Annotated in this window: 55 protein-coding genes (2 of these 55 only partly in view); 29 read left to right on the top strand and 26 right to left on the bottom strand. The window is 63.5% G+C overall.

What is annotated here, in order from left to right:
* From ACFPQ5_RS05325 to ACFPQ5_RS05315, 3 genes are all read right to left on the bottom strand, one after another.
* Positions 1-218, bottom strand: partial view of a M13 family metallopeptidase gene (locus tag ACFPQ5_RS05325; RefSeq protein WP_379752234.1) — the 5' portion only. Its footprint begins 1,858 nt before the window's first position; only the first 218 of its 2,076 coding nucleotides appear in the window; the start codon lies at positions 216-218; the stop codon falls past the left edge of the window.
* Between the two features lie 195 nt (positions 219-413).
* Positions 414-2,654 carry a TonB-dependent receptor plug domain-containing protein gene (locus ACFPQ5_RS05320; protein ID WP_379752233.1) on the bottom strand — a complete coding sequence of 747 codons (2,241 nt, stop codon included), beginning with the start codon at positions 2,652-2,654 and terminating at the stop codon, positions 414-416.
* A gap of 123 nt (positions 2,655-2,777) precedes the next feature.
* Complete coding sequence (locus tag ACFPQ5_RS05315) at positions 2,778-3,329, bottom strand: hypothetical protein (RefSeq protein ID WP_379752232.1); 552 nt, start codon at positions 3,327-3,329, stop codon at positions 2,778-2,780.
* Positions 3,330-3,595: 266 nt separating this feature from the next.
* On the opposite strand from ACFPQ5_RS05315, the gene ACFPQ5_RS05310 reads away from it, so the two are divergent.
* Together ACFPQ5_RS05310 and ACFPQ5_RS05305 are read left to right on the top strand one after the other, a co-directional pair.
* Positions 3,596-5,023 (top strand): S41 family peptidase, encoded by a 1,428-nt coding sequence (locus tag ACFPQ5_RS05310; protein ID WP_379752231.1) that lies wholly within the window; start codon positions 3,596-3,598, stop codon positions 5,021-5,023.
* 167 nt (positions 5,024-5,190) lie between these two features.
* Positions 5,191-6,312: a beta-ketoacyl-ACP synthase III gene (locus ACFPQ5_RS05305; protein WP_379752230.1), complete on the top strand. Its 1,122-nt coding sequence runs from the start codon at positions 5,191-5,193 to the stop codon at positions 6,310-6,312.
* Positions 6,313-6,444: 132 nt separating this feature from the next.
* Here ACFPQ5_RS05305 and ACFPQ5_RS05300 read toward each other — a convergent pair whose 3' ends face one another.
* From ACFPQ5_RS05300 to ACFPQ5_RS05260, 9 genes are all read right to left on the bottom strand, one after another.
* Positions 6,445-8,475 (bottom strand): oxidoreductase, encoded by a 2,031-nt coding sequence (locus ACFPQ5_RS05300; protein ID WP_379752229.1) that lies wholly within the window; start codon positions 8,473-8,475, stop codon positions 6,445-6,447.
* Between the two features lie 43 nt (positions 8,476-8,518).
* Positions 8,519-8,974, bottom strand: a complete 456-nt coding sequence (locus tag ACFPQ5_RS05295) for a hypothetical protein (protein ID WP_379752228.1) — start codon at positions 8,972-8,974, stop codon at positions 8,519-8,521.
* Positions 8,975-8,994: 20 nt separating this feature from the next.
* Positions 8,995-9,450 (bottom strand): DUF2721 domain-containing protein, encoded by a 456-nt coding sequence (locus ACFPQ5_RS05290; protein ID WP_379752227.1) that lies wholly within the window; start codon positions 9,448-9,450, stop codon positions 8,995-8,997.
* Between the two features lie 67 nt (positions 9,451-9,517).
* Complete coding sequence (gene pip, locus ACFPQ5_RS05285) at positions 9,518-10,474, bottom strand: prolyl aminopeptidase (RefSeq protein WP_379752226.1); 957 nt, start codon at positions 10,472-10,474, stop codon at positions 9,518-9,520.
* A gap of 63 nt (positions 10,475-10,537) precedes the next feature.
* Positions 10,538-11,854, bottom strand: coding sequence for an amino acid deaminase (locus ACFPQ5_RS05280; RefSeq protein WP_379752225.1), 1,317 nt, complete (start codon positions 11,852-11,854; stop codon positions 10,538-10,540).
* A 25-nt stretch (positions 11,855-11,879) separates the two neighbouring features.
* A complete protein-coding gene (locus tag ACFPQ5_RS05275; protein WP_379752224.1) occupies positions 11,880-12,266 on the bottom strand; it encodes a DUF2750 domain-containing protein in 387 nt (128 codons plus the stop codon).
* 507 nt (positions 12,267-12,773) lie between these two features.
* A complete protein-coding gene (locus ACFPQ5_RS05270; RefSeq protein WP_379752223.1) occupies positions 12,774-12,968 on the bottom strand; it encodes a class IIb bacteriocin, lactobin A/cerein 7B family in 195 nt (64 codons plus the stop codon).
* Positions 12,969-12,994: 26 nt separating this feature from the next.
* A complete protein-coding gene (locus ACFPQ5_RS05265; protein ID WP_379752222.1) occupies positions 12,995-13,165 on the bottom strand; it encodes a hypothetical protein in 171 nt (56 codons plus the stop codon).
* A 22-nt stretch (positions 13,166-13,187) separates the two neighbouring features.
* On the bottom strand, positions 13,188-13,388 hold the full coding sequence (locus ACFPQ5_RS05260; protein ID WP_379752221.1) for a hypothetical protein: 201 nt from the start codon (positions 13,386-13,388) through the stop codon (positions 13,188-13,190).
* A gap of 670 nt (positions 13,389-14,058) precedes the next feature.
* Here ACFPQ5_RS05260 and ACFPQ5_RS05255 point away from each other — a divergent pair.
* Complete coding sequence (locus ACFPQ5_RS05255) at positions 14,059-15,384, top strand: HlyD family secretion protein (protein ID WP_379752220.1); 1,326 nt, start codon at positions 14,059-14,061, stop codon at positions 15,382-15,384.
* Between the two features lie 77 nt (positions 15,385-15,461).
* A complete protein-coding gene (locus ACFPQ5_RS05250; RefSeq protein WP_379752219.1) occupies positions 15,462-17,606 on the top strand; it encodes a peptidase domain-containing ABC transporter in 2,145 nt (714 codons plus the stop codon).
* A gap of 92 nt (positions 17,607-17,698) precedes the next feature.
* Here ACFPQ5_RS05250 and phbB read toward each other — a convergent pair whose 3' ends face one another.
* Both phbB and ACFPQ5_RS05240 read right to left on the bottom strand, forming a co-directional pair.
* Entirely contained in the window at positions 17,699-18,439 is a 741-nt protein-coding gene (gene phbB / locus ACFPQ5_RS05245) for an acetoacetyl-CoA reductase (protein ID WP_379752218.1), read from the bottom strand.
* A 169-nt stretch (positions 18,440-18,608) separates the two neighbouring features.
* Positions 18,609-19,787, bottom strand: coding sequence for an acetyl-CoA C-acetyltransferase (locus ACFPQ5_RS05240; protein ID WP_379752217.1), 1,179 nt, complete (start codon positions 19,785-19,787; stop codon positions 18,609-18,611).
* A 356-nt stretch (positions 19,788-20,143) separates the two neighbouring features.
* Here ACFPQ5_RS05240 and minC point away from each other — a divergent pair, with 356 nt between their 5' ends.
* The 12 genes from minC to ACFPQ5_RS05180 all read left to right on the top strand — a co-directional run bounded on the left by minC (position 20,144) and on the right by ACFPQ5_RS05180 (position 32,464).
* Positions 20,144-20,935, top strand: coding sequence for a septum site-determining protein MinC (gene minC, locus ACFPQ5_RS05235; protein WP_379752216.1), 792 nt, complete (start codon positions 20,144-20,146; stop codon positions 20,933-20,935).
* Between the two features lie 59 nt (positions 20,936-20,994).
* Positions 20,995-21,810 (top strand): septum site-determining protein MinD, encoded by an 816-nt coding sequence (gene minD, locus ACFPQ5_RS05230; protein ID WP_379752215.1) that lies wholly within the window; start codon positions 20,995-20,997, stop codon positions 21,808-21,810.
* Between the two features lies 1 nt (position 21,811).
* Positions 21,812-22,063 carry a cell division topological specificity factor MinE gene (minE, locus tag ACFPQ5_RS05225; RefSeq protein WP_136221750.1) on the top strand — a complete coding sequence of 84 codons (252 nt, stop codon included), beginning with the start codon at positions 21,812-21,814 and terminating at the stop codon, positions 22,061-22,063.
* Between the two features lie 352 nt (positions 22,064-22,415).
* Positions 22,416-23,108 carry a response regulator transcription factor gene (locus tag ACFPQ5_RS05220; protein ID WP_379752214.1) on the top strand — a complete coding sequence of 231 codons (693 nt, stop codon included), beginning with the start codon at positions 22,416-22,418 and terminating at the stop codon, positions 23,106-23,108.
* Between the two features lie 158 nt (positions 23,109-23,266).
* Complete coding sequence (gene hemA / locus ACFPQ5_RS05215) at positions 23,267-24,547, top strand: glutamyl-tRNA reductase (RefSeq protein ID WP_379752213.1); 1,281 nt, start codon at positions 23,267-23,269, stop codon at positions 24,545-24,547.
* An 83-nt stretch (positions 24,548-24,630) separates the two neighbouring features.
* On the top strand, positions 24,631-25,707 hold the full coding sequence (gene prfA / locus ACFPQ5_RS05210; RefSeq protein ID WP_379752212.1) for a peptide chain release factor 1: 1,077 nt from the start codon (positions 24,631-24,633) through the stop codon (positions 25,705-25,707).
* Positions 25,708-25,804: 97 nt separating this feature from the next.
* Complete coding sequence (locus ACFPQ5_RS05205; RefSeq protein WP_379752211.1) at positions 25,805-26,281, top strand: disulfide bond formation protein B; 477 nt, start codon at positions 25,805-25,807, stop codon at positions 26,279-26,281.
* On the top strand, positions 26,278-27,099 hold the full coding sequence (prmC, locus tag ACFPQ5_RS05200; RefSeq protein ID WP_379752210.1) for a peptide chain release factor N(5)-glutamine methyltransferase: 822 nt from the start codon (positions 26,278-26,280) through the stop codon (positions 27,097-27,099). The genes ACFPQ5_RS05205 and prmC overlap by 4 nt, the downstream gene beginning before the upstream one ends.
* A gap of 72 nt (positions 27,100-27,171) precedes the next feature.
* Complete coding sequence (locus tag ACFPQ5_RS05195) at positions 27,172-29,268, top strand: DUF885 domain-containing protein (protein WP_379752209.1); 2,097 nt, start codon at positions 27,172-27,174, stop codon at positions 29,266-29,268.
* 78 nt (positions 29,269-29,346) lie between these two features.
* Positions 29,347-30,945, top strand: a complete 1,599-nt coding sequence (gene gshA / locus ACFPQ5_RS05190) for a glutamate--cysteine ligase (protein ID WP_379752208.1) — start codon at positions 29,347-29,349, stop codon at positions 30,943-30,945.
* A gap of 17 nt (positions 30,946-30,962) precedes the next feature.
* Positions 30,963-32,000: a histone deacetylase family protein gene (locus tag ACFPQ5_RS05185; protein ID WP_379752207.1), complete on the top strand. Its 1,038-nt coding sequence runs from the start codon at positions 30,963-30,965 to the stop codon at positions 31,998-32,000.
* An 11-nt stretch (positions 32,001-32,011) separates the two neighbouring features.
* Complete coding sequence (locus tag ACFPQ5_RS05180; protein WP_379752206.1) at positions 32,012-32,464, top strand: GNAT family N-acetyltransferase; 453 nt, start codon at positions 32,012-32,014, stop codon at positions 32,462-32,464.
* A 27-nt stretch (positions 32,465-32,491) separates the two neighbouring features.
* Here ACFPQ5_RS05180 and ACFPQ5_RS05175 read toward each other — a convergent pair whose 3' ends face one another.
* Positions 32,492-32,932, bottom strand: a complete 441-nt coding sequence (locus ACFPQ5_RS05175; protein WP_379752205.1) for an FKBP-type peptidyl-prolyl cis-trans isomerase — start codon at positions 32,930-32,932, stop codon at positions 32,492-32,494.
* 101 nt (positions 32,933-33,033) lie between these two features.
* Entirely contained in the window at positions 33,034-34,911 is a 1,878-nt protein-coding gene (locus ACFPQ5_RS05170) for a potassium transporter Kup (protein ID WP_379752204.1), read from the bottom strand.
* A gap of 251 nt (positions 34,912-35,162) precedes the next feature.
* Here ACFPQ5_RS05170 and rarD point away from each other — a divergent pair, with 251 nt between their 5' ends.
* The 3 genes from rarD (at position 35,163) to ACFPQ5_RS05155 (ending at position 38,542) form a co-directional block, all read left to right on the top strand.
* Positions 35,163-36,056: an EamA family transporter RarD gene (gene rarD / locus ACFPQ5_RS05165; protein WP_379752203.1), complete on the top strand. Its 894-nt coding sequence runs from the start codon at positions 35,163-35,165 to the stop codon at positions 36,054-36,056.
* Between the two features lie 71 nt (positions 36,057-36,127).
* Positions 36,128-37,795, top strand: coding sequence for an energy-dependent translational throttle protein EttA (gene ettA / locus ACFPQ5_RS05160; protein WP_379752202.1), 1,668 nt, complete (start codon positions 36,128-36,130; stop codon positions 37,793-37,795).
* Positions 37,796-37,999: 204 nt separating this feature from the next.
* Positions 38,000-38,542: an REP-associated tyrosine transposase gene (locus ACFPQ5_RS05155; protein ID WP_379752201.1), complete on the top strand. Its 543-nt coding sequence runs from the start codon at positions 38,000-38,002 to the stop codon at positions 38,540-38,542.
* A 169-nt stretch (positions 38,543-38,711) separates the two neighbouring features.
* Here the strand turns inward: ACFPQ5_RS05155 and ACFPQ5_RS05150 are convergent, their stop codons facing one another.
* Both ACFPQ5_RS05150 and ACFPQ5_RS05145 read right to left on the bottom strand, forming a co-directional pair.
* A complete protein-coding gene (locus ACFPQ5_RS05150) occupies positions 38,712-39,287 on the bottom strand; it encodes a porin family protein (protein WP_379752200.1) in 576 nt (191 codons plus the stop codon).
* Positions 39,288-39,468: 181 nt separating this feature from the next.
* Positions 39,469-40,065 carry an alpha-ketoglutarate-dependent dioxygenase AlkB family protein gene (locus ACFPQ5_RS05145; protein WP_379752199.1) on the bottom strand — a complete coding sequence of 199 codons (597 nt, stop codon included), beginning with the start codon at positions 40,063-40,065 and terminating at the stop codon, positions 39,469-39,471.
* 44 nt (positions 40,066-40,109) lie between these two features.
* Between ACFPQ5_RS05145 and ACFPQ5_RS05140 the strand changes: the two genes are divergently transcribed.
* Positions 40,110-40,685, top strand: coding sequence for a putative pterin-binding protein (locus tag ACFPQ5_RS05140; protein WP_379752198.1), 576 nt, complete (start codon positions 40,110-40,112; stop codon positions 40,683-40,685).
* An 80-nt stretch (positions 40,686-40,765) separates the two neighbouring features.
* Here the strand turns inward: ACFPQ5_RS05140 and ACFPQ5_RS05135 are convergent, their stop codons facing one another.
* From ACFPQ5_RS05135 to ACFPQ5_RS05100, 8 genes are all read right to left on the bottom strand, one after another.
* The gene (locus tag ACFPQ5_RS05135) at positions 40,766-41,128 is read right to left on the bottom strand and encodes a hypothetical protein (protein WP_379752197.1); all 363 of its coding nucleotides are present in this window, start codon (positions 41,126-41,128) and stop codon (positions 40,766-40,768) included.
* A gap of 123 nt (positions 41,129-41,251) precedes the next feature.
* Positions 41,252-41,629: an MAPEG family protein gene (locus ACFPQ5_RS05130; RefSeq protein WP_379752196.1), complete on the bottom strand. Its 378-nt coding sequence runs from the start codon at positions 41,627-41,629 to the stop codon at positions 41,252-41,254.
* Between the two features lie 28 nt (positions 41,630-41,657).
* A complete protein-coding gene (locus ACFPQ5_RS05125) occupies positions 41,658-42,491 on the bottom strand; it encodes a Rossmann-like and DUF2520 domain-containing protein (protein WP_379752195.1) in 834 nt (277 codons plus the stop codon).
* Complete coding sequence (locus tag ACFPQ5_RS05120; RefSeq protein WP_379752194.1) at positions 42,491-43,072, bottom strand: DUF924 family protein; 582 nt, start codon at positions 43,070-43,072, stop codon at positions 42,491-42,493. Before ACFPQ5_RS05120 ends, ACFPQ5_RS05125 begins: the two co-directional genes overlap by 1 nt.
* Positions 43,073-43,125: 53 nt before the next feature.
* The gene (locus tag ACFPQ5_RS05115; protein WP_136221728.1) at positions 43,126-43,869 is read right to left on the bottom strand and encodes an MgtC/SapB family protein; all 744 of its coding nucleotides are present in this window, start codon (positions 43,867-43,869) and stop codon (positions 43,126-43,128) included.
* Between the two features lie 22 nt (positions 43,870-43,891).
* Entirely contained in the window at positions 43,892-44,152 is a 261-nt protein-coding gene (locus tag ACFPQ5_RS05110; protein ID WP_136221727.1) for a hypothetical protein, read from the bottom strand.
* Positions 44,153-45,970 carry an aminopeptidase P family protein gene (locus tag ACFPQ5_RS05105; RefSeq protein ID WP_379752193.1) on the bottom strand — a complete coding sequence of 606 codons (1,818 nt, stop codon included), beginning with the start codon at positions 45,968-45,970 and terminating at the stop codon, positions 44,153-44,155.
* 226 nt (positions 45,971-46,196) lie between these two features.
* Positions 46,197-46,877, bottom strand: a complete 681-nt coding sequence (locus ACFPQ5_RS05100) for a Crp/Fnr family transcriptional regulator (protein WP_379752192.1) — start codon at positions 46,875-46,877, stop codon at positions 46,197-46,199.
* 142 nt (positions 46,878-47,019) lie between these two features.
* Here ACFPQ5_RS05100 and ACFPQ5_RS05095 point away from each other — a divergent pair, with 142 nt between their 5' ends.
* The 9 genes from ACFPQ5_RS05095 to ACFPQ5_RS05055 form a co-directional block, all read left to right on the top strand.
* Positions 47,020-48,975: an AMP-dependent synthetase/ligase gene (locus tag ACFPQ5_RS05095; RefSeq protein ID WP_379752191.1), complete on the top strand. Its 1,956-nt coding sequence runs from the start codon at positions 47,020-47,022 to the stop codon at positions 48,973-48,975.
* Entirely contained in the window at positions 48,975-49,805 is an 831-nt protein-coding gene (locus ACFPQ5_RS05090) for an ABC transporter ATP-binding protein (RefSeq protein ID WP_379752396.1), read from the top strand. Before ACFPQ5_RS05095 ends, ACFPQ5_RS05090 begins: the two co-directional genes overlap by 1 nt.
* Positions 49,802-50,698 carry a branched-chain amino acid ABC transporter permease gene (locus ACFPQ5_RS05085; protein WP_379752190.1) on the top strand — a complete coding sequence of 299 codons (897 nt, stop codon included), beginning with the start codon at positions 49,802-49,804 and terminating at the stop codon, positions 50,696-50,698. The genes ACFPQ5_RS05090 and ACFPQ5_RS05085 overlap by 4 nt, the downstream gene beginning before the upstream one ends.
* Positions 50,699-50,701: 3 nt before the next feature.
* Positions 50,702-51,760 (top strand): branched-chain amino acid ABC transporter permease, encoded by a 1,059-nt coding sequence (locus tag ACFPQ5_RS05080; protein ID WP_379752189.1) that lies wholly within the window; start codon positions 50,702-50,704, stop codon positions 51,758-51,760.
* A gap of 47 nt (positions 51,761-51,807) precedes the next feature.
* Complete coding sequence (locus tag ACFPQ5_RS05075; RefSeq protein ID WP_379752188.1) at positions 51,808-53,109, top strand: ABC transporter substrate-binding protein; 1,302 nt, start codon at positions 51,808-51,810, stop codon at positions 53,107-53,109.
* Positions 53,110-53,164: 55 nt separating this feature from the next.
* A complete protein-coding gene (locus ACFPQ5_RS05070; protein ID WP_379752187.1) occupies positions 53,165-53,980 on the top strand; it encodes an ABC transporter ATP-binding protein in 816 nt (271 codons plus the stop codon).
* Between the two features lie 17 nt (positions 53,981-53,997).
* Positions 53,998-55,251: a phenylacetate--CoA ligase family protein gene (locus ACFPQ5_RS05065; RefSeq protein WP_379752186.1), complete on the top strand. Its 1,254-nt coding sequence runs from the start codon at positions 53,998-54,000 to the stop codon at positions 55,249-55,251.
* A 4-nt stretch (positions 55,252-55,255) separates the two neighbouring features.
* Entirely contained in the window at positions 55,256-55,696 is a 441-nt protein-coding gene (locus tag ACFPQ5_RS05060) for a PaaI family thioesterase (RefSeq protein WP_379752185.1), read from the top strand.
* A gap of 84 nt (positions 55,697-55,780) precedes the next feature.
* On the top strand, positions 55,781-56,257 hold the 5' portion of the coding sequence (locus ACFPQ5_RS05055; protein WP_379752184.1) for a hypoxanthine-guanine phosphoribosyltransferase. Its footprint extends 144 nt past the window's final position; 477 of the gene's 621 nt are visible here — the first part of the coding sequence; its start codon is at positions 55,781-55,783; the stop codon falls past the right edge of the window.

Raw genomic sequence — 56,257 nt, 5'->3', positions numbered from 1 at the left:
ATCTCGGTCGTTTTCAGCCACTTGCCGTTCAGGTAAGTGAAGAAGTCGTCCTGCGGGCGCACCGAGGTGTCGATGAACTGGGTGTCGATGCCGGAGACCGGCGCGGCTTGCGCGCTGGCGGCGACGGCTGTGGTAGCGGCTGCTTTGGTGGCGTCGCCGGCATGGGCGAAGGTGGCCAGCACGGACAGGGTCAGGGTGCTCAGAAGGGTGCGTTTCAAGGGAGGGCCTCGTTTACCGATGTGGAATCACACAAGAATGCCCGATCCCGGCCCATCCGTCGAGAGGGAATGTGGCAAAAATGTGCTGCCGGCGCAGGGGCGGCCATTTTGCGGGGCGCCTGTATTGACGGGCGCTATGGCAAACCGGAGGCGCCGGCATATGCATATGTCGGCGCCCCGCGGCTTGCGTTTTTATTACAGTTTCATCTCGAAGCGCAGGCCGTAGGTCGGATCCGTATGGGCGCTGGTCGTCACGAAGCCGTTCGGCGCGGCGTAGTAGCGCGCGGTCACGTAATCCTCGGCCAGCAGGTTGTTGACGGACAGGCGCAGCTGGGTGGTGGCGCTGAATTTCCACAGGCCGTAGAGGTCGACCTGGCGCTTGCTGCCCGCCTGGCTGGCCTCCAGGGCGCTGGTCTGCACCAGCACTTCCGGGGTCCAGTTGTAGCTGGCGCCCAGGGTCAGCGGCCGCGCCTTCATGCGGTAGTCGATGCCGACATTCGCCGTCTGGTCGGCCTGGCCGTCGAGCCGGTTGTTGGGGCCGGGGATCCCCTCGACGCTGGACCAGAAGCGGCTGTAGTTCGAGCGGAAGTCGATGTCCGGGCTGTTCGCCACCAGTTCGGCCAGCTGGAACTTCGCTTCCAGCTCGATGCCGCTGGTGCGCGCGCTGCCGATATTTTGGGGACTCGACAGATAGCGCAGCCCCTGGCTGGTGGGGCGCTCGGTGATCACGCGCCGGATCAGGTTATCGACATTGCGGATGAAACCGCTGGCGCTGAGGATGCCGCTTTTGCCGAGGTAGTGCTCGTACGCGAGATCGATGCCGCGCGCCAGTTCCGGTTTCAGGTCCGGATTGCCGCTGCGGTCGGGACTGACGCGCGCGTTATAGGTCGCAAACGAAGGCGAGGCGATCATGTCGTTCAGCGGCGCGGCGCGGTAACTCTGGGTCAGGCTCGCGCGCACCTGGTCCTTCTCGAAACCGGGAATGCGCCAGACCGTGTGCACGACCGGGCTCCAGACGCGGCTGGTGTTGCTCACTTCCGAGTCGCTGCCCGTGCTGGTGGTGCGGATGCCCTCCCAGCGCAGGCCCAGGTACATCGACCAGCGCTCGGTGATGTCCCACTCGTCCTGGGCGAACAGCGCCAGGCGGCGCGTGCTCGCTTCCAGGTTGGCGCCGGAATCCTCGAACAGCGCACCGCCATCGCTTTCCGCCACGTGCACCTGTTTTAAACGCGCACCCTCGAGGTCCCAGCCGACCGCCAGCAAATGGTCCTTGCCGATCGGCGCCGTGTACTTGCCGCTGTGCGTGATGTTGCTGTTGCGGCTGTTGTCGACGTCATTAAAAGTGCGCAGCGTGGCGCCGGCGGCGTCCGAGGTATAGCGGAAGCTGTCGCTGTCGTTGCGGCTCGCGCCCCCGCTCAGTTTGATGTCGAGCTTGGCGCCGCCGTCCATCTTGTGCAGCCAGTTACCCATCGCGCGCACGAATTGCGACTCCGACTCGGAGGCGGTGCGCAGTCTCGCGTATTCCGCCGGCCGGGTGCCGCCGAGGTGGTCGATGAAGGTGTCGCTGCCGTTGTCGTTGCGGTTGATGCCGATAAACGGTTGGAAAGTCAGCGTGTCGCCGTTGTCGGATTTATAGGACAGGCGCGGCGACAGGAACATGCCGCGCGTGCGCGATTCGACGCCGGTATGGATGTTCTGCTCGCGCGTCACGTTGCCGGCGAGGTCCTCTTCGCGCACGTAGCTGTCGCTGTCGCTCTGGCTGCGGCCGGCCATCGCATTCACGTTCATCAGCCAGGACAGCTTGCCGCTCTGGCCCGGCAGGGACAGCGACAGGTTCGGCGAATGCCGGCCGGCGCTGATGCTGTCGCCTGCGCGCAGCTGGATCTCCTTTTGCCGATAGCCCTCGCGCAGCACGATGTTGATGGTGCCGGCGATCGCCTGCGTGCTGTGCTCGGCCACCGGTCCGCGCATCACCTCGATGCGTTCGACCTGCTCCGGCGGCAGCGATTCGATGGAAAAACCTGGAGGCGGACGCTCGCCGTTGATCAGCACCTGGGTGTAGCCGTTGCCCAGGCCGCGCATGCGCACGGCGCCGCCGCCGCGCCCTGGCGGCCCGCCCATCGTCACGCCCGGCAGTCGTTTCAGGATTTCGCCGACGCTGGTGTCGCCGTTGCGGTCGAGTTCCTCGCGGCCGAACACCATTTTCGAGGCGGTCGACAAGCGCCGCTGGTCGGTGTCGTTGGCGCGCGAGCCGGTCACGTTGACCTGGGCGACGGGCGCCGCGGAGGATGTTTTCGCGCTTGTGCCGGAGGTCTTGCCGGGTGTCGTCTCGGGTGCCGGCTGCGCGGCGGGTTCGGTGCTCTGGCCGGCGGCCAGGGCGGGTATCGCGGCTGCGCCCAGCAGGGCCAGGCAGGCGGCGGAAATCAGCTTGTTCATGTCGTTGTTATGGCGGCGCCGCCGCGGCCGGCAGCGTCATTGGTATTGACGTAGCCGGCCATTCTAGCTAGTGCCGCCCGGACCGCTTCAGCCCTTGCCGCTTTTTTACTTTTCGATACAAGGCTAGAAGCCCATGCTGCTGCCGCCCCCTCCGCCGCGTCCGCGCCCTCCTCCCGGCCCGGTGCCCGGTCCGCCGCGGCCGCCTTCGCGCCCGGCGCCGCCTTCGCGTGCCGGCGGCGCGCCGTCGCGCACCCGTTCCAGCTGGTCGGCCAGGAAGCGCAGCACTTTGGCGCGCTGGCGGTCGTCGAGGGCGTCGTTCATCGTCAGCCAGATCGCGCGCAGCTGCCCGTCTTCCGCGGCGCTGGCCGCCGCTTCGGCATCCGCCGCGCTTCCCAGCTCGCGCAGTTCGGCGTCGGGACGCCCGCTCAATTGCACGGCCTGCGCCTGCAGGCGTTCGCGCCGCGTTTGCCGTTCGCGCAGCAGCGCGCGGGTGCGCGCCTCGCTTTGCTGCCACAGCAGCTGCTGGTTGGCGTTCAGCGCCAGTTCGGTGCGCAACTGCGCCGCCATCGGCAGGACATCCTCGGCGCGCAAGTCCATCAACGGCGCGGCGGCGGCGCCCGCGCCCTGCAGCGCCAGGGCCAGTACGGCGGCGTGCACAAAACGAATTCTGATCATCGGGTACTCCAGGCAAAAAAATACCCACGGTGGGGGAACCGTGGGTGAAACCACTTTGGGGAGTGGAGAGAGAAAAACTGGAATCGACTATAGAACCGGCACGCACCCCGCGTGACCACTCTTACAATTACTTACTGGAAGTACAAGACGCTTTACAAGTGGCGCCCGTTTGCGCGCACGCAGCCCGAGCGGCGGGCGATTCGGGTTTATACTGAGGGGCGCTATCTCATGCGTGCCAGGGCGACGCCTTCCCACCATCGACCACTATGGGTTCCACTCTCAAAAACACCGGCCTGCTGGCCGTCGGCCTGGCCGCCGGCGCCGCCGTCACCATGCAGTTTTCCGCGCTCGCCTATAAACCGGTCGAGCCGAGCATGCCGCTCGACCAGCTGCAGCAGTTGGCGAAGGCGGTCGAGGTGATCCATTCCGATTACGTGGAACCGGTCGAAGGCGGCAAGCTGCTCACCAGCGCCATTTCCGGCATGGTCGATTCGCTCGATCCGCATTCGGCCTACCTCGATCCGGCTGCCTTTCGCGAACTGCGCGAAGGCACCGAGGGCAAGTTCGTCGGCCTGGGCATCGAGATCGGAGAGAGCGACGACGGCTACGTCGAAATCGTCGCGCCGATGGAAGACTCGCCGGCCGAACGGGCCGGCATCCAGGCGGGCGACCTGATCACCCGCATCGACGGGCTCGATGTACGCGGCCTGGGGCTGGAAGAAGCCGTGAAACGCATGCGCGGCATGCCGGGCACGCGCGTCACGCTGACGATTGCCCGCGCCAGCACGCCGCAGCCGCTGGTGCTCACCGTCGAGCGCCAGGAAATCGTGCAGAAAAGCGTCAAGGGCAAGATCGTCGAGCCGGGCTACGGCTGGCTGCGCGTCGCCCAGTTCCAGGAACCGACCGTGGACGACATGGCCGAGAAACTGAAGGAACTGGCGCGCAAGGAGCCCCATCTGAAAGGGCTGGTGCTCGATTTGCGCAACGACCCGGGCGGCCTGCTGCAAGGCGCGATCGGCGTCGCCGCCGCCTTCCTGCCCGAGGGCGCGGAAATCGTTTCCACCAACGGCCAGCTGCCGGAATCGCGCCAGCGCTTTTATGGCCAGCCCGAACACTACATGCTGCGCAGCGGGCCCGATCCGCTCGCCGGCATTCCGAAAAAATTCAAGACGCTGCCGCTGGTGGTGCTGGTCAATACCGGCTCGGCCTCGGCTTCCGAAATCGTCGCCGGCGCCCTGCAGGACCACAAGCGCGCCGCCATCGTCGGCACCCAGACTTTTGGTAAAGGCTCGGTGCAGACGATCCGCCCGATCGGGCGCGACGCCGCCGTCAAACTCACCACGGCGCGCTACTTCACGCCGCAAGGACGCTCGATCCAGGCGCGCGGCATCATCCCCGATTTCGCGGTCGACGAAAACGCGGACAACGACGGCCTGAACGCCCTGCGCCTGCGCGAAGCCGACCTCGATCACCACCTGTCGGGCGACGGCGACGGCGAAACCAAGACCCGTCCGGACGACATCTACGAGCAGATGGCCCTGCTCGACGCGGCGCGCGACCGCCAGCCGCTGGCCTACGGCAGCGCCGGCGATTTCCAGCTGCTGCAGGCGGTGAAGCACCTGAAAGGCGAGACGATGCAGTTGTCGAAGCGGCCATCGGGCGCGACCCTGGCGCGTCACGGGGCACCTGAATAAGCCGAGTGTCTTACAAAATCGTCAGGGCAAGGCGTTGCAACGCAGCCATGGCGATTTTGCAAGGCACTCTAATGGTCCTCTCGACAATTCCCAGGTTTGTATTGATTGTGTAGAATCGCCGTCATTCACACGGGAATCCCCCGTTATCTCCTTTGAAAGTCCCGATCATGAAACCTGTCGTCATCAGCGGCACCGGCCTGTTTACGCCTCCGTATTCCATCTCGAACGACGAGCTGGTGACGGCGTTCAATGCCTACGTCGAGCTGCATAACGCCGAGAACGCCGAAGCGATCGCCGCCGGCGAAGTCACCGCGCTCGAAGCCTCGAGCAGCGGTTTTATCGAAAAAGCCTCCGGCATCAAGTCGCGCTATGTGATGGAAAAAGAGGGCATCCTCGATCCGAAGCACATGACCTCGCGCATTCTTGAGCGCGGCGACGACGAGCTGTCGCTGCAAGCCGAAATGTGCGTCGCCGCCGCGAAGGATGCGCTGGCGCGCGCCGGCCGCGTGGCCGCCGACATCGACATGGTGCTGGTCGCCGCCTCGAACATGCAGCGCGCCTATCCGGCGATGGCGGTCGAAGTCCAGGAAGCGCTCGGCATCGAGGGCTACGGTTTCGACATGAACGTGGCCTGCTCCTCGGCGACCTTCGGCATCCAGACCGCGATGGCCGCCGTGCAAACCGGCCAGGCGCGCGCGGTGCTGGTGCTGAACCCGGAAATCACCAGCGGCCACCTGAACTTCCGCGACCGCGACAGCCATTTTATTTTCGGCGACGCCTGCACGGCGATGATCGTCGAAGCGGCCGAGACGGCGGTGAGCGAACACCAGTTCGAGATCCTCGAATCGAAACTGAAAACCAAGTTCTCGAACAACATCCGCAACAACTTCGGCTTCATGAACCGCTTCGACGAGTCGGGCGTCGGTAAAGCCGATAAACTGTTCCGCCAGCAGGGCCGCAAGGTGTTCAAGGAAGTGTGCCCGATGGCCGCCGAGATGATCAAGGACACGGTCGAAGCGGCCGGCCTGCAGATCCCGCAGGTGTCGCGCTACTGGCTGCACCAGGCGAACCTGAACATGAACCTGCTGATCGCGCGCACCCTGCTGGGCCGCGACGCCGAGCCGAACGAGGCGCCGGTGATTCTCGATACCTACGCGAATACCTCGTCGGCGGGGTCGATCATCGCTTTCCACAAGTACCAGGACGATTTGCCGCAGGGCGCGAACGGCGTCATTTGCTCGTTCGGGGCCGGATACTCGATCGGTTGCGTGGTAGTGCGCAAGAAGTAATACAAACGGGGCGCAAGCCCCGTTTTTTTCGACTACTCGAACGTTCTACCGCGTGGGCTCGGAGAGCCCACCCTACAAAACCGGGTACCTGTAGGGTGGGCTCTCCGAGCCCACGCGGTTTGCGGCATGTGATCAGAGCCGCGCCGCCAGCTCCGCCCCCTCCCGAATCGCCCGCTTCGCATCCAGCTCCGCCGCCAGCACCGCCCCACCGATCTTGTGGAAACGGGTCGCGCCCGTCACCGCCCCGATCGTCAGCTCGTCCAGGCTCTCCTGCCCCGCGCAAATGACGACATTGTCCACCTCGAGCAATCGCTGCTCGCCGCCCACGGTGATATGCAGCCCGGCATCGTCGATGCGGTCGTACTGCACCCCCGCCAGCATCTGCACCCCGCCGCGCACCAGCGCCGCGCGGTGGACCCAGCCCGAGGTTTTACCGAGACCCGCCCCCGGCCGCGTGCTCTTGCGCTGCAGCAGATACAGCTGGCGATACGGATGCGCCGGCACCGGTTTCACCAGTCCCCCTTCCACCGTCGCATCGAGGTCGACGCCCCACTCCCCGGTCCAGGTCTTGATCGGCTGCGGCAGCGGGTGCGACGGGTCGTGCAGCAGGAATTCGCCCGTATCGAAACCGATGCCGCCGGCGCCGATGATCGCCACCCGTTTGCCGACCGGCGCCTTGTCGCGCAGGACAGCCAGGTAAGACAACACCTTCGGATGATCGATGCCGGGGATATTCGGCATGCGCATGCGCACCCCGGTGGCGACGATGACTTCGTCGAACCCGGCCGCCAATAACTCCTCGCGCGTCACGCGCCGGTTCAGCTGCACGTCGACGCCGCTCGCTGCCAGCTTGTTCGTGAAGTAGCGGATCGTCTCGGCGAATTCCTCCTTGCCGGGAATCTGCATCGCCACATTGAACTGGCCGCCGACCCCGCTCGACGCTTCGAACAGGGTCACCGCGTGGCCACGCTCGGCCGCCACCGTCGCCGCCGACAGCCCGGCGGGACCGGCGCCGACCACCGCGATGCGGCGCGGCTTGTCGGTCTTCGTGTAATTGAGTTCCGTTTCGTGGCAGGCGCGCGGATTGACCAGGCAGCTGGCGCGTTTATTGGAGAAGGTGTGATCGAGGCAGGCCTGGTTGCAGCCGATACAGGTGTTGATCTCGTCGACGCGCCCGCTCGCCGCTTTCGCCACAAAAGCCGCATCGGCCAGGAAGGGACGCGCCATCGACACCATGTCGGCGTCGCCGCGCGCCAGCACGTCCTCGGCCTCGCGCGGCATGTTGATGCGGTTCGAGGCGACCACGGGAATGTTCACTTCACGGCGCAGGCGCCCGGCCACGCTGGCAAAGGCCGCGCGCGGCACCGAGGTGACGATCGTCGGCACGCGCGCCTCGTGCCAGCCATAGCCCGTATTCAGGATGGTGACGCCGGCCGCTTCCAGGGCGCGCGCCACGGTGGCCACTTCTTCCCAGGTGTTGCCGCCTTCGACCAGGTCCAGTACCGAATGGCGGTACATCAGGATGAAGTCCGGACCGACGGCGGCGCGGATGCGGCGCACCACCTCGACGGCCAGGCGCATGCGGTTCTCGATCGGGCCGCCCCAGCGGTCGGTCCGCTTGTTCACGCGCGCGCATAAAAACTGGTTCAGCAGGTAGCCTTCGCTGCCCATCACCTCGACGCCGTCGTAGCCGGCCAGTTTCGCCAGTTTCGCGCAGCGCACGTAGGCGCGGATCGTCGCCTCGATGCCGCGTTCGTCGAGTTCCTTCGGCTTGAATTTCGAGATCGGCGATTTGACGGGCGAGGCCGAGACGACAAAGGGTTGATAGCCGTAGCGGCCCGCGTGCAGGATCTGCATCAGGATCTTGCCGCCCTCTTCGTGCACGGCGCGGGTGACGCGGCGGTGATTGAGGACGTCGCCAATGAAATTCAGGGTGCCGCCCAGCGGCAGCAGCCAGCCCTGCCGGTTCGGCGAGATGCCGCCGGTGACGATCAAGCCTACCCCGCCGGCCGCGCGCTCGCGGTAGAAGGCGGCGAGTTTGCCGTAGTTATAAAAACGGTCTTCGAGGCCGGTGTGCATCGACCCCATGATCACGCGGTTTTTTAAGGTCGTGAAACCGAGGTCGAGCGGGGCGAGCAGATGGGGGTAGGCGGTATTTGTCATCCCGACATTAAATCGGGATTCCTTCGAGGCGTGGTTCTAAACGTCAGACCAGATGGCTTTCGGGCGCGCGCAATTCCGCGAACTGCTCGATGCTGCCGATGCGCACCGTCACCGGATTCAGGCTGGCATTCGGCGACAGCGAGCGCCAGGCGAACTTCCATTCCTGTTCCTGGGCTTCGGCCCCGCTCTTGGTGAACGCCGCGCCCAAGGGCGAGCGCTGGCCGTATTCGACGGCGCCGTCGATGCCGGCCCAGTTCGGCAGTGCGCGCTGCACGGCGCGGTGCAGGCGCTCGCCGAATTCTTCGCTGTTGTGGATCACCAGGCAGCAATCGGCCGGGCCGAGCACGTCGAACAGGGTCTTGCTCCAGGCTTGCGAGAAGGACAGCGTCAGGAAGCCGTTGCTCGGCTGGAGGCGGAACTGGCCGGCCTTGAGTGCCTGCTCGAGCTCGTCGCGCATGCCGTAGCGGTGCAGGGTGGGTGGGCGCTGGTAGTCGTGCATGGGGGAACTCGATCAAAAAGTTAAGTGCGGCGCTCGCCCGGCACCAGGCTGGCGTCGTGGCGCATGCGCATGAAGCGCGAGGAAATGAAGATCTCGCGCAGGAAAAAAACGAAGCTGGAAATCAGGCCGACCATGGCCAGCACGAAGAAGGCGGCAATGACCTGGTCGAGCTTGATGTTGGCGCTATCGCCCAGGAACAGCATCGCGATCACGAGGCAGACCAGGAAACCGCAGCCGGTGCTCGAGGTGATCGCATAGTTGATCAGGTGCGAGCGCGTGTACAGGGTTTCCAGTTCCTCCGTGTAGTCGTCGTTCGGCCCGATCTGCAGGCGGTCCTCGAGCACCCGGGTGCGGTCGATGATGCGCGCCAGCCGGTTGGTCAGCACCGTCAGCTTGGTCGCCACGCCGGTCAGCAGGAAGACCGGCGCGATCGCCAGCTGGATCATGTGACCGATGTCGCTAATCTGGATGTTCATGAAAACACTGTTATAGGCGTTGTAATGTGTCAGGCGTAGTGTAGCAGCCGCGCAAGCGGCAACCCGCTCAATCGAAGCGGCCGTAACGCTTGAACTGTTCGGTCGCGCCGACCAGCGCACGCGCGATGCCGATTTCCAGCGCGCCGTGTCCGGCATCCGGGATCATGCGCATCCTGGCGCCGGGCCAGGCGCGCTGCAGGCGGTGCGCCGACAGCGGCGGGCAGATCACGTCGTAGCGGCCCTGCACGATCACGGCCGGCAGGTGAGATATACGCCCGAGGTCCTGGATCAACTGGTCTTCCGCGAGGAAGGCGCCATTTGCCATGTAATGGGCCTCCAGGCGGCCCACGCCCAGGTCGAGCGTGTCGGAAGGCTGCTCTTCTTCCTGCGGCAGCAGGAAGACCCTTCTACCCTCGAAGCGGCTCCAGGCGCGCGCCGCCGGCCAGTACAGGGCAGGATCGTCGCACAGCAGGCGCCGCGCATAGGCGTTCAGCAGGTCGCCCCGTTCTTCAAGCGGAATCGGGGCGATGAAGTCTTCGTAGAGTTCCGGATAAAACCATTCCACGCCGTGCAGGAACCAGTCGACTTCGGCCTTGGTGCACAGGAAGATCCCGCGCAGCACGAAGCCGAGGCAGCGCTCCGGATGGGTCTGGCCATAGGCCAGCGCCAGGGTCGAACCCCAGGAACCGCCGAACACCAGCCACTGCTTGATGCCGAACATCACGCGCAAGCGCTCGATGTCCTCGATCAGCAGTTGGGTCGTGTTGTTGCGCCACTCGCCCAGCGGCGTCGATTTGCCGGCGCCGCGCTGGTCGAACAGGATCACGCGGTAGGCGTGCGGGTCGAAAAAGCGCCGGTGCTGGGGAGAGAGGCCGGCGCCGGGACCGCCGTGCAGGAACAGCACGGGAATGCCGTTCGGGTTGCCTACCTCCTCCCAGTAGATCGTGTGCACATCATCGACGGCGAGCATGCCGTGGCGGGTCGGTTGGATCGGCGGGAACAGCGACGGCGGGGTGGCGGGCATGGCAGCTCTCTTGATGTTCGAGCAAGGATTGTAGCTTACCGCCCCACCCTTCCAGAAGAGGGTTCAGAAGAGCGTATTGTAGGCGCCGCGCACGTGATAGTCGTCGTCCACGGCCAGGATCAAAGGCCACTTGTCGAAGGTGGTGCAGGGATGCGAGATGCCGCAGCCGACCAGGTCGCCCACAGCCAGTTCCGTGCACAAGGGGTCCCCCTCCGGCAGGCGCAGATACGCATGCTGGTCGTTGAGTTTAAAAATCGAACAGCCCGGCGGCAGCGCGTGCGGCGTGCCGGGGCCGGGGCGGTGGTAGACCAAGGGCAGCGGCAAGTCGGCGTCGTAGCCGGCGTCGCGCTTGCCCATGGTAAGAATGGCCAGCGTCGGCTCCGGCCGCGACTGCACCATGGCCCACACCTCCAGCGCGGGCTGCAAGCCGTCATGCTCTCCTTCGCGCGCGTTCAGTTCGCCGAGCATGCGCTCATAGGTGCCGTGGTCGCTGGTCAGGTAGCAGCCGCTGCGCAGCACCGCGCGCACCGGACGCGACAGGCCGGACACGGATTGAAAGCCGCGCGCGACCAGGTCGAAGTAGGCCGAGCCACCGGCCGAGAGCAGGATCTCAGTACCCGTAAACAGGCCTTCGTCGTCGGCGCTGCGCACCAGCTCAGTAAGCTGGGCCAGGAAGGCGTCGACGGCGGCCAGGTCTTGCGCGCTGTCCTCGGTCACGAGCAAGCCCTCATAGCCTTCGAAGCCGGCCAGCTGCAGGCCGGGCGCGCCGGCGATCGCGCGCGCCACGGTGATCGCGGCCTCAAGCGTACGGCAACCGGCGCGTTTGCCGGCCAGGCCGAGTTCGACCAGCACGGGCAAAGGATGCGCGAGCGGGTGCAGCGCCACGGCCTCGGCCAGGCGCGCCACGCCGGCCAGGGAATCGGCCAGCAGGATGCACTCGAAACCCGAGTCGCTGCGCAGCAGGGCCAGCACCGACCGGATGTCGGCAGGCGCGATGAGTTGATTCACCAGCAGCACGCGGCGCACGCCGAAGCGGTAGGCGACCTGCACCTGGCTTGCCGTGGCCAGGGTGATGCCCCAGGCGCCGTTGGCGAGCTGGGCACCGAAGAGTTGCGGCGACATCGTCGTCTTGCCGTGCGGCGCCAGCGTCACCCCGTAGCGCTCGCAAAAGCGCCGCATCCAGTCGAGGTTATGGCGCAAGCGGGACGTTTTCAGTACCGCCACCGGAAAGCTGGTATCGGCGTGCAATACGTTCCAGTTCTGCACGCCGATCGCGCCCTGGCGCAGCGGCTCCAGGATCGGCAAGCCTTTGACGCCGGGGTGCAGGATCTGTTCGTCCAATGCGGCGAGGACCAGGCCGTCGTACGGAAGGGTATGCATGGGCTGATCTTTTCGACAGGTGGTATCAGGGTGCCGTGCGCTGGCGACATCTCGCCTGCAAGTCGGCGCGCAATTCGGCGTGCGTGGGCGTCAGCCCGTATTCGTCGGGCGTATAGGTAATGCCGGGCAGGATGCCGTCGGCCTCGATCTGCGGCAGCAATTCGTCGAACAATTCCTGCAAGGCGAATTCCTGCGGTACATAACCTTCCCATTCGAGCACGGCACACTGCTGCGCCAGCTCGCTCGTCGGCCACAGGGGGAAGACCAGCGCCCCATCATCGGTCTTGCCGATGGCCCAGCCGTCGCGCACCAGGCCCCAGACCCGGCCGGTATCGGCCACGCGCCGAATAAAATGTTCGTAGCGCAGCTGTTTGGGAAGATTGACTACGGAGGAGGTTTCGCTGGAATCCATGGGTTTGTTGCACGGTAGTGGGCTCCCGTGCAGGATACAAAAAATTGCCTTGGTTAGCCGCGCTTTTGGATCTCCCAGACGATCTTCCCCAAATGGGTATGCGATGAATGCGTTATCCCAGTCCATTGATCAGGTGTATATAACCGCTTTGGGATGCAATGCCTAGATCTCTACTGTAAAGCACACATGCGCATCTCGGTCGGCCGAACGGCGTCTAACGCGACAGGTTTGGATAAGCATAGAGATAGTTATTTCTTTCTAGCTCCAAACAGGACAAACGAACCTAGACATGACGCCTCCTTAACCTATTAGATATTGCGGGGGGCATTGAAGGAAGTAAAACCGAAGCTCTTTCACACTGATATTTATGATAATTGACGGTGTCGTATGGTTATTGACATTTCAATCAAAAAGGATCCGACCATGGAAGAAGTCGGACCCTTTATAGTTCAATGCAGATGGGTTTCAAACGCGAAGCCGTTGATTTTCACCCAGCATTGAAATACTTTAATCCTTCGTAAGATTAGCAACGGCTTTACCAACAGCTTTTCCTACTGTCGCTCCTGCAGTCCAAATACCGGCGACTGCAGCAGCAACGCCAGCAACTGGAATTAGTGGGTGCCCGCCACTCACCTCAAGCACTTCATCGTCAGTCAGTTCTTGCATACCAAGGGTACGGGGGATGGAGTTAATAGCGTTCATAAATCACCTATAAAAATATAATGGAGTTATTTAGTCTTGCCCTGCGCTTGAGCTTTCTTTTCCTCTTTGTAGGCATTGTACCCTTCAACAATTGCACCCGCTAAGAATATACCCACACCAACTGCTACCCAAGGGAACCCGCCGGACACCTCGTCAATCTCAGCATCGGTCAATTCAATCAGACGAATATCGTTCATAAAGCCTCCAAGTCCAGATTTATCAATTAATCAAAAAGTAGAGCGCTTTTCCTATCGAGGATCCGATCACACCACCAGACATAAATAAAATTGCTGCTCCCATGGCAATTAAAAACAATTGCGCAGGAATAGGAAGTGTGTTGTAAAAGGCTTCTAATTCTTGGCAAGAAAATTTCATTTTTCCTCCAACATAAGCATCAAGACAATCCAGGAAATATTTCATATTTTCAAGGACAGTTAATTATGGGAAACAATTCTCATGACAACGAGGAGATTCCGCAAACACTGGATTGACTTGAATCATTAGCTTTAACTACAGCACGTTAAGCTTTTCCAACACGTGGAAATAGCAGCGGTAAGAGTGTTGACGAAACGCTTGAGAATGCCTAGGAAGAGACCTGTATCGGGAGACAAGACGTCCATACTTTTGCGAAGCGAATATTGGATTAGTGGATTACGGTTCTGCAAGGTTGACGTTGATACAGCTTAACGTTTTCGATGTTTGTTTAATTAGTATCAACGAGAACTAGTAAACAAGCAGATTTAGTTGAAGTCTTAGCAATCTCTTCAAAAATTGCGCCCTTAGTAAAATCGTCTACTAAAATAGACTTTAGACCGTTCTTTCATTTTTTTAGAGAAGCTTCTGCCATTCCACTAAACGCAACGGAATTTTTCATTAGCCCCATGTTCCTTGTCGCGTTGCTAGTCTGAAACTGCGGTCTGTTGTCGCAACTACTACATTAGTTTTCTCTATCCAACTTTTTGTGGAAACTCATCGGCAATAATCCTGATTTACATCAATATTTCGGCTTAGCTTATACAAATTCTTACATCTTTCACTTATACAATAAGTGTTCCGGAAAATTTTGATATGCCACTCGAGAGAAATTACCTTGCGCGATGCTATAACTCCTTCGGGCGAGAAAACAGAAAACAAGTCCTCGCGACCCACCAACTCTGCATCTAAGACTTTGTTTCGTCAGCAGGCTGTCGAACATATAACGGTGCGCCAATACGGCACCGTAATCCTGACCCGCCCAGTTAGTCATATTGTTCTCACTGGCGTATTTATGACGTTGGTATCGTTACTCATCGCATTCTTCGCCCTATTCGAAACAACCCGTAAGGCGCCAGTCCAGGGCATGTTGGTACCTACAGCCGGGGTAATCCGGGTTTTTTCCAACCAGGTTGGCATCATTAAAGAAATCCGCATTAAGGAAGGCCAGTTCGTACGAGAAGGCGAGATTCTGTTCGTCGTGTCCAGCGAGCGCAGCACTGCCAATTCACGCTCCACGGAAGCCTTAGTTTCCGAATTGCTGGCGCAGCGTCGCGACAGCTTCCGTACTGAGCTGCAGCAGGCCAAGGCACAAGCCGGACATCGGAGGACCGCCCTGCAACAGCGTGCGCGTGATCTACAGGGAGAAATCACGCGGCTCGACAATCAAGCACTCATGCAACAGCAGCGCATCACCTTGTCCGAGCAGACCGTGGCACGATTCGCACAATTGAAGTCGACCGGCTACATCTCGGCCGCGCAACTGCAGGAACGGGAAGCCGAGCTGCTCGACCAGCGTCAGCGCCTGCTTGAGGTCGAACGTATCCGATCCGCGACTCAGCGCGACTTGGTAAGTACCCAAGCAGAAGAGCAGGATATGACGGTGCAGGCGCTGCGCGACGAAAATGCATTGCGCCGCAGTGCGTCGACGCTTGAACAGGACCTGACCGAGAATGAGGCACGGCGCGAAATCCCCATCCGGGCACGCCAGAGCGGCACGATCACGGCGATTGCGGCGAATCTCGGTCAGACCGTCGGCTCTGCGACCTCGCTGGCATCCATCCTACCGGAAGAGAGTATGCTGGAAGCGGAAATGTATGTGCCTTCGCATGCGGTGGGCTTCATCAAGCCTGGCATGACGGCCATGCTGCGCTACCGGGCTTTCCCCTACCAGAAATTCGGCCAGCACCCGGCGCGTGTGCGCGAAGTCGCCACGACCTCGGTACGCCTTGAAGAACTGCCTACGGCAGCAATGCCTGGCGCTGCACAGTCGGAACCGGTATACCGAATTCGGCTTGCACTCGAGCAACAGTCTGTTCGGGCGTACGGTGCCCCTATGCCGTTGCGCTCCGGCATGCTGGTTGACGCCAACGTCATGCTTGAGCGCCGCAAGCTATACGAATGGGTGTTAGAGCCGCTGTTCAGCATCTCGGGCCGTCTATAAGTAGACTGTTCTGTATCACCACTCCGCCGACCACCGCCTGATGCGTGGCTAGCCCAACTTGTGATGACAACTGAATCATGCGATTTTCTATTCTTCCCGAGCTAACTTTTTGGAGCAGCCGTCGACTACCTGTACTGCTCCAGACCGAAGGGGCCGAATGTGGCTTGGCATGCATAGCGATGGTCGCCAGCTATTGGGGTCATCGGACCGATATCCCAAGCATGCGCCGCCGCTTCTCCGTGTCGATGAAGGGCATAAATCTGAAAGGCTTGATGGCGATCGCGAGCGGTCTGTCCTTGCAAACACGCCCGCTTAAGCTGGACTTGCAGCACCTGCCCGAACTGAAGTTGCCCTGTATTCTGCACTGGGACCTGAACCACTTTGTCGTGCTCGAATCGGTCTGGGCCACCCATGTCGTCGTGCACGACCCTGCCGTCGGCGAACGGCGCATGGCACTGGACGAGTTCGCCAAGCACTTTACCGGCATCGCGCTCGAGCTGACGCCAACCGCCCAGTTCACCGCCAAGGAAGAACGCCAGCAATTTTCTTTGGTTTCCCTTATGGGTCATGTGGTCGGCCTGCGCCGCGGCCTGCTCCAGCTGCTCGCGCTCGGCCTGGCCCTACAGGTGTGCGCCCTGATCGCCCCCTTCTACATGCAGTGGATCGTGGACGAAGCCCTGCTAGCATCAGACCGCGACCTGATCACAGTACTTGGCTGCGGCTTTCTGTTGCTCGTCCTGCTACAGACCGCAATCGGGGCCGTGCGTTCCTGGGTGACGACGGTGCTATCCACCAGCCTGAACCTGCAATGGCTGGGCAATGCCTTTGTCCACCTTCTGAAGCTGCCGCTGCCCTACTTCGAGAAGCGCCACACCGGCGACATCGTCTCGCGCTTCAGTTCAATCCAGCAGATCCAGACCAGCCTGACGACCCAATTCGTCGAAGGGATCATCGACGGCATACTGGTGCTGGGCACCTTGGTCATGATGCTCCTCTATAGCACAACGCTGGCAGCCGTGGCCTGCATCGCCGTGTTGCTGTACGCGCTGCTGCGCTGGGCAATATTCCGCCCCCTGCGCGATGCAAACTCAGAGCAGATCATCCACGCCGCCAAACAGCAGAGCCACTTCATGGAGACGGTCCGTGGCATGCAGAGTATCCGGCTATTCGGACGCAGCGAAGAGCGCCGCTCAGGCTGGATGAACTCGCTGACCGACGAATTCAATGCCCATCTCCGTATCGCCAAGCTGTCGGTCTCGTATCAGACAACCAACACCCTTCTGTTCAGCGGCGAGCGCGTCATTGTGATCTGGCTCGCAGCCCTTGCGGTGCTCAGCAATGAATTCTCGGTCGGAATGGTGTTCGCCTTCATCAGCTACAAGGACCAGTTCAGCCAGCGCACGGCGAGCCTGATCGATAAGTTGTTCGAGCTGCGGATGATGCGCCTGCATGGCGAGCGCGTGGCCGACATCGTGCTGGCCGAAGCGGAACGCGATGATGATGCAGCCGAAGTCGACGCGAGCCATATCATGCCCTCGATCGAGATCAATAACCTGAGTTTCCGCTATTCCGACAGCGAGCCCGAGGTCATCCACGAACTCAACCTCAGCATCCCAGCCGGGCAATCCATAGCGATCACCGGACCTTCTGGCTGCGGCAAGACGACCCTAATGAAGCTGCTGCTTGGCCTGCTTACGCCGACCGGGGGCGAAATCCGTATCGGTGGAATGCCCTTAGGTACGCTTGGCCTGTCGAACTACCGCCAAATGCTGGGCACGGTGATGCAGGACGACACCCTGTTTGCTGGATCGATCGCGGACAACATCAGCTTTTTCGATCCGATGGTCGATATGCAGCGGGTCTACGGCTGCGCCGAGCTTGCTGCCATCGCGCCCGAGATCGCCGCTATGCCGATGGCCTTCAATACGCTGATCGGCGATATTGGCACCGGCCTGTCGGGCGGGCAGAAGCAGCGCATCCTATTGGCACGGGCGTTATACAAGGACCCGAAAATTCTGGTTCTGGACGAAGCGACCAGCCATCTGGATGTGTGGAATGAACAAGCCGTCAACCAGGCCATCCAAAAGATCCCGCTGACCCGCATCATCGTTGCCCATCGTCCTGAAACGATCCAGATGGCAGAGCGTGTAATTGTCCTACACAACGGTCAGGTTGCCCAGGATGTTAATAAACCGACTTCCGAAGACCAGCAGGCAGCTTGACGACGCTGCCTTCCTGAAAAAACCGGCCTGGACGATTGCTCGTCCGGGCCGGTTTTCAACTCAAGCGCCTATGTTCGCGCGCCCAGCCACAATTAAGACATGTGCTGACCGCCGTTGATGGCGATGTTGGCGCCGGTCACGAATGCCGCTTCGTCCGACGACAGGTAGGCGACCAGGCCGGCGACTTCATCCGGCTTGCCGAGACGGCCCATCGGGATTTGCGGGATGATCTTGCTTTCCAGGACTTCGCTCGGGATCTCCATCACCATCTTGGTGCCGATGTAGCCTGGCGAGATGGTGTTTACGGTCACGCCCTTGCGCGCCACTTCCAGCGCCAGCGCTTTCGTGAAACCGTGCATGCCGGCTTTCGCGGCCGAGTAGTTGGTCTGGCCGAACGCGCCCTTCTGGCCGTTGACCGAGGAGATGTTGATGATCCGGCCCCAGCCGCGCTCGACCATGCCGTCGCAGACGGGCTTGGTCATGTTGAACACGGAATCGAGGTTGGTCTTGATGACCGCGTCCCAGTTCACTTTATCCATCTTCTTGAAGGTCATGTCGCGCGTGATGCCGGCGTTATTCACCAGCACGTCGACCGGACCGACTTCCTGCTCGACCTGCTTGACGCAGGCTTGCGCCGACTCGTAGTCGGCCACGTCGCAGGGATAGGCCTTGAAACTGAAACCCTGGTCGCGCATCGAGGCCAGCCAGCCCTCGGCCTTGGTGTTGCCCGGCGAGTGGGTCGTGACCACCGTGTACCCGAGTGCCGCCAGCTTGATGCACACGGCCTCACCCAGGCCGCCCATACCACCCGTTACCAATGCAACTCGTGCCATTTGTCTTCTCCTGAGTTTTTATCTGAGGTGGCCTTGATAAACCTACTGCGCGTCGGAGTGTCGGCCTGCGGTGCTCGCTGTACATTCGTACAGCTCCGCTCCTCAGCCAACACTCCTTCCGCTCGCTACGGTTTCTCAAGGCCCCGATACTTCACTACAAAAGCATGCTTCAGTCGCGCTCGACCGCCAGCGCCACGCCCATACCGCCGCCGATGCACAGGCTGGCCAGGCCGCGCTTGGCATCGCGCCGGATCATTTCGTGCAGCAGGGTCACCAGCACGCGCGCACCGGACGCGCCGATCGGGTGGCCCAGTGCGATGGCGCCGCCGTTGACGTTGATCTTCGACGTATCCCAGCCCATTTCCTTGTTGACCGCCACCGCTTGCGCGGCAAAGGCTTCGTTGATTTCCATCAGGTCGACCTGGTCATGGGTCCAGCCGGCCTTTTGCAGGCACAGGCGCGAAGCCGACACCGGGCCCATGCCCATGATGGTCGGGTCCAGGCCCGAGGACGAATAGGCCTTGATGCGCGCCAGCGGGGTCAGGCCCAGTTCGCGCGCTTTCGAGGCGCTCATCATGATCACGGCGGCGGCGCCGTCGTTCAGGCCGGAGGCGTTGCCGGCGGTGACGGTGCCTTCCTTGTTGAAGGCCGGACGCAGGCTGGCCAGCGCCTCGATCGTGCTGCCCGCTTTCGGATACTCGTCGGTATCGAACACGACGGTGCCCTTCTTCGAAGCGATCTCGACCGGGATGATCTCGTCCTTGAACTTGCCGGCGGCCTGCGCGGCTTCGGCCTTCAGTTGCGAATTCAGCGCGAACTCGTCCTGCTCGGCGCGCGAGATCTCATACTTGCGTGCGACGTTCTCGGCGGTGACGCCCATGTGGTACTGGTTGTACACGTCCCACAGGCCGTCCACGATCATGGTGTCGACCAGTTTGGCGTCGCCCATGCGGAAGCCGTCGCGCGAGCCGTTCAGCACGTGCGGCGAGGCGCTCATGTTTTCCTGGCCGCCGGCAATCACGATGCTGGCGTCGCCGCAGCGGATCGCCTGGGTGGCGAGATGGGTCGCCTTCAGGCCGCTGCCGCAGACTTTGTTGATGGTGTACGCCGGCACCATGTCGGGCAAGCCGGCCTTGATGACGGCCTGGCGTGCCGGGTTCTGGCCGGCGCCGGCGGTCAGCACCTGGCCCATGATGACTTCGCTCACGGTGGCGGGATCGATGCCGGTTTTCGCCAGCAGCTGGCGAATCACTTGCGCGCCGAGTTCGGCGGCGGGGATCTTGGCGAGGGACCCGCCGAATTTGCCGACCGCGGTGCGGCCGGCGGCTACGATGACGACGTCTTCCATTGTTCTCTCCAGTTCTGGCTGAGCCAGGTTGATAGGCAGCAATACGCTCGATGCGCTCTATGGCGATAGGTGGGTACCCTGGTGGGATACGTGGCTGCCGATTCGGCCCGGCGGAAACCTCGGATGTTAGGTTTCTCGCCTGCGTTTACGTTTGAGCGAAGTCAATCTTATCAGCTTATCCACGGAAAACAACCAGTAAAGCCGATAGGTTGATAAGGGGTTTCCACACGATGATTTCCAGCAAAGTAAGGAACGCCGCTGCAGCCCCAGTTGCCCTATGGAATGATGGGGGAAATGCCTCCCTTTTCAGCAAATTTCACAGTAGAATGCACGGGCTAATCCAACCTGAACCGTTTATGTCGAAAAGCCCGTCCAGCCTGCCCATCGAAATCAAGATTTCCACGGTCGTCGCGATCTCCGCGATCCTCCACTCGAGCGACCCGATTGCGATCGATGCGGCCCTCAAGCAAATGACCGGCGGCGTCTCGGACTTCTTCGACGATGAATTCGCGGTGATCGACGTCGGCGCCATTGCCGCCGAGACGCCTTACATCGACTGGCGCGCGCTGGTCGACCTGCTGAAGAAATACCGCCTGAACGCGGTCGCCGTGCGCGGCGCGACGCCGGACATGAGCGAGGCCGTCAAGGCCCTCGGCCTGGCGCTCGACGATGGCGCCGCCGGCGCCGACCGTGCGCGCGAAGACGTGGCGGCCGCCACCGCGGCCAGCGCCGCCGTGAGCATCGCCCCGGTGGCCGCGCCGGCGCCCCAGCCGGCACCGCAGCCGCAGGCGCCGCAGACGGTGGCGCTGCCGGCGATGATCGTCGACACCCCGGTGCGTGCCGGCCAGCGCGTGTATGCGCGCGGCTGCGACCTGATCATCACGGCAGCGGTGAACAATGGCGCCGAAATCATCGCCGACGGCAGCATCCACGTGTATGCGCCGATGCACGGCCGCGCGCTGGCCGGCGCCTCCGGGAATGCGCAGTCGCGCATCTTCGGCTTGTCGCTGCAGCCGGAACTGGTGTCGATCGCCGGCGTGTACCGCACCTTCGACGACGGCTTCCCGGCCGAGCTGGCACGCCAGCCGGCACAAATTCGCCTGGTCGGCGACCGGATCGATATATCATCTCTTACTTCGCATCGCTGACTCCGGCTTCGTCGCGCGCATAGGCAAGACATAGACCAGATACTGTAAAGGACATTTTTGTGGCAAGAATTATTGTTGTGACGTCCGGCAAGGGCGGCGTGGGCAAAACCACCTCGAGCGCAAGCTTCTCTACCGGCCTGGCCCTGCGCGGCCACAAGACCGCCGTGCTGGACTTCGACGTCGGCCTGCGTAACCTCGACCTGATCATGGGCTGCGAACGCCGCGTGGTGTACGACCTGGTCAACGTGGTGAATGGCGAAGCGACGCTGAACCAGGCCCTGATCAAGGACAAGCACTGCGAAAACCTGTTCATCCTGCCGGCGTCGCAAACGCGCGACAAGGATGCCCTGTCGGAAGACGGCATCGAACGCGTGCTCAACGAGCTGATCCAGATGGGCTTCGAGTACATCATCTGCGATTCGCCGGCCGGCATCGAGCACGGCGCCCTGATGGCCCTGACCTTCGCCGACGAGGCGCTGATCGTGACCAACCCGGAAGTGTCCTCAGTGCGCGATTCGGACCGCATCCTCGGCATCATCCAGGCCAAGTCGCGCCGCGCCCAGACCGGCGGCGAGCCGGTCAAGGAGCACCTCTTGATTACCCGCTATTCGCCGAAGCGCGTCGAAAACGACGAAATGCTCTCTTACCAGGACGTGCAGGAAATTCTGCGCATTCCGCTGATCGGCATCATCCCGGAATCGGAATCGGTGCTGCACGCCTCGAACCAGGGCAATCCGGCAATTCACTTCAAGGGCACCGACGTGGCCGAAGCCTATGAAGACGTGGTCGCCCGCTTCCTGGGCGAAGAACGTCCGCTGCGCTTCACGAACTACGAAAAGCCGGGCCTGCTGCAGCGCATCTTTGGAACCAAGTGATATGGCCCTGCTCTCATTCCTGTTCCCCGAAAAGAAGAAGAGCGCGAACGCAGCCAAGGAACGGCTGCAGATCATCATCGCCCGCGAGCGCACCAACCGTGCCGGCCCCGACTTCCTGCCGGCGCTGCACCGCGAACTGATCGAAGTGATTTCGAAGTACACCAAGGTCAACGCGGACGACATCAAGATCTCGCTCGACCGCCAGGGCAACCTGGAAGTGCTCGACGTCAACGTGGTGCTGCCGGACGCCTGAGTCCCGCCGCCCTCTCCCACAACGGCAGCCTCGCGCTGCCGTTTGTTTTTCCGCCCGCCTTTTTCTCGAATACGACACAAAGCTGTGATGCCGGCAAAAGATGTTGTTTTTTTGTCGTGAATGTTGCATTTCAGCCGCATTCGGGCAAGCTGCACTCCTACATCATCGAACTGTCGAAATTGAGTCTTTACCGGGCTACACACCCTGCATACACCCGCAATCGGGCTCCCCGACTGGCTCCGCGATCAAAAACAGAAGTTTACGAGTAGCATTATTTTGTGAAAGTCTGTTATAGTCGGTTTAACCTTGTAGGAGGGCTCCTACAGTACGACTTTAACAATTGCGTGCCTCCATGAGAATAGCCGTCCTCGATAGTGACCGTAGCCAGGCAGACCTGGTTTGCCAGGTGCTCAGCGCCGCTGGCCATAGCTGCCAGTTTTTTGACAATGGCAAGGAAATGCTGGCGCAGATGCGCAAGGACAGCACTGACCTCCTGATCATGGACTGGCCCACCGGCGACCTCGAAGCCGCCGACATCCTGCGCCGCGCCAAGGAAAAAATGTCGCCCGACGCACCGGCGATGTTCCTCGTCAGCGGCAACGCCGAAGACGACATCGTGGCCGGCATGACCGCCGGCGCCGACGACTACCTGGTCAAACCGCTGCGCCGCGGCGAACTGGTGGCGCGCGTCTCGGCCCTGCTGCGCCGCGCCTACCCGGCCCAGACCGGCACCGAACAGCTGCAATTCGGCTCCTACGTGTTCGAAACGCGCCCGGGCCGCCTGCTGAAGGACGGCAGCGTCATCGACGTCACCCAGAAAGAGTTTTATCTGGCCCTGCTGTTCTTCCGGAATATCGGCCGCCCGCTGTCGCGTGCCTACATCCACGAATCGGTCTGGGTCCGCGAAACGGCCGTGCCGTCGCGCACCATGGACACCCACGTTTCGCGCGTGCGCAACAAGCTCAGTCTGCGTCCGGAAAACGGTTTCAGGCTGGTGCCGGTGTATAGCTACGGTTATCGCCTGGAAAAGCTGGGGGCGCAATAATTCGTAGGGTGGGCGCCCCGTGCCCACCGCCGTTATCGCCCCGTTGGCCACCGCTGTGCAACGTTCCGCGTGGGCACAGAGTGCCCACCCTACGAGCCCATGAAAGCCTGCGCGCATGCGGGTATAATGGGCCTGTCCGTTTCCCCATTTCCTCCAGCATGCAACTGCTCGCCGTTGGCCTGAACCACACGACCGCACCGGTCTCGCTGCGCGAGCAGCTGGCGCTCGGGCCCGAACAGCTGGGACGGGCCGTCCACGCGGCGCGCGAATGGTTCGGCCGCTTCGGCGGCGATGCCCCTGGCGGCGATGAAGCGGCCATCCTCTCCACCTGCAACCGCACCGAACTGTACGCCGCCAGCGGCGTGCCGCATCCGCTCGACGCTTCCGCCCAGTTCCTGGCGCACTACCACGCACTCAATTTCGCCGAGCTGCGCCCGCACCTCTACATGCTGCCCCAGGACGACGCCGTGCGCCACGCCTTCCGCGTCGCCTCGGGCCTCGATTCGATGGTGCTGGGCGAGCCGCAGATCCTCGGCCAGATGAAGGACGCGGTGCGCACGGCCGAGGAAGCCGGGGGCCTCGGCACCTATCTGCACCAGCTGTTCCAGCGCAGTTTTGCAGTGGCGAAGGAAGTGCGCACCACCACCGAAATCGGCGCCCACAGCGTCTCGATGGCGGCGGCCTGCGTGCGCCTGTCGCAGCGCATTTTCGACAGCATTTCGGACCAGCACGTGCTGTTCATCGGCGCCGGCGAGATGATCGAACTGTGCGCCGCCCACTTCGCGGCCCAGAACCCGAAATCGATCACCATCGCCAACCGCAGCATGGAACGCGGCGAATCGCTCGCCACGCGCCTAAACGGCCGCGCGATCCGCCTGGCCGACCTGCCGCAGCAACTGCACCAGTTCGACATCGTCGTCTCCTGCACCGCGTCCACGCTACCGCTGATCGGCCTCGGCCTGGTCGAGCGCGCCATTAAGGCGCGCCGGCATCGTCCGGTCTTCATGGCCGATCTCGCCGTCCCACGCGACATCGAGCCGGAAGTGGCGCGATTGGACGACGTGTTCCTGTACACCGTCGACGACCTGGCGCAAGTGGTGCAGACCGGCATGGAAAGCCGGCAGGCCGCCGTTGCGCAGGCAGAGGCCATCATCGAGACCCGGGTCGCCTCCTTCATGCACTGGATCGGCGACCGCGCCGTGGTGCCGGTGATCCAGCAGCTGCACGAGTCGAGCGAGGCGCTGCGCCTGGCCGAACTCGAACGCGCCCGTAAACTCCTCGCCAAAGGCGAAGACGTCGACGCCGTGCTGGAAGCGCTGTCGAAAGGTCTGACCGCGAAATTCCTGCACGGTCCGCAGCAGGCGCTGCACCGCGCCGAAGGCGACGAACGCGCGCGCCTGGCGAACCTGCTGCCGCAGCTGTTCCGCGGCCGCCGTTAGCGTCCCCTTATTTCCGCTTCGCGTCCCCCGTGGACGCGTCCCGGCGCCATGCGCCTCCCGTTTTCACTCTTTCCCGAACCGCTATGAAACCATCGATGCTGGCCAAGCTGGACCAACTTGCGAACCGCCTGGTCGAACTCGACGAACTGCTGGGCCATGAAGGCGCCACCGCCAACATGGACAATTATCGGAAGATGACGAAGGAGCACGCCGAGATCGGCCCGCTCGTCGCCGTGTACCACGAGTACCAGGTCGCCAACGGCGACATCGCCGCCGCCCAGGAGATGCTGGCCGATCCGGAGATGAAGGAATTCGCGCAGGAAGAGATCGAGTCGGCCAAGGCGCGCCTCGCTGCGCTCGACCTCGACTTGCAGAAAATGCTGCTGCCGAAGGACGCCAACGACGAGCGCAACATCTTCCTCGAGATCCGCGCCGGCACCGGCGGCGACGAGTCGGCGCTGTTCGCCGGCGACCTGCTGCGCATGTACACCCGCTTCGCCGAACGCAACCGCTGGCAGGTCGAGATGGTCTCGGAATCTCCCTCGGATCTGGGCGGCTACCGCGAAGTCATCGTGCGCGTGATCGGCAACGGCGTGTATTCAAAGCTGAAATTCGAGTCGGGCGGCCACCGCGTGCAGCGCGTGCCGGCCACCGAAACGCAAGGCCGCATCCATACCTCGGCCTGCACCGTGGCCGTGATGCCGGAAGCGGACGAAGTCGAAGACGTCGACATCAACCCGGCCGACCTGCGCATCGACACCTATCGCGCCTCGGGCGCCGGCGGCCAGCACATTAATAAAACCGATTCGGCCGTGCGCATCACGCACCTGCCGACCGGGATCGTGGTCGAGTGCCAGGACGACCGCAGCCAGCACAAGAACAAGGCGCAAGCGATGAAGGTGCTGGCCGCGCGTATAAAAGACGTGCAGCTGCGCGAACAGCAATCGAAAGAGGCGGCCACCCGCAAGAGCCTGATCGGCTCGGGCGACCGCAGCGAACGCATCCGCACCTACAACTTCCCGCAAGGGCGCCTGACCGACCACCGCATCAACCTGACGCTGTATAAACTCGATTTCATCATGGACGGCGACCTGGGCGAACTGACCAACGCCCTCTCGGCCGAGCACCAGGCCGAACTGCTGGCGGCCCTGGGCGATTAAGTTCACGTTAAGACAATAACGTCTTGCCAATGTGAAAATGCGGGGCGATTCTCTCCTGTGCGAGAATCGCCCATCCTCGATCACGAAAGCCCACGCGATGCCACGTTCCCGTTCCGTCTTGTTCGCCATTTCCTTCGTCAGCTTCGCGCTGGTCGGCGTCGCCCTGTACCTGCAGCACGCGCACGACATGCTGCCCTGCCCGCTGTGCGTGATCCAGCGCTATGCCTTCCTCGGCATCGGCTTTGCCGCTCTCATCGGCGCGCTGAGCCACAAGATCCGTGGCGGGGCGATGATCGCGCTGCTGGCGGCGCTCGGTGGACTGGGAACGGTCGGCAAGCACCTGTATGTGCTGGCGAATCCCGGCTTCTCCTGCGGTATCGATCCGATGGAAACGATGCTGAACAAGATCCCGACGGCGACCTTGCTGCCCTGGCTGTTCCAGGCCGACGGCCTGTGCGAGAACGCGACCGATGGCCTGTTCGGCCTGTCGATCCCGCAGTGGTCGGCGCTCTGGTTCGTGCTGCTGACGATTGGCCTGGTCTGGGTGCTGGTCTCGACGCGGCGCGCACGATGAAGATCGCAGCCGGCGCCACGATCCGGGCGCTGCAAACCGGCCTGCCGCTCGACGCGCTGGAAAACCGCATCCTGCTGTGCCACGCGCTGGGTCTCACGCGCGTCGGGCTGATCACGAACGGCGAACGCGTGCTGACCGAAGAGGAAGCGGCGCGCCTGTCTGCGCTGGTGGAACGCCGTTTGGCCGGCGAACCGATCGCCTACATCGTCGGCCAGCGCGAATTTTACGGTTTGCCCTTCCAGGTGACTCTGGCCGTGCTGATTCCGCGTCCGGATACGGAACTGATCGTCGAACTGGCGCTCGAACGCCTGGCGCCGCAAGCGCGCCTGCTCGACATGGGTACCGGCAGCGGTGCGATCGCCGTGTCGGTGGCGCATACGCGGCCCGATGCGCAGGTCACGGCGCTGGATGTCAGCGAAGAAGCCCTGCATGTGGCACGGGCCAATGCGGCGGCCAATCAGGCCCAGGTCCGCTTCCTGCGCAGCGACTGGTTCGCGGCGCTGGCGGGCGAGACCTTCGACCTGATCGCCTCGAACCCTCCGTATATCGCCTCCGGCGACGAACACCTCGCGCAGGGCGATTTGCGCTTCGAGCCGAGCGGCGCGCTGACCGATTTCGCCGACGGTTTATCGGCGCTGCGCACCATTGTCCAGGGTGCACCCGCGCACCTGGAACAGGGCGGCTGGCTGCTGCTCGAGCATGGCTACGACCAGGCGCAGGCGGTGCGGGACCTACTGGCGGATGCCGGCTATACCGACGTGCAAAGCTGGCGCGACCTGGCAGGGATCGAACGGGTCAGCGGCGGCCGGCGCACGTAAGCCTGCCGCAGCCGGTGCGCGGCCTTCCGGTCGGCGTTGCTACAATGCTCACACCGCCACCTCCCGCTCCCGATGCGACGCCTATTCTCCCTCTTGCTCCTGCTGTCCGCCCTGTCCCATGCCCATGCCGGGCCGGGCCCGGCGGCGGCCCTGTTCGAACGCGACTGGCAGTGGCGCCTGGAACACCAGCCGGAATACGCGACCACGCTCGGCGACCGGCGCTATAACGACCGCCTGTCCGACCTGTCGCTCAGCGCCGTGCGCGCCCGGCGCGAGCACTTGCGCGCCATGCTCGACGAGGCGCGCGCCGTCGACCGCGCGGGCCTGACCGCGCAGGAGCGCCTGTCGCTCGACCTGTTCGTGTTCGAACAGGAGCGCCAGCTGGCCACCCTCGCCTTTTCGCTGGTCGACCCGCAGCTGCTCACCGGCTGGGACGGCCTGCAAGTGCGCCTGCCGCGCCTGGTGGCGCAGACGCCTTTTGCCGTCGAGGAGGATTATCGCAACTACATCGCGCGCCTGAACGCCCTGCCCGCGCACGTGGACGGTTTGATCGAGCAGCTGCGCGAAGGGATCAAGACCGGCTGGACGGCGCCGAAAGCCAGCATGCGCGCCGTCCCCGAGCAGTTGCGCGCCCTGCGCGAGCGCCTGGGCGACGGTCCGCTGGGCGCGCCGCTGCGCCGCATTCCCGCCACCATCGATGCCAAACTACGCGAGGAGTTGCTGGCCGCCGGCACCCAGGCGCTGAACGACAGCGCCGGCCCCGCCCTGCGCCGGCTCGAAGATTTCATCAAGACCGACTACCTGCCGGCGGCGCGCGACACCCTCGGCGCCTCCAGCTTCCCCGGCGGCCCCGGCTATTACGCCTTCCTGGCCCGCAATGCCACGGGCAGCGAGATGACGCCGGCCGAGCTGCATGCGCTGGGTTTGAAGGAGGTCGCGCGCATCCGCATCGCGATGGTGGACACCATCCGGCGCACCGGCTTTCGCGGCAGCCTGCCGCAGTTTCTCGCTTTTGCGCGCGGCGACAAACGCCTGTTTGCGCAAGATGCCGACGCCCTGCTGGCGCGCTACCGCCGCGTGATCGAGCGCGCCCGCATGCGCCTGCCGCTTCTGTTCGGCACGATTCCCGAGGAAGACATCGGCGTCAAGCGCCTCGGCCAGGTGGGCGGCGCCGGCCAGGTGGCGGCGTATTACGAAGCCGGCACGCTGGATCGCAGCGCCGCGCTGGTGGTGAATACCGAGCGTTTAAGCAGCCAGCCGCTGTGGGAAGTCGAGACCCTGGCCCTGCACGAAGCCGTGCCCGGCCACCACCTGCAGGTGGCGCGCGCCCGCGCGCTGCGCGAATTGCCCGCTTTCCGGCGCAAGGGCTGGAACGACGCCTATGGCGAAGGCTGGGCCACCTATGCCGAGGGCCTGGGTCCGGAACTGGGCTTTTTCAAGGATCCGTTCTCCCGCTTCGGCTACCTGAACGACGAGCTGTTTCGCGCCGCGCGCCTGGTGATCGACACCGGCATCCACGCCCTCGGCTGGCCGCGCCAGCAGGCGCTCGACTACCTGAACGCGAATACGGCCAACACGCTGCAGGACAACGAGGTCGAGATCGACCGCTACATCGCCCAGCCGGCCCAGGCCCTGAGCTACAAGGCGGGGCAGCTGCGTTTCACGGCCCTGCGCGAAAAGGCGCAGGCCGCGCTGGGACCGCGTTTCGACGTGCGCCGCTTCCATGACGCCCTGCTCGGCAACGGCGTGCTGCCGCTGCCGCTGCTCGAGCGCGAGATGGGCAAGTGGGTGCAAGCGCAGCTCGGTGCAGCGGAGACGCCGGCGCCGACGGAAGCGGCAAAGGCCCCGGCCACGGCTGCTCCCGCGACGGCGCCTGCCACGGCCCCTGCTGCTCCTGCCGCGACACCTGCGCCGGCCGCCGTCAAGCCGCCTGCAACGGGCGCGCCTGCCGCTCCCGCTACACCGGCAAAGCCGGTCCCGGCCCCGGTCAAGCCACCGGCCGAGACGCCCGCGCCTCCTGCCACCGCACCCGTCAAACCCGCGCCGCCCGCACCCGCAGCGGGCGCCGACAAGCGTCCCGGCGAGCTGCCGGCGGCCGGGATCACGCCGCCCTTGGAGCACCCCGGCCCGGTCGCCGAGCCGGCCTTGCCTGGCGCCCTGGAGAAATAAGCCTGGCGCCGACGCGCTGGCCGATTTTCGGTTACTCTCTGCCCAATCGCTATTGGCAGTATAAGAAAGGAAACATCCGTGTCGAACCAACTGACCCGCCGCCTGGCCCTGCTGGACGACGATGCCCACCGTGGCCTGCTTGGCCAGGGCCTGCGCGGCATCGAGCGCGAAACCTTGCGTATCGACCCGCAGGGCCAGCTCGCGCGCACGCCTCATCCGGTCCAGCTCGGCTCGGCGCTCACCAATCCGCAGATCACGACCGACTACGCGGAAGCGCTGCTCGAATTTATCACCCCGGCCGAGCACGACATCGGCGAAGCGCTGCACCGCCTCGACGCGACCCACCGCTTCGCCTATTCGAAGCTGGGCGACGAGATGCTGTGGAGTTCGTCGATGCCGGGAGAATTGCCGCCGGACGAGGAGATCGAGATCGGCTGGTATGGCAAGTCGAATATCGGCATGCTGAAACACGTGTACCGGCGCGGCCTGGCGCTGCGCTACGGTAAGGCCATGCAGTGCATCGCCGGCATCCACTACAACTATTCGCTGCCCGAAGCGCTGTGGAAGCTGATCCTGGCCAGCGACGGCGTGCCGGAAGAGCGGCGCAGCGCCTTGCGCGACTTTCAGTCGGAGAGCTATTTCTCGACCATCCGCAACTTCCGCCGCTACAGCTGGCTGCTGATGTACCTGTTCGGCGCCTCGCCGGCGCTCACCAGGAGCTTCCTGCGCGGCCGCGAGCATGCGCTGGAAACGCTGTCCGAGGACACCCTGTACCTGCCCTACGCGACCAGCCTGCGCATGAGCGACCTGGGTTACCAGAACGATGCCCAATCCGGCCTGCGTCCGCACGAGAACAGTTTAGAGAGCTACGTCACGAGCCTGATGGATGCGGTCAATCGCCCGTATGCGCCGTATGCGGAAGTCGGCACGAAAAGGGATGGCGAGTGGATCCAGCTGTCGACCAACGTCCTGCAGATCGAGAACGAATACTATTCGACGATCCGCCCGAAGCGCGTGATCCGTACCGGCGAGCGTCCGGTGCAGGCGCTGTGCAACCGCGGCGTGCAGTACATCGAGGTGCGCTGCCTGGACGTCGACCCGTTCGAGCCGATCGGCATCAGCGTCGAGACCGGCCGCTTCCTGGATGCGTTTTTACTCTTCTGTACGCTCGAGGAAAGCCCGCTGATCAGCGCCGCCGAAGGGCAGATCCACGCCCGCAATTTCGCGCGCACGGTGAAGGAAGGCCGCAAACCAGGCCTCACGCTCACCCGCGACGGCGAAGAGGTGTTCTTGCAAGCCTGGGCCGACGAGCTGCTCGAACGCATCCGCCCGCTGGCGCGCCTGCTCGACGAAGAGCACAACGAAAGCGGCGTGCACGAAGCCTCGCTGGCCCAGCAAAAGGCCAAGGTCGCCGATCCGGATAAAACGCCTTCGGCGCGGGTGCTGATGGAGGTGCGCAAACTCGGTTCGGCCGCCGCCTTCGGCCTGCAGCAAAGCCGCCTGCACGCAGCCTACTTCCGCGAAAGCCCCTTGATGCCGGCTGAGGAAGCGGTGTTCGCCGAGATGGCGGCCGCCTCGCTGGCCGAACAGGCGATCGTCGAGCAGACGGACACGGGCAGCTTCGACGATTTCGTCGCCGCCTACAACACCAGTACACTGTGCGGTAATCATTCCTGACCCACGGCGGAGCGGCCTTGCTCACTTTTTATAACGAACACCATGCGCAGCACCGCCCGCATTCTTCGCGTGCCCCGGCGTCGTTCGAAAAGTCCGGGCAGGTCGACCTGGTTCTCAATGAATTGCAGCGGCGCGGCCTGGGCGACATCGTCACCCCGCACCGCGCGCCGCTGGTCTCGCTCGAACGCATCCACAGCCCGCGCTACCTGCATTTCTTGCGCAGCGCCTGGAGCGAATGGAGCGCGCTCGATCCGCAGCATGCCGAGCGCGATGCGGCCGCCTCCAACTGGCCGATCCGGGGCACGCGCAGCGACATCGAACCCGACAGTTTTATGGGACGCCTCGGCCTGTACTCGATGGACGCCACGCCGCTCACGGCCGGCACCTGGAATGCGGCCAAGACGGGGGCCGACTGCGCGATCAATGCTGCCCACGCCCTGCGCCTGGGCCGGAAAAGCAGCTTCGCACTGACCCGCCCGGCCGGCCACCATGCCGGCGCCGATTATTTCGGCGGCGGCTGCTTCCTGAACAATGCGGCGCTGGCCGCCCAGCACCTGCTCGACGACGGCCTCAAACGCGTGGCCATCCTCGACATCGATTACCACCACGGCAGCGGCACGCAGGGAATTTTTTATGCCCGCAACGACGTGCTGACGGTCTCGCTCCACGCCGATCCGCGCAGCGACTTCCCGTATTATCTCGGCCACGCCGACGAGACGGGCAGCGGCGAGGGCGATGGCTACAACATGAACCTGCCGCTCGCGCGCGGCGCCAACGCCGCGCACTGGCTGGCGGCGCTGGAGACGGCCTGCATCAAGATCGGCATGGCCGCGCCCGAAGCGCTGGTGGTGTCGCTCGGCGTGGGCGCGCAAGGGAGCGACGCGCAGGCCGCTTTTGCGCTGCACGGCGCCGACTGGCTGCGCATCGGCGAGCGCATCGCCTGGCTCGGACTGCCTACCGCCTTCGTGTTCGAGGGCGGTCGCGAACAGGCCGACATCGGCATCCACACGGTCAACGTACTCGAAGGCTTCGAGACGGCGGCCCACACTTCATAAACGGATTCAGAATGATCGAATGGCAATGGAGCAGCTTCGCGGAGCTGAACGGCGCGGAGCTGTATGAAGTACTGGCCCAGCGCCAGCAGGTATTCATCCTCGAACAAACCTGCCTGTACCCGGACATCGACGGCTACGACCTCGACGCCCACCACCTGCTCGGCTGGCGCGACATCGGCGGCCGGCGCGTACTGGTCGCCTATCTGCGCTGCCTGGCGCCGGGCGCGAAATACGAAGAGATGTCGCTGGGCCGTATCCTGACCACCAACGACACGCGCGGCACCGGCGCAGGGCGCGAACTGGTGGCCCACGGCATCCAGTACGCCGAGCGCCTGCATCCGGGCCACCGCATCCGCATCGGCGCCCAGCAGCGCCTCGAAAAGTTTTATCAAGGCTTCGGCTTCGAGACCGTCTCCGCCCCGTACGACGAAGACGGCATCATGCACATCGACATGCTGCGCTGAGGCGCCGCACGCCTTGCTCCTCGCTGATTACTCGACCTTGGTCAGCTCGACCTCGAACAGTAGGCCCGCGTTCGGCGGAATCGGACCGCGGCCGCTGCTGCCGTAGGCCAGGGTGGAAGGAATCGACAGGCTGCGCTTGCCGCCCACACGCATGCCGGCCAGGCCCTGGTCCCAGCCCGCGATCACGTCGCCCACGCCCAAGGTAAAACTGACCGTGCCGGTCTCGAAATGGGCGCCCTTGTGATCCACAGCGCTGGCGCTGTAATACCAGCCGCTGTAGTTGACGCTGAGCTTCTTGCCGTTGGTGGCGACGGCGCCCGTGCCGACGACGCTGTCGCTCACCACCAGCGTGGCCGGATTGCTGACGGGGATTGCCGGCGTGCTGTCGCCGCCGCCGCCGCCGCCACAGGCGCTCAGGCTCAACAGGGCCGCGCAGCAGGCGGCAAGCAGGGGAAATTTATAGGACATGGACAGGCTCACGCAGGTAGGTGTTTAACAAAAGAAACACCGTACCTTACGTGAGCCATGCATACAAGAGTGTCCGCTTTTTGTCGGGCTTTTGTATCGAATCAGATTTCGACCTGGGTGCCGAGCTCGATGACGCGGTTGGGCGGGATCTGGTAATAGTCGGCGGCGGCGCGGGCATTGCGCGACATGGTGGCGAACAGGTGTTCGCGCCAGGGCGCCATGCCGCGGCCCGGGGTCGAAATCACGGTCTGGCGCGCGATGAAGAAGGAGGTTTCCATCATCTCGAAGGGCAGGCCGAGGCTCGCGCAATGCTGCATCACGTCCGGGATGTGCGGTTCGTCCTTGAAACCGTAGTGCACATTCAGCTGGAAGCAGTTGTGCCCCAGCTCGACCACCTGCACCTGCTCGGCGGGCGCAACCCAGGGTTCTTCGCGAATATGCACGGTCAGGAAGACCACGCGCTCGTGCAAGACCTTGTTGTGCGACAGGTTGTGCAGCAGCGCGTGCGGCACGCCGTCGCTTTCTCCGCGCAGGAAGATCGCGGTGCCGGGCACGCGCGTGGGCGGCCCGACGAACAGGGACGAAAGGAAGGCGTCGAGCGGGATCGCATGCGCTTCCAGGTTTTCGAAGACCAGCTCGCGGCCGCGCTTCCAGGTCAGCATGCCGGTCAGCAGGATCGCGCCCAGCAGCAGCGGGAACCAGCCGCCGTGCAGCAGTTTTAATGTGCTGGCCGAGAACAGGGCGATATCCATCAGCATGAAGAAACCGGTGGCGCCCAGGCATACGACCAGCGGCAGCTTCCAGCGGTAGCGCGTAACGAAGAAGGTCAGCAAGGTGGTGGCGAGCATGGTGGCGGTCACCGCGATGCCGTAGGCGCCGGCCAGGCGGTCCGAGGAACCGAAGCCGATCACGGCGATCAGGACCACGGCCAATTGAATCCAGGTCACGGCCGGAATATAAATCTGGCCGATCTCGCTTTCCGAGGTGTGCAGGATGCGCATGCGCGGCAGCAGGCCGAGCATGATCGCCTGTTTCGTCATCGAATAGGTGCCGGAAATCGTCGCCTGCGAGGCGATCACCGCCGCCATCGTCGACAGCACGACCAAGGGATACACGCTCCAGGTGCCGAGCTGGTGGAAGAAGGGATTTTCGACGGCCGTCGGATCGGTGATCAGGAGGCCGCCCTGGCCAAGATAATTCAGCGCCAGCGCCGGGAACACGATCATGAACCAGGCGACGCGGATCGGCTTCTTGCCGAAGTGGCCCATGTCGGCATACAGGGCTTCGGCGCCGGTCAGGGCCAGCACCACGGCGCCCAGGGCGACGAAAGCGATGAACTGGTTTTCCATGACGAAGCGCGCCGCGTGCAGGGGATTCAGGGCCTGCAGGATCACCGGCGCTTTCGCGATATTGATCACGCCCATGATCGCCAGCGCAGCGAACCAGACGATCATCACCGGTCCGAACCAGCGGCCGATGCCGGCGGTGCCGTGGCGCTGCAGGCTGTACAGGCCGACCAGCACCACCACCGCCAGCGGCACGACGTAGTGCGAGAGCGCCGGCGTCGCCACTTCCAGGCCCTCGATTGCGCCCAGCACGGAAATCGCCGGCGTGATCACGCTGTCGCCATAGAACATGGTGGCGCCGAACACGCCGACCACCATCAGGGGGTAATGCCAGCCCGAGTGGCGGGTCACTGAATTCAGGGCCAGCGCCATCAGCGCCATGATCCCGCCTTCTCCGCGGTTGTCGGCACGGAGCACCAGGGTCACGTATTTCAAAGAGACGATCAGGGTCAGTCCCCAGAAGATCAGGGAAATGATGCCGAGCAGGTTGGGAGTGTTCAGCGCGAGGCCGTGGGTGGGATCGAAGATGGTCTTGAGGGTGTACAGCGGGCTGGTACCGATATCGCCGTAGACGATGCCGACCGCAGCCAGCGTCATGGCCGCCAGGCCGCTTTTATTATTTTGCGACGTCAAGATTGCACCATATTGTTGTTCTGGTGCGGCGCACCATAAAATAACGACAAGAAAATTGCAAGCAGTATTCGATACTGGGTTGGCGCTGCCGGCACGCACGGTGGGTAGTATGGCAAGTGTGCCCGAAGGCGGCTCGGCCGGTCGCGCGTTAGCTCGCCATTTTCAGGACGGCGAGCAAAACGGAGACGGCCGGCAAGGCCGCGCCAATTCGCCGATAATACTCGGCTGGCAACTCTTCTCGTCCATCCCTCATGCGTACCGGCATCCTTTCCGCCGCCCTGGCCTTCTTGTGCTGGGGCCTGTTCCCTTTGTATTTCCACGCCATCGGCGAGGTCCCGCCGCTGCAGATCCTTGCCAACCGCATGCTGTGGTCGCTCGCCTTCCTGCTGATCGTGCTGGCGTTCCGGAAACAATGGCGCTGGCTCGAGCAGGTACGCCAGCCGCGCGTGTTCTGGAGTTTCGTTGCCTCGGCCGTCCTGTTGGCCGGCAACTGGCTGCTGTATATCTGGGCCGTCAACAACGGCCACGTGATCGATGCCAGCCTGGGCTATTTCATTACGCCCCTGTTCAACATTATGCTGGGCTTCCTGATCTTGAAAGAACGGCTGCGTCCCCTGCAGTGGGCCGTGATCGGCATCGCCGCCCTCGGCGTCGCCTGGCTGACCCTGCATGCGGGCAACGTGCCCTGGATCGCGCTCGGACTGGCTGCCAGCTTCGCCGGCTATGGCCTGCTGCGCAAGACCGCGGCCTTGGGCGCGCTCGAGGGTCTCTCCTTTGAAACCATGGTGCTGTTCCCGATCGCCGCCGTGTATGTCGGCTGGCTCACCCTGCACGGCGATAATGCTTTCATCAACACCGCATCCGATACCACGCGCTGGCTGCTGGTGGCAGCCGGACCGATCACGGCGATCCCCCTGCTGCTGTTCGCCAGCGGCGCCCGCAAGATTCCGCTGTCGATCCTCGGCCTGCTGCAATACCTGGGGCCGACCATCCAGTTCCTGCTCGGCGTGCTGCTGTTCAAGGAAGCGTTTACCAATGAGCGCCTGGTCGGCTTCGCCCTGATCTGGAGCGCATTGATCCTGTTCGCCGGAGAAGGCTTATTGCAGCGCGGCCGCACCGTGCCGGCAGCGAAAGTTTCGCGTTAGTTCACGTTAGGGCTGCCCCTGGGGGCGCTTCTATCGTATCCTTTGCACCTTGAATTTCTACAGACACAAAAATGGCTAATTACGTCTATACCATGAACCGCGTGGGCAAAATCGTCCCACCGAAACGGCAGATCTTGAAAGATATCTCGCTGTCCTTTTTCCCGGGCGCGAAGATCGGCGTGCTGGGCCTGAACGGCTCGGGCAAGTCCACGCTTTTAAAGATCATGGCCGGCATCGATACCGACATCCAGGGCGAAGCGCGCCCGATGCCGGGTCTGAACATCGGCTACCTGCCGCAAGAGCCGCAGCTCGATCCGGAAAAAACCGTGCGCCAGGAAGTCGAATCGGGCCTCGGCGAAGCCTTCGAGGCGCAAGCCAAGCTGGAAGCGGTCTATGCCGCCTATGCCGAAGAAGACGCGGACTTCGACGCGCTGGCGAAAGAACAGGAACGCCTGGAGTCGATCATCGCCGCGGCCGACGGCGGCAATCTGAATTTGCAGATGGAAATGGCCGCCGACGCGCTGCGCCTGCCGCCCTGGGACGCCAAGATCGGTGTGCTGTCCGGCGGCGAGAAGCGCCGCGTGGCGCTGTGCAAACTGCTGCTGAGCAAGCCGGACATGCTGCTGCTGGACGAACCGACCAACCACCTGGACGCCGAGTCCGTGGAATGGCTCGAACAATTCCTGCTGCGCTTCCCGGGTACCGTGGTCGGCATCACCCACGACCGCTACTTCCTCGACAACGCCGCCGAATGGATCCTGGAACTGGACCGCGGTTCGGGCATTCCATGGAAGGGTAACTACTCGTCCTGGCTCGACCAGAAGCAGGCCCGTCTGAAACAGGAAGAAGCGACCGAATCGGCACGCCAGAAGGCCTTGCAGAAGGAACTGGAATGGTCGCGCCAGAATCCGAAGGCCCGCCAGGCCAAGTCGAAAGCCCGTCTGGCCCGCTTCAACGAACTGTCCGAATTCGAATACCAGAAGCGCAATGAGACCCAAGAGATTTTCATTCCCGTGGCCGAGCGCCTGGGCAACGAAGTCATCGAATTCAAGAATGTCAGCAAAGCTTTCGGCGACCGCCTGCTGATCGACAACCTGTCGTTCACCGTGCCGCCGGGCGCGATCGTCGGCATTATCGGCCCGAACGGCGCCGGCAAGTCGACCCTCTTTAAAATGATCGCCGGTAAGGAACAGCCGGACAGCGGCGAAGTCGTGATCGGCAAGACGGCCAAGGTGTCGCTGGTCGACCAGCACCGCGACGAGCTGGCGAATAATAAATCGGTGTTCGAGGACGTCACCGGCGGCGCCGACATGCTCAGCGTCGGCCGCTTCGAAATGCCGTCGCGCGCCTACCTGGGCCGCTTCAACTTCAAAGGCTCGGACCAGCAAAAGATCGTCGGCAACCTGTCCGGCGGCGAACGCGGCCGCCTGCACCTGGCGAAGACCCTGCTGCAAGGCGGCAACGTCCTGCTGCTGGACGAACCGTCGAACGACCTCGACGTGGAAACCCTGCGCGCGCTGGAAGACGCCTTGCTGGAATTTGCCGGCAGCGTGATGGTGATCTCGCACGATCGCTGGTTCCTGGACCGCATCGCGACCCACATCCTGGCCTTCGAAGGCAACTCGCAAGTCACCTTCTTCGACGGTAACTACCAGGAATACGAAGCGGACAAGAAGAAGCGCCTGGGCGAAGAAGGGGCCAAGCCGAAGCGTATCCGCTACAAGCCGCTCACGACCTGAGCGCAGCCTTGATGCAGAAGAGCCCGGCCTTGCCGGGCTTTTTTTTGCTTAAAATTTATGCGCGGAAATGGAATGCAGGCGATTAAACACCGTGTGTAAAATCGTTCGTTGATGAGGCCTTGAATACTTAAGAGCGTTAGGCGCTCTCGCCTCCCCTTTGCGCCAATCGACATGGCGACCAACATCGATTGGCACACTTTGCCCATGACAGACTACCGCGACAACCGGGTTCCTGGTGGAACCTTTTTCTTCACGGTTCGCCTGCTGGACCGTGGCAGTTCCCTGTTGACGGACCACATCGCCGCCTTCGGCGACGCGATTCGCCAGGCGCGCGTCCGTAAGCCCTTCCATGTCGACGGCTGGGTAGTGCTGCCCGACCACGCCCATGCGATGTGGACCTTGCCGCCGGGCGACCATGACTGCTCGAGCCGCTGGCGCGCCGTGAAAATCGCCTTCTCCAAAGCCTTGCGCAAGTCGCTTGCGGCGGCCCAGGCCGACGGCGCGATCTGGGCGCGCCAGTACCAGGAATTCCGGGTCGCGGACGACGCCGAATACGCCTCATTGATCGACTACATGCATACCAATCCGGTGCGCCACGGCCTGTGCGCCTGCGCCCACGACTGGCCCTGGTCCTCGGTGCACCGGTTTATTTCCGAAGGGCTGACGGCGCCGCAACCCGGCATGCCGCCCGTACTGCCGCCCTGGGTCATGCGCCGCGGCGGCGGCATAAGTGCGGTACCGGCATGATGGCTCGTAGGGTGGGCATGCCCACGCGTGAATTTCGCGCTGTGTTGGCTTCGTTCCGGGAAAGACCCTGCCAACACGATGCGGGCGTCACGCGCGGGCATGCCCGCCCTACGTCAGCAAAAGAAAAAGGGCCCGCAGGCCCTTTTTATTTTTACTATGTCAGCAGCGATCAGAACTGATATTTCGCGCCGACGGTGAAGACGTCCGGCTTCGGACCGAAATCCTGCTTCTTGCCGTAGCGCTCGTACTCGGTGAACACGGCGACTTGCGGGGTCACGTTGTACTGCATGCCGAGGGCGCCGTAGCCACCGTTGTCGCTGACCTTGCGGCTCACGCCGGGCGTGGCCGAATTCAACTCGTTACTGGTGTGAGCCACACCCAGCTTGGCGTAGACCGAAGCCTTGTCGTTGAACGCGTACTTGGCCTTGCCGGCGATGTAGGCGCCGTAGCCTTCGGTTTCGGTGCTGACGTTCGCGCCGTTCAGGGTGTAGTTGCCGCCTGCCTTGCGGAAGTCGGTATAGCCGGCTTCGACGCCGAAGGTGTCGTTCAGTTCGGCGCCGCCGAAGATCTTGCCCGAGAATTTGTAGCCGTCGTTATCGCGCATGGTTGCGCCATTGACGTTGTATTCGCGGTCGGCACCCGCTGCGCCGACACCGACGTAGGGCTTTGGAGTGATGGTGGTCTGGGCTTGAGCGGCGGAAAGGGCGGCGGTACCTGCGAGCAGTGCAAAGATGAGCTTTTTCATACGTAAATCCTTTTCATGAGTCTAGTCTGGCTCGCCATTCATCGTGAATCGCGATGTGTCCAAGATAGCATCATGAAAAGCGAACGTGCATGCGAATCTGGTAAGAACTGTAAGCAAATGTAAGATAACTGACTTATAGTTCAGTTATTTTGACATCCAAATGCTGCCTGAAGCGAGCAAATTAGACGATGTACCTGAAGGTTAGATTGATGCGTTCTCCGAGGGGACGGGCCGACTTGTTAATGCCGTGAAGCCAGTTTCTCTGCAGTTGCCCACTCATCAATAAGAGGCTGCCATCGTCCAGATCGAGTTTTAAGGTGTGTTTGTTGCGTTTATGCCGCAAAACGAAGCCGCGCGTCGTGCCGAAACTGAGCGAGGCGATGACGGGTTCTTCTCCCAGTTCCGGTTCGTCGTCGCTGTGCATGCCCATGCTGTCGCGGCCGTTGCGGTAGCGGTTCAGCAGCACGCTGTTGAAGCGCCGCCCGCAGGCCGACTCGACCGCCGCGCGTATGAGCAGCAGCAGTTCCGTCCACGGCAGGGGTTCCAGGCGCAGCCCGGAATAGGTATAGCTGGCGTCGCCGTACCAGGCCGTCAGGCGCGGCTGCAGGTGGCGCTTGCCATAGACGACGATGCTTTCCTCGCGCCAGGGCGTTTCATCCAACAGGCGCGCGAACACCTCGGCATTCGGCCAGGGCAGCGGCAATTGCCGCATCAGCGCCAGCGCGCCATCGTCGATCGGGATCGGTACCAGGGCGGCGGGATTGTCGAACAGATCCATGGGGACGTTTATGATGGCGGGATGCCAAGAAGGAGAATTGTCGCATGAACAAACGTGAGTTCCTGGGTGCGGCCCTGGTGGCCGGCGCCCTGCCCGGCATTGCCGAGGCCGCCTCTGCCCAGGCCGGACCGGTCCTGCTGACGATCAGCGGCACGATCAGACGCCCGAACCGCGGTCCGCTCGACCCGGCGCTGGACCAGATGATGGCCAAGCAAAAGCTCGCCTTTACGCAAGCGCATGCGCTCGATTTCGCGGCGCTGGCGCGCCTGCCTTCCCGTACCATCCGGCCCACGCTGGAATACGACGGCAAGGTGCACGCCTTGCGCGGCCCGCAGCTGGCCGAGGTGCTGGCCCTGGCGGGTGCGCCGGGCGGCATGGACACGCGCATCATTCTGCGCGCGGTCGACGGCTATGCGGTGGCGATCACGTTGCGCCAGGCGCAAGCCTGGGGGATGATGGTCGCGACGCACCTCGACGGGCAGCCGATGGCGCTCGGGGGATTGGGACCGCTGTGGGCAGTCTACGATGCGGACAGGATTCCTGAATTCGCGACGCAGCCGCTGGCGGCGCGCTTTGGCGCCTGTCCGTGGGCGCTGTACCACATCGAGGTGCAGGGATAGGCGTACGCGCACGAAGCCGGGCAGGCATCGTGCGGTTTCAAACGGAGGAAAAACGGGTGCCAGGCCGGCACCGGGAAGACTCAGGCGTAGGCCTCGGCCATGCTCATTACCCGGGTCGTGACGGCGATGCCGTGCTGGCCGAACAGGGAGTCGAGGGCGGCCAGGTTGGCGCTGCACTCTTCGGCCTTCCAGCCTTTGAACAGGTCGGTGCCGTCTTTCTCGAAATGCAGGTCGAGCACGCGGCCGCCGTCGCGGTGCGTGTAATTCTTCTGGAACGTGCCCTTGAAGCCGAGCTCGGTCAATGCGGCAAGCACGCCTGCGGGCGGATTGTCGGGATCGGTCGCCAGGTAAACGCCAAAGGTTTTACCGGGCGGCTTGGCGGCGATGTCGACTTCATAAATGCCTGGCGCCTTCATTGCCGCAGTGCTCTTCAAAAACAGCATGTTGCCTCCTACGCATCGAACCGGCCGGGCGCGACGCGCACCAGTCACCGATATGACGGATTCAGCAGCAAAGCTTATTTCCGTTTGGGAACTTTGTCGATTCTTTGATGCATATTTTTTGCTCTAGTGCATCATTAGACCCACGGCAGTGCCGCCAATTAACAACGCACTTGCCACCATGCCAAGTACAAAGCCGATTTCCCGCTTGGCCGGATCGCGGTAATAGCCGAGCGCATAGGCGACACGGCCCGCGCACCACAACATGCCGCCGGCCGCGGCCCAGGCATCGCCCAGGTAGAGCGCGCACAGCCACAGGGGCACGATCACGATCGGCAACTGCTCCAGGGTATTCGCCTGCACCCGCTGCGCGCTCTGGAACGCGGCGGGCCCGTCCATGGACGGCGCCGGCACCTTGTACTTTACGCGCGCGTAGCCGGCCATCACGCCGGTCCAGAAATACACCCCGAGAATGGCCAGCGTGGCCCAGGCAGTCAACAGCATCGATAAATCCTTTTGTTCGAGTAAAAATTCAGGCGTCGCCGCGGCGCTTGCGCTCGGCCAGCGCCTGGGTCGCTTCGACCAGCGCCGCGTACAACGCGCCGGTGGGTGCATCCCAGTCGTGCAGCGCGGCCTGCTGGCGCTTTACCGTGTCCCTATCTCCGCGCGCGACCGGGCCGCTCAGCGCCGCCGGAGCGCCGAGGCGGAACACGTTCGCCATGGCTTCGCTCGCCAGCGGCTGCGCCAGTTCGCGCGCGACCCCGGGCGGCACGCCGGCCGCCGTATAGGCGCGCAGCGCGGCGTCGAGCACCGTCACCAGGTAGTTCGCGGCGAAGACGGAGGCGGCGTGGTAGACCGTCTTGGCGGCGGGGTCGATCGCGACCAGGCGCGCTCCAATGGCCTCGAACGCGGGCCGCAGGCTTGCCAGTGCCGCCTCGTCGCCCTCGACGCCGCACCAGGTGCCCGCAAAATTGGCGGCGACCGCGGCCGGGTCGGCGAAGCTGCGCACCGGATGGATGCTTGCCACGTGCGCGCCGGCCTGGCGCGCCGTGTCGAGTTCATTCGAGGCCTTGGCGCCGCTGCAGTGGAACACGATCGCGCCCTTCAGCACGCCAGTGGCGGCCAGCGCCGCGCAGGCGGGGCCGATCTGGTCGTCGCCGACGGCCAGCATCCAGACGGCGGCCGGGCGCAGCTCCGAGGCCTGCGCCAGCGCGCGGCCGGCGCCGATAAAGGCGACGGCATCCTCGGCGCTGGCGTGCGAGCGGGCCAGCACATCCTGGAGGGCGAACACCGCGTGCGCATGAAACAGACGTCCGAGCGCGCGGCCGACGTGGCCGGCGCCGACGATGTTCAGCGTCGGCCGCATCAGAAGCCGGCGCCGGGCTGGCTCAGGTACTGCAGTTCATCGGCGGTGGAGGCGCGCCCGAGGATGGGATTGCGGTGCGGGAAGCGGCCGAAGCGCGCGATCACGCCGCGGTGGCGGTGGGCGTAGTCGAGCATCTCCGTAAACCCTTCATGCTCGCCGGCGAGGCGCGCGAACAGGTCGACGGCGCATTGCTGCATGCGCGCGTCTTCCGCGTGTTCGTAAGGCATGTAGGCAAAGGCGCGCTGGAACGGCGCCAACCCGAGGTCGGCGCCGCTGTCGACCAGGGACTGGGCGGCGCTCAGGGCCAGCAAGTCGCCGGCGAAGGATTCCGGCGTCTCGCGGTAGGCATTGCGCGTAAACTGGTCGAGCACCAGGATGCGCGCCAGCGTTCCTTGCGGTCCCAGCTCCAGATCCCATTCGCGCAGGCCGCCCGCCACCGCCTGGGTGATCAGGCTACCGAAGCGGGCGCGGATCTGCGCATCGAACACGGGATCCTTGCGGAACCACTCGGGGCGCGGCTGACCGTAGGCCGGATCGTTTGGCGGCAGGAACCAGAAATCGAGAACGTCTTGAGCGTGCATTGCTATATCCCAGTATTGTTCATTTTTAAATGCGTATTTTTAAATGCGCATTTTTAATTACGGGCGTGCGAAAGCTGAAAACCTTCGACGCCTTCGGAGGCCGCCAGTTCGGCGGCCAGTTCGGTGAGGGTGGCGCGGTTGTGGCGAGAGAGGGCCACGGCAACGAAGCGCCATTCCTGGCGGCCGTTACTGCTCGAGATCGTCAGCGAGCTGCCGGCGATCTGGTAGCCGCGTTCGAGCGCCGCTTCGCGCAGCGCATCCTCGCGCGGCAGGAAGGCTTCGCGAAAGCGCAGCGTCACCGCCACCGCGCGGCGCGAGGGTAAAAACGCCTCGACCCGGTTCAAATAAATCATGATCATGGCCGAGAAGAAAGCCAGGCCCATCGCGGCCAGATAAAAGCCGACGCCGACCAGGATGCCGATCACGGACGAGCTCCAGATCGAGGCGGCAGTCGTGAGGCCGCTGATATTGAAACCTTCGCGCATGATGACGCCGGCGCCGAGGAAACCGATGCCGGTCACCACGCCCTGCATCACGCGGGTCGGGTCGACCGTGCCGATGGCGCCGGTCTGGCCGCCGTACCACATCTCCGGATAGCCGCTGACGATGGTCAGCGCGCACGAGGCCATGCAGACCAGGCCATAGGTGCGCATGCCGGCGGCGCGCCCGTGATAGGAACGCTCGTAGCCCACCAGCAGGCCGAGCAGCAGGGCGCCGGCCAGGTGCAGCAGGATCACCGCATTGGTCGCGATCTCGGTCGGCGACCAATACGGGGACAGGAAATCGACTTGCGTCATGGAAGATCGGCGGCAGCGCCGCTCAAGGCTTCTTGCGGACCAGCTGCTTCTCGAACGCGATGTCGTTCTTGGTCATGCGCTTGACTTCCTGCGGTCCAAGACCGTTCACGAACTGGACGAAGTCGTCCAGTTCCAGCGGCTCGCACAGCGGCGGCGAACCCGGCATTTCGGACAGGTAGAAGCCGCCACTGGCGGTACGCGCCATCGAATAGCCGGTGTGGCCGGTGCGGCGTTTCAGGCGCTCGACGGCGGCGCTGGCGCGGGTGGAACGGGCGGAAACCATTTAGAGGGCCCTCGTGCGCAGTTCGAGCCACTCGCGTGCGCTGCCCGTCACATGCGGCAGCAGGCGTTCGCGCACCTGGGCGTGGTAGTCGTTCAGCCAGGCTTTCTCCATCGGCTGAAGCAGATCGAGATCCAGGCAGCGCGTATCGATCGGGCACAGGGTCAGCGTCTCGAAGCGCAGGAACTCGCCGAATTCCCCTTGGCCAGCAGGGACGTTCAGCACCAGGTTCTCGATGCGGATACCCCAGCGCCCCGGTTTATAAATGCCCGGCTCGATCGAGGTGATCATGCCCGGCTCCATCGCCGTGTGCGGATCGGGAGACGCGCTCGGCGAGATCACCTGTGGACCTTCGTGCACGTTCATGAAGTAGCCGACGCCGTGACCGGTGCCGTGGCCGTAGTCGACGCCCGCCGCCCAGATCGGCGCACGCGCGATCGCGTCCAGCATCGGCCCCTTGGTCCCGCGCGGGAACTGGGTGCTCGACAGCGCCATCATCCCCTTCAGCACCAGCGTGAAGTCGCGGCGGTGGTCGGCCGTGATCTGCCCGACCGGAATCACGCGCGTGATGTCGGTGGTGCCGCCCAGGTACTGGCCGCCCGAATCGATCAGCAGCAGGCCGTCGCCTTCGATGACCGCGTGCGAAGCCTGCGTCGCGCGGTAGTGCATGATCGCGCCGTTGGCATTGAAGCCGGCGATGGTACTGAAACTCGGGCTGACGAAGCCGGGGCGGCGCGCGCGGGCGGCCGTGATCCGCTCGTCGATCGTCAGTTCCGTCAGTGGCGCGCGGTTCGGGTCGGCCAGGGTGGCTTCGAGCCAGGCGAAGAATTCGCACAGGGCGGCGCCGTCCTGCTCCATGGTGGCGCGCACGTGGGCCGCCTCGGCTTCGGTCTTGCGCGACTTGGCAAAGGTGGTCGGGTTGATCGCCTCGACGATTTTCACGCCCTCGGCCACGGCCTGGCGCATGCCGGCCGTGACGCGGCGCGGGTCGAGCAGCAGGGTACTGCCCGCCGGCAGGGCCGCCAGGGCCTTCTCCGCCGCATCGTAGGAGGCCAGGCGCACGCCATCCTCGCGCAGGCGCGCCTGCAGTTCAGTGGAGGCCTTGCCTTCGGCGACGAACAGGGTCGCGCCGTCCCCTTCCAGCAGCGCATGGGCGACGAACACCGGATTGAAACTGACGTCGGCGCCGCGCAGGTTGAACAGATAGGCGATGTCGTCCAGCGTGGAGAGGAAATGGCGCTCGGCGCCGAGCGCCTTCATCGCGGCGCGGGTCGCGGCCAGCTTGTCGGCGCGCGCCATGGTCGCGTGCGGGGCCACGTGTTCGTATAAAGCCTCCGTCGGCAGGCTCGGGCGCTCGCTCCAGATCTCGTCCAGCAGGTCGAGATCGGTACGCAACGTGACGCCACGCGCCGTCAGGGCTTCGCGCAGCAGGCGCTCGACGGCCAGGCCGAGCACGCGGGCGTCGACCGCCACCGTCTGGCCGGGCTGCATGTTCGCCGCCAGCCAGTCGATGTGCAGCAGGCTGGCGCCCGACGGAATTTTCATCAGCGCGATCTCGCTGCCGGCCAGTTCGGTTTCGGCCTGCGTCCAGTAGCGGCCATCGGTCCAGACGCCGGCGAAATCTGCGGTGGCGATGAAGGTGCCGACCGAGCCGGTAAAACCCGACATCCATTCGCGGCCCTGCCAGCGGCGCGGCAGGTATTCGGACAGGTGGGGGTCGCTCGACGGGACGATGTAGGCGTCGATGCCGTGGCGGGCCATGGCGGCGCGCAGCGCCTGCAGGCGGCCGGCGCGAGGGGAGGTATTGGATGGAGTAGACATGGTTCTTATCATACCCCTAACGGTAAGGAAATCTAAACATCGAACGCGAGCCGGGAGCGGCTGTGCACCGTAGGGTGGGCTCCCGAGCCCACGCGTACGCACGCATGCAGATCGAAACCTCATGCGGAGCACCACAGTGCGTGTGCCGGAGGTTTCGAGGAGCTTTGCAGTATTGAACCGCACGTACGCGTGGGCTCGGGAGCCCACCCTACGTTACGCAACCGTTTCAGGCCTGGAATTCGCGCAGTCCTTCGACGTTCAATACCCTGATCCCGCCGTAATCCAAGCGCACCAGCCCCGCCTTCTCGAGCAGCTGCAGCGCCCCATTCACGCGCTGGCGCGAGGCGCCGGACAAATAACCGATCTCTTCCTGCGATAACCCGACCAATGGCTCGACGCCCGGATACAGGTGCGCATTGAACATCGCCGCCAGGCAGCGCGCGACCCGGGTGTCGACGTCGAGCATGCGGTCGGTCTCGACCTGGCCGATGAACTGGCCCAGGCGCTCGTTGAGCTGCATGAGCAGGAAACGGTTGAAGGGCAGGCTGCCCTCGAGCAGCCACTCGAAGGTGGCGCGCGGCATGCGGGCGACGCGGGTGTCGCGCAGCGCCATCACGTCGTACTTGCGAAATTCGTCTTTTAAAAGGGAACCTTCGCCGAACCAGCCGCCGGCCGTCACCCCCGTAAACGTCACGCTTTTCCCGGACGGCGAAAAATTATTGATTTTTACGAGGCCGTCGATGATGCCGACCCAGTTTTCCAGCGGCTCTCCCTTGCGGCACACAAAACCGCCTTTCGGCACGAACTGCTCGAAACAGTCGGCCTCGACCCGCGCCATCTCGTCACGGCTCAGCACGCGTCCCCAGATGGTGGCGCGCAGGTGGTCCAGCAGGGTCTGTGTCGGCATGTTGAATTGTGCAACGCGTCATCGAAAGTCGGCCAATTGTCATTCAAATGACAACTTAACAGGCAAACGCCAGCTACTATCTTTACATAAAACGCGCCGGCAACAAACTGATTGCCGAGCCCGACAACATCAGGAGACAGCGATGGAGACATCGGAGAGCTTGCCTTTGCAGACTTTTCCGCGGCGCCTGCTCGCCCATGCGCAAGAGCGCGGGGAGCGTCCGGCCTTTCGCGAAAAATACCTCGGCATCTGGCAGACCTGGTCGTGGGCGCAAACGAACGAGGAAGTGCGCGCCCTCGCCTGCGGCCTGGCGGCGCTCGGTTTCAAGCGCAGCATGAACCTGGCCATCATCGGAGACAATCGCCCGCGCCTGTACTGGGCGATGCTGGCGGCCCAGTGCCTGGGCGGCGTGCCGGTGCCGCTCTACCAGGATGCCCCGGCCGCCGACATGGCCCACGTCCTGAACGACGCCGACATCGAATTCGCCGTCGTCGAAGACCAGGAGCAAGTCGACAAACTCCTCGAACTGCAAGCCCTGTGCCCGCGCGTGCGCCACATCGTCTATGAGGACGAACGCGGCATGCGCCATTACCGCCATGCCGGCCTGCTCTCCTTCGCCGCCCTGCAGGAGATGGGACGCGCCTGGGACCGCGAGCATCCCGGCGTGTTCGACGAAGCGATCCGGCGCGGCCAGGGCAGCGATACCGCCATCATCCTCTACACCTCCGGCACCACCGGCAAGCCGAAGGGCGTGATGCAGTCGCATGCGGCCCTGATCGCCGCCGGCGAAGGCGGCGTCGGCTTCGACAAGCTGAGCGACCACGACGACGTGCTGTCCTACCTGCCGATGGCCTGGGTCGGCGACTGCCTGTTTTCGCTGGCGCAGGCGATGGTGGCCGGGTTTACGGTGAACTGCCCGGAATCGAGCGACACTGTGCTGACCGATTTACGCGAGATCGGCCCGACCTATTATTTTGCGCCGCCGCGCATTTTTGAAAACATGCTCACCACCGTCATGATCCGGATGGAGGATGCGAGCCGCATCAAGCGCCGCATGTTCGACCATTTCATGAACGTGGCGCGCCGCAGCGGCAGCGACATCCTCGACGGCAAGCCCGTCGCGATGCTCGACCGCCTGCAATACGCGCTGGGCCGCGTGTTCGTCTACGAGCCGCTGAAGAACGTGCTCGGCCTGTCGCGCGTGCGCGTTGCCTACACGGCCGGTGCCGCGATCGGTCCCGACCTGTTCCGCTTTTATCGCTCGATCGGAGTCAACCTGAAGCAGTTGTACGGCTCGACCGAGACCTGCGCCTACGTCTGCCTGCAACCGGACGGGAACATAAAGTTCGACAGCGTCGGCATTCCCGCGCCGGGCGTCGAAGTGCGGCTGGCCGAGAACGGCGAAGTATTAGTCAAAGGCGTATCGAACATGGATGGCTACTTCAAGCGCCCCGACGCCACCGCCGAAGTGATCGACAGCGAGGGTTACTTCCATACCGGGGACGCCGGCATGTTCGACAGCGATGGTCACCTGAAAATCATCGACCGCGCGGCCGATGTCGGCAAGATGAACAGCGGCGCCATCTTCGCGCCCAACTACATCGAGAATAAACTGAAATTCTTCCCGTTCATCAAAGAGGCGGTCGCCTTCGGCAATGGCCGGGATAAGGTCTGCGCTTTCCTGAACATCGACATGGAGGCGGTCGGCAACTGGGCCGAGCGCAGGAATCTCGCCTATTCCGGCTACACGGACCTGGCCGCCAACCCGCAGGTGCTGGAACTGATGCGCGAGTGCGTGCAAAAGGTGAACGCCGATCTCGCCAATGAAGCGCTGATGGGGCAAACGCAAATCCACCGCTTCCTGGTGCTGCACAAGGAGCTCGACCCGGACGACGACGAGCTGACCCGCACCCGCAAGGTGCGCCGCAAGTTCGTCGCCGAGAAATACGCGGTGCTGATCGACGCGCTGTATGCGGGCAAGACCTCGCAGTTCATCAGCACGCAGGTGAAGTTCGAGGATGGCCGCAGCGGTCTTGTCAGCGCCGACCTGCGCATCGTCGATGCCGCCACTTACCCCGTGCTGCAGGAGGCCGCGTGATGGAAATGACCCAGCCACCGGGCCAGCCCGAGGCGCATCGCCGCATCGGCGAGGTGATCCTCGATTTGAAAAACATCTCGCTCTCCTTCGGCGGCGTGAAGGCGCTGACCGACATCTCCTTCGACGTGCGCCAGCACGAGATCCGCGCCATCATCGGCCCGAACGGCGCCGGCAAAAGCTCGATGCTGAACGTGATCAACGGCGTGTACCGCCCGCAGCAAGGCGAGATCGTGCTGCGCGGGCAAAGCCGCACGAACATGGACTGCTATGGCGCGGCGAAAGCCGGCATCGCCCGCACTTTTCAAAATATCGCCTTGTTCAAGGGGATGACGGTCCTGGACAACATCATGACCGGCCGTAACCTCAAGATGAAGACCAATTTTTTACAGCAGGCCTTCTATCTCGGTGCGGCGCGACGCGAAGAAATCGCGCACCGCGCGAAAGCGGAAGAAATCATCGACTTCCTCGAAATCCAGGCGATCCGCAAGACGCCGGTCGGGCGCCTGCCCTACGGCCTGCAAAAGCGCGTGGAGCTGGGCCGTGCGCTCGCCGCCGAACCCGAGATCCTGCTGCTGGACGAACCGATGGCCGGCATGAACGTCGAGGAAAAGCAGGACATGTGCCGCTTCATCCTCGACGTGAACGACCAGTTCGGCACGACGATCGTCCTGATCGAGCACGACATGGGCGTGGTGATGGACATCTCGGACCGCGTCGTCGTGCTCGACTACGGCAAGAAGATCGGCGACGGCACGCCCGACGAGGTGCGCAGCAACGAGAACGTGATCAAGGCCTACCTGGGCCAGGCGCATGGGGAGACGGCAGCATGAGCTTTTTCATTGAAGTGCTGCTCGGCGGCCTGCTGTCGGGCGTGATGTACGCGCTGGTCGCGATCGGCTTCGTCCTGATCTACAAGGCCTCGGGCGTGTTCAATTTCGCGCAAGGGGCGATGGTCTTTTTCGCCGCGCTGACCTGCGTCGGCATCATCGACAAGTTCGGCGTCTCACTGTGGATCGCGATCCCGCTCACGATCCTGGTGATGATCGCGCTGGCCTTTGCGATCGAACGCGTCGTGCTGCGGCCGCTGGTCAACCAGCCGGAAATCACGCTGTTCATGGCCACCATCGGCCTGGCCTTCTTCATCGAAGGCCTGGCGCAGCTGGTCTGGGGTTCGCAGGTCCGTAAACTCGACCTGCCGATCGAGGACGTGCCCAACGAATACCTGATGGAGCATTTCAATATCCTTGTCTCCCAGTTCGACATGACGGCGGCGATCGTCTGCGCGCTGCTGGTGATCGCGCTGGCACTGCTGTTCACGAAAACGCGGGTCGGGCGCGCGCTGCGCGCCGTGGCCGACGACCACCAGGCGGCGCTGGCCGTCGGTATTCCGCTGCAGAGAATATGGGTCGTGGTGTGGTCGGTCGCCGGCCTGGTGGCACTGGTGGCGGGCATGCTGTGGGGCGCGCGCAATGGCGTGCAGTTCGCGCTGACCTTCATCGCTTTAAAGGCGCTGCCGGTGCTGATCCTGGGCGGGTTCACCTCGATCCCGGGCGCCATCGTCGGCGGCCTGATCATCGGCGCCAGCGAAAAGCTGGCCGAGGTCTACATCGGGCCGATGGTGGGCGGCGGCATCGAGGGCTGGTTCCCGTATGTGCTGGCCCTGCTGTTCCTGCTGGTGCGGCCCGAAGGGCTGTTCGGCGAAAAAATCATCCGGAGGATCTAAACAATGCTCTACCGCGAAGCCGGACAATTCAAGACCAGCTATGTGGCCGATGGCCAGATCCTGCCGATCCGCCAGGACCGCATCGCCTTATTCACCCTGCTGGCGGTGGCCTTGTTGGCGGTGCCGCTGCTTGCTTCTCCCTACCTGCTGTCGGCGATCCTGATCCCGTTCCTGATTTTTTCGCTGGCCGCGCTCGGGCTGAACATCCTGACCGGTTACGCCGGCCAGCTGTCATTGGGCACGGCCGCCTTCATGGCCGTCGGCGCCTATGCCTCGTTTAATTTTGTCGCGCGCATTCCCGGCATTCCGCTGCTGCTGGCGTTTATTTTGGGCGGCCTGAGTGCGGCGATTGTCGGCATCGCCTTCGGCCTGCCCTCGCTGCGCATCCGCGGCTTTTACCTGGCGGCGGCAACGCTGGCGACCCAGTTCTTCGTGATCTGGTGTCTCACCAAGATCCCGTATCTGACCAACTACAGCGCCAGCGGCGTGGTCACGGTGCAGACCATGCAGATGTTCGGTTACCAGTTCGTCACGCCGCAAGCCAAGTACCTGCTGGTGCTGTGCATCGTGGCCTTGATGGCGCTGCTGGCCAAGAACATGATCCGCTCGAACGTGGGGCGCTCCTGGATGGCGATCCGCGACATGGACATGGCGGCCGAGGTGATCGGTTTCCGGCCGCTGCGCACCAAGCTGCTGGCCTTTGCGGTGAGCTCCTTCTACTGCGGCGTCGCCGGCGCGCTCTACGCATTCGCCTACCTCGGCACGGTGGAGCCGGAAGCCTACAGCCTCGATCTCTCCTTCCGCATCCTGTTCATGGTGATCATCGGCGGCGTCGGCTCGATTCTCGGTTCCTTCCTCGGCGCCGCCTTCATCGTGCTGCTGCCGATCTTCCTGAACATGCTGGCCCATTCGCTCGGGCTGGCGACCAACTACGCCTCGAACCTGGAACTGATGGTGTTCGGGGGTTTAATTATCTTCTTCCTGATCGTCGAACCGCACGGGCTGGCGCGCCTGTGGCAAATCGGTAAAGAGAAGCTGCGCCTGTGGCCGTTCCCCCATTGATTCGCTCATATTCGCTCACTAAACGCCGTTAATAACAAGGAGACACCATGAAAGTCATCAAATCCATCGTGCTTGCCGCCGCCCTGATGGGTGCGGGCGCACAGGTACTCGCCGCCGACCAGTTCGTCGCCCTGCCCTCCTACCGCGTCGGTCCGTATGGCGCCGGCGGTTCCGGCTTCTACGGCGGCATGATCGACTATTTCAACCTCGTCAACGCCAACGGCGGCATCAACGGCGTCAAGATGACCTGGGAAGAATGCGAGACCGAATACAACGCCTCGCGCGGCGTCGAATGCTACGAGCGCATGAAAACGAAGAACGGCGGCGCCACCCTGGTTGATCCGCTCTCGACCGGCATCGCCTACGGCATCGTCGACCGCGTCGCCACCGACAAGATCCCGATGACCATGCTCGGCTACGGCCGCTCGGACGCCGCCAACGGCAAGGTCTTCCCCTATGTGTTCCCCCTAATTACCAGCTACTGGAACCAGGCCGCGGCGATGATCAAGTACCTGGCCGACAAGAACGGCGGCTATCCAAAGCTGAAAGGTAAAAAGATCGTCTACCTGTACCACGACTCGGCCTTCGGCAAGGAAGCCATGCCGGTGCTGGACGCGCAGGCCAAGCAGTACGGTTTTGAATTGATCAAGATCGCGGTGGCGCCGCCGGGCAGCGAGCAGCAGTCGCAATGGCTGCAGATCCGCCAGGCGCGCCCGGACCACGTGATCCTGTGGGGCTGGGGCGTGATGAATTCGGTGGCCATCAAGACCGCCCAGCGTAACGGCTTCCCGCGCGAGAAAATCCTCGGCGTCTGGTGGGCCGGTTCGGAAGAAGACACGATCCCGTCGGGCGAAGCGGCCAAGGGCTACACCTCGATGACCTTCAACACCCCGGGCAACTACCCGCTCATCGACGAGATCAAGAAGAAGGTCTACGCAAGCGGCAAGGGCAACCTGGCCGACCAGGGCCGCATCGGTTCCGTGTATCACATGCGCGGCGTGACCTTGGGCGTACTGTGGGTCGAGGCGATCCGCACGGCGCAGGAAAAGTTCGGCAAAGGTAAAACCATGACCGGTGAGCAGGTGCGCTGGGGCCTGGAAAACCTGAACGTCGACGCGGCGCGCCAGAAGGCGATCGGCGCCTTCGGCATGTTCCCGACCGTGAAAACGAGCTGCGACGACCACGAGGGTTCTGGCGCCGTAAAGGTGCAGCAGTGGGACGGCAAGAAGTGGGTCGCGATCACGCCGAACTGGGTGGTCGGCGACAAGGCCCTGACGCGCAAGCTGCTCGAAGAGTCGTCCCTTGCCTATGCCAAGGAAAAGAACATCACCCCAGCCTGCATGCAGTAATCACCTTCGATGGACCGTCCCCGCCGCTGGTGGGGACGTTTTTGAAATGACAGCCATGAACAACGCCAGCGCCCCGTATCTGTCGGTGAACAACATCGAAGTCATCTACGACCACGTGATCCTGGTCTTAAAAGGCGTGTCGCTGCAGGTCCCGAAAGGCAAGATCGTGGCCCTGCTGGGCGCGAACGGCGCCGGCAAGTCGACCACCTTGAAGACGATTTCGACCCTGCTGCGCGGCGAACGCGGCGACGTGACCAAGGGAGAGGTGCGCTTCCAGGGCGAACGTATCGACCAGCTGACGCCCAATGAACTGGTGCGGCGCGGCCTGTCGCAGGTGATGGAGGGACGCCACTGCTTCGGCCACCTGACGATCGAAGAGAATCTGCTGACAGGCGCCTACACCCGCAACATCGGGCGTGGCGAACTGAAAACGGCGCTGGAATCGGTCTACCACTACTTCCCGCGTTTGAAAGAGCGGCGCAGTAGCCAGGCCGGCTACACCTCGGGCGGCGAGCAGCAGATGTGCGCGATCGGGCGCGCGCTGATGGCGAATCCCTCGATGATCCTGCTCGACGAACCCTCGATGGGCATCGCGCCGCAGATCGTGGACGAGATTTTCGGCATCGTGAAGGATTTGAATGACAAGGAAGGCGTTTCCTTCCTGCTGGCCGAGCAGAACACCAACGTCGCCCTGCGCTACGCCGACTTCGGCTACATCCTCGAGAACGGCCGCGTCGTGATGGAGGGTGCAGCGAACGACCTGGCCAACAACGAAGACGTCAAGGAGTTTTATCTGGGCGTCTCGGGAGCCGGCCGTAAGAGTTTCAGGGACATGAAGTTCTATCGCCGCCGCAAGCGCTGGCTAGCATAAATCCACAGGAGGCAGCAATGAACGGCATCACGCTCGATGCGCTGGAAACGCGCGTCCCTGAAGAACGCGAACGCGACCTGCTGGCGCGCCTGCCCGGCCTGGTTGCGCGTGCCAAGGAGGCGCCGGGCTGGGCCCGCATCCTCGACGGGGTCGACCCGGCCGCCATCACCAGCCGCGCCGCACTGGCGGCCTTGCCGATCACCCGCAAATCGGATTTGAAGGCGCTGCAGGCGGCGCTGCCGCCCTTCGGCGGCCTGAATGCGACGCCGATCGACGCGCTGGCCCACGTGTTCATGTCGCCGGGTCCGATCTTCGATCCGGAAGGGCGCGGCGCAGACTGGTGGCGCTTCGCCCGGCCTTTGTATGCGGCCGGCGTCCGCCCCGGCGGCCTGCTGCAGAACTGCTTCAGTTATCACTTCACGCCGGCCGCCTTCATGGTCGAAAGCGGCGCTGCCCGCATCGGCTGCGGCGTGATCCCGGCCGGGACCGGGCAGACGGAGATGCAGGTCGAGGCGATGGCGGCGCTGAAGCCAAGCACCTATGTCGGCACACCCTCCTTCTTACGCATCATCATCGACAAGGCGCGGGAAACCGGCGCCGACATCTCGAGCCTGCGCAACGCCATGCTCGGCGCCGAGGCGTTGCCGGAATCGCTGCGTACCTGGTTCCGCCAGAACGGCGTACCGAACGTAATCCAGACCTATGCCTCGGCCGACATCGGCAGCATCGCCTACGAGACGGCCAACGATGGCGTGCTCGATCCGGGCATGGTGCTCGACGAGGAGGTGCTATTGGAAATCGTGCGGCCCGGCAGCGGCGAGCCGGTGGCGCCGGGCGACATCGGCGAAGTCGTCGTCACCCTGTTCAATGCCGACTATCCGCTGATCCGCTTCGCCACCGGAGACTTGTCGGCGCTGCTGCTCGATCCCGTGCCCGGTCCGCGCACCAACAGCCGCATCAAAGGCTGGCTGGGCCGCGCCGACCAGACCACCAAGGTGCGCGCGATGTTCGTGCACCCGTCGCAAGTGCAGAATATCGTGCGCCGGCATCCGGAAATCGGTAAGGCGCGCCTGGTCGTGTCGGGGCAGATGGCGAACGATGTGATGACGCTGCACTGCGAAGTAGCCGGCTCGCCGGCCCCGGCGCTGGCCGCGGCGATCGGCGCCTCGATCCGCGAGGTAACCAAGCTGCGCGGCGAAGTGGCCTTCGTTGCACCCGGTACGCTGCTGGATGACGGCAAGCTGATCGAGGATGCGCGCGACTACACTTGAGGAGATGACGATGCTGGATCCTGATATCGCGCAGCGCGTGCGTGCCAGCTTCGCGCGCCAGAACGCGATGCGCCTGATCGGGGCGCGCCTGGAAGTGGTTGGACACGGCCGCACCGAGATTCATTTGCCGCATGCGCCCGAACTCGAGCAGCAGCACGGTTTCATTCACGGCGGCGTGGTCGGCATGATCGCCGACTCGGCCGCCGGCTACGCGGCCATGAGCGTGGCGGCGCCGGGCACGTCCGTGCTGACGGTCGAATACAAGATGAACCTGATGGCGCCGGCCGATGGCGAACGCCTGGTAGCGCGCGGCAAGGTCGTGCGTCCGGGGCGCACGCTGATCGTCACGCAAGCCGAGGTATTCGCGCTCAAAGGGGACAAGGAAACGCTGTGCGCGCTGATGCAGCAGACCATCATGGTCATGCATGGCAAGGAAGAAAAATAGCGCTGGAACTGGTCTATACCAAATGTCCGCCTGTCATTGGCAATATTGGCGATAATTGGCGCATTGTCCTTTACCGTCAATACCATGCAAGATTTTCATGTTACCCGCGCCCAGGCCTTGCTTGAACATGCGCACGAGATCGTTACCCCGGAACAGGTGCAGGATGCGGTGCGCAAGGTGGCCGATGTCCTGAACGAACGCTTCCAGGCGCCGGGCGCCGGCTTCCCGCTGGTGCTGGGCGTGATGGGCGGCGCCGTCGTGTTCACCGGCACCCTGCTGCCCCAGCTCGCCTTCCCGCTCGAATTCGACTACATCCACGTCAGCCGCTACGGCGACGACGACCGCGGCGGACAAGTCGTGTGGAAAGTCATCCCGCGCCAGAACGTGGCCGGCCGCACGATCGTCGTGCTCGACGATATCCTCGACGAGGGCGAAACCCTGGCCCATGTAAAACAGCGCCTGCTCGACATGGGCGCGGCCGAGGTCATCATTGCCGTGTTCGCGGACAAGGATATTGGACGTGCAAAACCGATCGTGGCCGACATCACGGGCCTCACCTTG

This window comes from Massilia suwonensis, from assembly GCF_042655665.1.
In the GTDB taxonomy this organism is placed as follows: Bacteria; Pseudomonadota; Gammaproteobacteria; order Burkholderiales; family Burkholderiaceae_D; genus Telluria; species Telluria suwonensis.
The sequence above is the reverse complement of the archived record's forward strand: the minus strand, read 5'-3'. Positions and strand labels throughout refer to the sequence as shown.

Bases quoted from the DNA above. Each gene is read 5' to 3' on its own strand.
- ACFPQ5_RS05320 (WP_379752233.1), bottom strand. From the start codon at position 2,654: ATGAACAAGCTGATTTCCGCCGCCTGCCTGGCCCTGCTGGGCGCAGCC.
- ACFPQ5_RS05315 (WP_379752232.1), bottom strand. From the start codon at position 3,329: ATGATCAGAATTCGTTTTGTGCACGCCGCCGTACTGGCCCTGGCGCTG.
- ACFPQ5_RS05310 (WP_379752231.1), top strand. From the start codon at position 3,596: ATGGGTTCCACTCTCAAAAACACCGGCCTGCTGGCCGTCGGCCTGGCC.
- ACFPQ5_RS05305 (WP_379752230.1), top strand. From the start codon at position 5,191: ATGAAACCTGTCGTCATCAGCGGCACCGGCCTGTTTACGCCTCCGTAT.
- ACFPQ5_RS05300 (WP_379752229.1), bottom strand. From the start codon at position 8,475: ATGACAAATACCGCCTACCCCCATCTGCTCGCCCCGCTCGACCTCGGT.
- ACFPQ5_RS05295 (WP_379752228.1), bottom strand. From the start codon at position 8,974: ATGCACGACTACCAGCGCCCACCCACCCTGCACCGCTACGGCATGCGC.
- ACFPQ5_RS05290 (WP_379752227.1), bottom strand. From the start codon at position 9,450: ATGAACATCCAGATTAGCGACATCGGTCACATGATCCAGCTGGCGATC.
- pip (WP_379752226.1), bottom strand. From the start codon at position 10,474: ATGCCCGCCACCCCGCCGTCGCTGTTCCCGCCGATCCAACCGACCCGC.
- ACFPQ5_RS05280 (WP_379752225.1), bottom strand. From the start codon at position 11,854: ATGCATACCCTTCCGTACGACGGCCTGGTCCTCGCCGCATTGGACGAA.
- ACFPQ5_RS05275 (WP_379752224.1), bottom strand. From the start codon at position 12,266: ATGGATTCCAGCGAAACCTCCTCCGTAGTCAATCTTCCCAAACAGCTG.
- ACFPQ5_RS05270 (WP_379752223.1), bottom strand. From the start codon at position 12,968: ATGAACGCTATTAACTCCATCCCCCGTACCCTTGGTATGCAAGAACTG.
- ACFPQ5_RS05265 (WP_379752222.1), bottom strand. From the start codon at position 13,165: ATGAACGATATTCGTCTGATTGAATTGACCGATGCTGAGATTGACGAG.
- ACFPQ5_RS05260 (WP_379752221.1), bottom strand. From the start codon at position 13,388: ATGAAATATTTCCTGGATTGTCTTGATGCTTATGTTGGAGGAAAAATG.
- ACFPQ5_RS05250 (WP_379752219.1), top strand. From the start codon at position 15,462: ATGCGATTTTCTATTCTTCCCGAGCTAACTTTTTGGAGCAGCCGTCGA.
- phbB (WP_379752218.1), bottom strand. From the start codon at position 18,439: ATGGCACGAGTTGCATTGGTAACGGGTGGTATGGGCGGCCTGGGTGAG.
- ACFPQ5_RS05240 (WP_379752217.1), bottom strand. From the start codon at position 19,787: ATGGAAGACGTCGTCATCGTAGCCGCCGGCCGCACCGCGGTCGGCAAA.
- minC (WP_379752216.1), top strand. From the start codon at position 20,144: ATGTCGAAAAGCCCGTCCAGCCTGCCCATCGAAATCAAGATTTCCACG.
- minE (WP_136221750.1), top strand. From the start codon at position 21,812: ATGGCCCTGCTCTCATTCCTGTTCCCCGAAAAGAAGAAGAGCGCGAAC.
- ACFPQ5_RS05220 (WP_379752214.1), top strand. From the start codon at position 22,416: ATGAGAATAGCCGTCCTCGATAGTGACCGTAGCCAGGCAGACCTGGTT.
- hemA (WP_379752213.1), top strand. From the start codon at position 23,267: ATGCAACTGCTCGCCGTTGGCCTGAACCACACGACCGCACCGGTCTCG.
- prfA (WP_379752212.1), top strand. From the start codon at position 24,631: ATGAAACCATCGATGCTGGCCAAGCTGGACCAACTTGCGAACCGCCTG.
- ACFPQ5_RS05205 (WP_379752211.1), top strand. From the start codon at position 25,805: ATGCCACGTTCCCGTTCCGTCTTGTTCGCCATTTCCTTCGTCAGCTTC.
- prmC (WP_379752210.1), top strand. From the start codon at position 26,278: ATGAAGATCGCAGCCGGCGCCACGATCCGGGCGCTGCAAACCGGCCTG.
- ACFPQ5_RS05195 (WP_379752209.1), top strand. From the start codon at position 27,172: ATGCGACGCCTATTCTCCCTCTTGCTCCTGCTGTCCGCCCTGTCCCAT.
- ACFPQ5_RS05180 (WP_379752206.1), top strand. From the start codon at position 32,012: ATGATCGAATGGCAATGGAGCAGCTTCGCGGAGCTGAACGGCGCGGAG.
- ACFPQ5_RS05175 (WP_379752205.1), bottom strand. From the start codon at position 32,932: ATGTCCTATAAATTTCCCCTGCTTGCCGCCTGCTGCGCGGCCCTGTTG.
- rarD (WP_379752203.1), top strand. From the start codon at position 35,163: ATGCGTACCGGCATCCTTTCCGCCGCCCTGGCCTTCTTGTGCTGGGGC.
- ettA (WP_379752202.1), top strand. From the start codon at position 36,128: ATGGCTAATTACGTCTATACCATGAACCGCGTGGGCAAAATCGTCCCA.
- ACFPQ5_RS05155 (WP_379752201.1), top strand. From the start codon at position 38,000: ATGACAGACTACCGCGACAACCGGGTTCCTGGTGGAACCTTTTTCTTC.
- ACFPQ5_RS05150 (WP_379752200.1), bottom strand. From the start codon at position 39,287: ATGAAAAAGCTCATCTTTGCACTGCTCGCAGGTACCGCCGCCCTTTCC.
- ACFPQ5_RS05145 (WP_379752199.1), bottom strand. From the start codon at position 40,065: ATGGATCTGTTCGACAATCCCGCCGCCCTGGTACCGATCCCGATCGAC.
- ACFPQ5_RS05140 (WP_379752198.1), top strand. From the start codon at position 40,110: ATGAACAAACGTGAGTTCCTGGGTGCGGCCCTGGTGGCCGGCGCCCTG.
- ACFPQ5_RS05135 (WP_379752197.1), bottom strand. From the start codon at position 41,128: ATGCTGTTTTTGAAGAGCACTGCGGCAATGAAGGCGCCAGGCATTTAT.
- ACFPQ5_RS05130 (WP_379752196.1), bottom strand. From the start codon at position 41,629: ATGCTGTTGACTGCCTGGGCCACGCTGGCCATTCTCGGGGTGTATTTC.
- ACFPQ5_RS05125 (WP_379752195.1), bottom strand. From the start codon at position 42,491: ATGCGGCCGACGCTGAACATCGTCGGCGCCGGCCACGTCGGCCGCGCG.
- ACFPQ5_RS05120 (WP_379752194.1), bottom strand. From the start codon at position 43,072: ATGCACGCTCAAGACGTTCTCGATTTCTGGTTCCTGCCGCCAAACGAT.
- ACFPQ5_RS05115 (WP_136221728.1), bottom strand. From the start codon at position 43,869: ATGACGCAAGTCGATTTCCTGTCCCCGTATTGGTCGCCGACCGAGATC.
- ACFPQ5_RS05110 (WP_136221727.1), bottom strand. From the start codon at position 44,152: ATGGTTTCCGCCCGTTCCACCCGCGCCAGCGCCGCCGTCGAGCGCCTG.
- ACFPQ5_RS05105 (WP_379752193.1), bottom strand. From the start codon at position 45,970: ATGTCTACTCCATCCAATACCTCCCCTCGCGCCGGCCGCCTGCAGGCG.
- ACFPQ5_RS05100 (WP_379752192.1), bottom strand. From the start codon at position 46,877: ATGCCGACACAGACCCTGCTGGACCACCTGCGCGCCACCATCTGGGGA.
- ACFPQ5_RS05095 (WP_379752191.1), top strand. From the start codon at position 47,020: ATGGAGACATCGGAGAGCTTGCCTTTGCAGACTTTTCCGCGGCGCCTG.
- ACFPQ5_RS05090 (WP_379752396.1), top strand. From the start codon at position 48,975: ATGGAAATGACCCAGCCACCGGGCCAGCCCGAGGCGCATCGCCGCATC.
- ACFPQ5_RS05085 (WP_379752190.1), top strand. From the start codon at position 49,802: ATGAGCTTTTTCATTGAAGTGCTGCTCGGCGGCCTGCTGTCGGGCGTG.
- ACFPQ5_RS05080 (WP_379752189.1), top strand. From the start codon at position 50,702: ATGCTCTACCGCGAAGCCGGACAATTCAAGACCAGCTATGTGGCCGAT.
- ACFPQ5_RS05075 (WP_379752188.1), top strand. From the start codon at position 51,808: ATGAAAGTCATCAAATCCATCGTGCTTGCCGCCGCCCTGATGGGTGCG.
- ACFPQ5_RS05070 (WP_379752187.1), top strand. From the start codon at position 53,165: ATGAACAACGCCAGCGCCCCGTATCTGTCGGTGAACAACATCGAAGTC.
- ACFPQ5_RS05065 (WP_379752186.1), top strand. From the start codon at position 53,998: ATGAACGGCATCACGCTCGATGCGCTGGAAACGCGCGTCCCTGAAGAA.
- ACFPQ5_RS05060 (WP_379752185.1), top strand. From the start codon at position 55,256: ATGACGATGCTGGATCCTGATATCGCGCAGCGCGTGCGTGCCAGCTTC.